Raw genomic sequence first — 55,397 nt, 5'->3', positions numbered from 1 at the left:
CAGGGAGTAACCCTGGGCGGGAGCGGCAAGGAGAAAGGGAAGCGTCATCCGACGATCGGCAATAATGTCGTCATCGGCTCCGGCGCCAAGATTCTCGGGTCGTTCACTGTCGGAGACCAGTCCAATATTGGAGCCAACTCGGTTGTGCTGAAGGAGGTTCCTGCCGGCAGCACGGTGGTCGGTATCCCGGGCAAGATTGTTCGTCAGGGTGGCAAGCGTCTGGACCGCCTGAGCCATCAGCTCCCCGATCCGGTTGTCGATACGATGCGCGAGCTTCAGGAGCAGATTGCAGCGCTTCAGGAAGAGCTTAGAAGCTTGAAGGAACAACGCTCATCGGAACAAGCCGCGAAGACACTGCCGGATTGAGGTTCGACCATATAAATACAGAGCACAGGAATCGATAATAGAAAGGGAAGAGAACATGGGCCTGCAAATATTCAACACCGTAACCCGGAGCAAAGAGACATTTCAAAGTCAGGTACCGGGACAAGTATCAATGTATGTATGCGGACCGACCGTATACGGTTATGTTCATATTGGGAATGCGAGACCAATGATCTTTTTTGATGTGGTGCGCAGTTACCTGGAGAATCAGGGCTACAAGGTAAATTACGTCGTCAATTTTACAGACGTGGATGATAAGCTGATCCGCAAAGCGGAAGAGATGGGGGCGTCGGTGCCGGAGGTCGCGGAGACCTTCATCGGAGCGTACTACGAGGATTTGGAAGGCTTGGGTATTCCCCGTGCGACGGCGAACCCGCGCGTAACCGAGAGCATGGAGCTGATCATCGAATTTATCCGTGATCTGGAGAACAAGGGCTACGCTTACCCTAATGGAGGCGACGTCTTCTTCCGGACGAAGAAATTCGCGGATTACGGCAAGATCTCCGGCCAGAATATTGAAGAGCTTCAATTCGGCATTCGGATTGATGTGGATGATCGCAAGGAGAGCCCGGAGGATTTTGTGCTGTGGAAGGCTGCCAAGCCGGGCGAGATTTTCTGGGAAAGTCCATGGGGGCCAGGACGTCCCGGCTGGCATATCGAGTGCTCGGCGATGTCGCGTCATTTGCTCGGCGATACGCTGGACATTCACGGCGGCGGTCAGGATTTGCAATTTCCGCACCATGAATGTGAGGCGGCCCAATCCGAGGCTGTCACCGGCAAGCCGCTTGCGAACTATTGGATGCATAACGGGTATATTAAGATCGGCGAGGAAAAAATGTCGAAATCGCTGGGCAACGGTGTACTTGTAAAGGACTTGCGCAGTCAGTATGCGAAGGAAGCGATACGCTTCTTCATGCTGTCGACGCATTACCGGAACCCGCTTAACTTTACGGAAGAAACGATGCTTCAAGCGGTGCGCGGGTCGGAGCGGATTTCCAATGCGGCCAGCAACCTGCATTACCGGCTGCGAGAGGCGGAGGCAACGAATGATGCCGCAGCCGCAACCCCGGAATGGACACAGAAGCTGGAAGCGATCCGCAGCATGTTCCATGCCAAAATGCAGGATGATTTCAACACGCCGGATGCAATTACAGCATTGTTCGATTGGGTTAGCGAGGTCAATGGCCTGCTGGCGCAGGCTGAAGTGAAGGCGGCCGATCTCAAGGCTGCGGCAGAGCTGTTCGCGGAGATGAACGGCGTGCTGCGGGTCGCTGCCGGCGAGGCAGAGCCGGAGCTGCTTGACGAAGAGATCGAAGCGCTGATTGCGGAGCGGGTGGAAGCGCGGAAGCAGAAGAACTGGGCCCGGGCCGACGAGATCCGCGATCTCCTGCAGGAGCAGGGCATCCTGCTGGAGGATACTCCGCAGGGCATGAGATGGCGGCGCAAATGACGGGCCCGGGTGCAGAAAGCGGCGCCAGCGGTATGAACGGCGCCGATGCGGCGCTCTGGTTCCCGGAGCCGCCGTCCAAGCCAGCGCGGCTGCTGCCGCCGCTCGCGCTGGCCTATATCGGGGACGCCGTCTATGAGGTCGCCGTCCGCCAGCATGTGATAGCGCGGCCTAATCTCCGGCCGCACCAACTGCATCTGCGCTCCACGAGCTACGTCTCCGCCAAGGCGCAGGCGACCATCCTGTCCCTGTTGGAGCCGGAGCTGACCGAGACGGAGCAGGACATCGTCCGCCAGGGACGCAACGCCAAATCCGGCACTGTCCCCAAAAATGCGAATGTACTCGATTATCGCCATGCAACGGCATTTGAAGCGTTAATCGGATTTTTATATTATTCGGGAGATCATGACCGGCTTCGCTCGTTAATCGCTTTGGGCTTCGAGCGCTATGAGGCATCAGGACAAAAGTGATGCATGAAACGGTATTAAGCACGGATAACGAATAAATGAACATGAACATGAATATCGATCAGGAGGATTTATATGGAGGATCAAGAGTGGATTGCAGGCAAGCACTCGTTGCTGGAGGCATTGAGAGCAGGCCGCACCATCAATAAAATTTGGATCGCCGAGGGTGCGCAGAAGCATCTGACCCAGCCGATTATTTCGGAAGCAAAGAACCGGGGGATCATCGTTCAGTTCGTGGACAAGCGCAAGCTGGATCAGATGGCCCCGGGCCTCCAGCATCAGGGCGTTGTCGCTCAAGCGGCTCCTTATGCCTACGCTGAAGTTGAGGACCTGCTGGCCCGGGCCTCCGAACGGGGAGAAGCTCCTTTTTTGCTTATTCTTGATGAAATTGAAGACCCGCACAATCTGGGTTCGATTCTTCGTACAGCAGAGTGCACTGGCGTGCATGGCGTAATCATTCCGAAGCGCCGCTCGGCAGCAGTTACCGCTACCGTATCCAAGACATCAGCCGGGGCTGTGGAATATGTGCCTGTGGCCAGGGTAACGAACCTTGTGCAGACGATGGAGCAGTTGAAGGAAGCCGGAGTATGGATCGTCGGGACCGATGTTGCAGCCAAAGAAGAGATCTACGGCGGAGGGAAGATTTTCACAGGTCCTGCGGCAATCGTGATCGGGAATGAGAATAAAGGAATGGGGCGTCTGGTGCGCGAGACCTGTGATGTGCTGCTGAAGCTGCCGATGAGCGGTCAACTGAACTCCCTGAATGCTTCGGTTGCAGCAGGGGTAGTGATGTATGAAGTGCTGCGCAGACGACGCGGCGAAGGTTAACGCTATATGCGCGATCTGCGCGATTGTCTGCTGGTCGATGGATATAATATGATCGGTGGCTGGCCGGAGCTGTCCTCCATATCCAAGTACGATCTGGAGGCGGCACGGGACCGTCTGCTGGAGCGGCTGGCCGACTATCAGGCCTTTTCGGGCAGGAAGGTTATTGTTGTATTTGACGCCTATCGGGTGCCTGGTCTCGGCAAGTCCTTTGCCCAATACAAGGTCGACATCTATTTCACCAAGGAAAAAGAGACTGCAGACGAATGCATTGAACGGCTGGTAGGTGAGCTGTCCCACCGCCGCCGGCAAATCTATGTTGCCACGAGTGATATGGTCGAGCAGCATGTTATCTTCGGCCAGGGGGCGCTGCGAGTTTCGGCCAAGGAGCTGTTGACTCAGGTAGAGCAAAGCGAGAGGGACGTCCAAATCAAGCTGAATGAACGGCGCAGCAACTCGGGACGGAACACCATCGATTCGAAGCTTAGTCCCGATATGAGAACCATGTTTGAGCGATGGCGCAGGGAATAAGACCCTTGCCCAATTATGCCCATTTCCTCTTGACAAGTTTCGACTTTACATCTTTTGGTACTTTTTTGGTTGACGCTGGTATGGACCATCATATATACTGTTCGTATTACTTGACTGAGTGACGGGGCACCGTGCGTTGCAGCCGGAGGGATTAAGTGGTGAGTGTCAACCTCGAGACGTGGGTTAGGTTCGACTATGAAGTCCTGAGCGATGAGGACATTGTAGAAGCTGTACGTAATGGTGATAGTGAAGCATTGGAATACTTGATTAACAAGTATCGTAGCTTTGTGCGAGCTAAGGCCAGGTCATACTTTCTCATCGGTGCTGATCGGGAGGATATCGTCCAGGAAGGGATGATAGGCCTATATAAGGCGATTCGGGATTTTCGGGGGGACAAGCTGGCCTCGTTTAAAGCGTTTGCAGAGATTTGCATCACCCGTCAGATCATTACCGCGATCAAGACGGCAACGCGCCAGAAGCACATTCCGCTAAATTCTTATGTTTCGCTGGACAAGCCGATTTACGATGAAGAGTCCGACCGCACATTGCTGGATGTAATTTGCGGCTCGCGCGTATGTGATCCGGAAGAACTTATTATTAACCAGGAAGAATTCATCGGGCTTGAAGACAAGATGTCCGAGATTCTTAGTGACCTTGAGCGCAGGGTGCTGATGCTCTATCTTGATGGCAGGTCCTACCAGGAAATTGCCGTAGATCTTAAGCGCCATGTGAAATCAATCGATAACGCCCTCCAGAGAGTCAAGCGGAAGCTTGAACGTTATCTGGAAGATCGTGATATGGGTATTTGAACTTATTGGTTATGTAAAAAAGAAAGCACAGAGACGGCGGGGACTCCCCTACCGTCTCTTTTTGATTCTTATTGAAGTGTAACGATGAGCGCATTGCTGATCTTTCTCCCGGGTGTTGTGAGGTACTTTCCGTTATAATAGAGTCCGCTTGAGGCTCCTCCATCCAAATTCATGGCCTGTACAGCACCGGCCTGCTTCATAATTTCCGCGAGCTGCGGGATTGTTGCTCCGCTGGAGGTGACGAATAACAGCTCGTGATTCTTGGTGATGCCAAGCGCGCTTCTTGCGCCTCCGCCCGTTAGAATCTTCGGATCCCGGAACCCTTCCTCCACAACATCCACAGCAACCGCTCCGTCCTTCACAAGCCGCGGACCGGCTTGAATGGCGCCTTCGATAGAGCCTTGCTCAAAAGCGTCGGTGAAGTCCGGCCCGGGGATCATGCCCGCCAGCATGTTGGTGTCATAAGTGAGAATAGTCCGCCGGTCTCCGCCCGCCTTCATTTTTAATTCTTCGCCGGTTACGATGTAGCCATAGGGTGCCTTATGTGCGCTCTCCGTGTAGGCATCAAAGAAGGTTCCGTTGATGGCGACCGCAGCCTTGCTTCGCTTCGCCATGCTGCTCAGATCCTCAACCTTTCCGATCTCATCGCCGGCAAGAACGACATTTAGCCGAACATCCGGATGCATGAGATCCACAGTTACAATTTGGACTGTAAATGATTTCTTGGATACCTTAAAGGTCTTCTGCTCCTGCTTGACGGCCTTCTTGGCAGCCGAGCTTGGAGTCCGTGTGACAGCCGGCAGTACAAGCTTTTCTTCTCCGCTGGTGAGGGTGACAGATAGAGGTGCTGTACTCCATGCTGCCGAGAGCTCAAGCTTGTCCAATACAAGCTTGAGCGGAACGTATACGGTACCTTCCTCTACAAAGGCTGCATTCGAAATCGAGAGCGGGGATTCGTTAATAAGAGCAGTTTTTTCACCGACAGTGAGGGAGAGGCGGGCAGCTCCCTGGATGAACTCAACCCTTTTGGACGAAGCAGACCAGATAACCTCGATTCCTGAAAAGCCGTTTAAAGCTCGTGCAGGTATGTAAGAGACACCGCTTTGCGCTTCCAGAAGAACCTTGTTTTTCACATTGGCGGAGGGTCTTTCCGCTGCTAGGGTAACAGATGGAACGAGGCACATCAGTGCCAGAAGGATAAGCAAGAACCTTTTCTTCATGTTAGAGCTCCTTTTGCGTAGTAGGTTATGTTTTAATCTTACAGCGTATTATCGGAAGAATAGCAGCCGGTATGAAGGTATCGCAATAGGTTTAGCCCCGGCTTAGCTGTGCTATAATAGAACAAGTACGCATTGACAGCGGGCAGGCCTTGCAGGTCGGGGGAGAGTCATCCCGGAGAAGATTCCAGAAACACCTCTATTTAACGAAACGGAAAGCTTGCTGTGGCTCGTTGACACGGGTTAGGGCATGTGATAAAGTGTTTTAGGTAGGCCTAAATTTGTGCTTTTCATTTTTAGGTTTAGACAATGAGACTTTCTTAATCAGGAATGTCTTCGGGAGGTGCACATCATGCGGGTAATAATTACGTTGGCTTGTACGAACTGCAAACAAAGAAACTACACGACAACGAAAAACAAGCGTAACCACCCCGACCGCATGGAGATGAAGAAATTTTGCAAGTTTTGCAACGAGCAAGTTCCTCATCGCGAAACCAGATAGTCTTTGGAGGTGTAGTCGCGCATGAAAAAAAGTTTCAAGAAGTTGATCTCTTTTTTCTCTGAAAGCTGGGCTGAGCTTAAAAAGGTTCGCTGGCCTAATCGTAAAGAGCTGACCAATTACACGCTGATTGTGCTTGGTACAATTACTGTTGTCGCGATTTATTTTTGGGTACTTGATATCGGCATCTCCGCTGTGATCAATGCGATTATTTAAGAAGGGTCCACAGGTGGCTTGAGATGGAAAAAAGATGGTACGTAGTTCATACCTATTCCGGGTATGAAAACAAAGTCAAAGCCAATTTGGAAAAGCGTGTCGAGTCAATGGGCATGGAAGACAAGATTTTCCGCGTTCTTGTTCCTATGGAAGAAGAGGTGGTAAACAAGGACGGTAAGAAAAAGACCGTCATGCGTAAGGTTTACCCCGGATATGTCTTGGTTGAAATGATCCAGACGGACGATTCCTGGTATGTTGTTCGCAATACACCTGGGGTTACGGGATTCGTCGGCTCTACAGGTTCTGGCTCCAAGCCCACACCTCTGCTTCCTGAAGAAGTAGAACAGATTTTGCAGCATATGGGCATGGAAGAGCCAAAGCCTGTCATCGAGTTCGATTTGAAAGAATCCGTGCGCATCAAAGTTGGCCCGTTTGCCAATTTTGTCGGATCGATCGAGGAAATTCTGGTCGACAAAAGCAAGCTCAAGGTTCACGTCAACATGTTTGGACGAGAAACCCCGCTTGAGCTGGACTACACTCAGGTGGAAAAAATATAAGTAATTGCTCAAAAGTCAGATGATTGTTTGAGCTGCTTCTAAAGGTTTCTTAGGGTTTTTACGTGGGAGGAGCCCAGGCTCCGTCTACCACTACTAGGGCAAGGAGGTGTCTCACATGGCAAAAAAGGTAATCAAAGTTGTTAAACTGCAAATTCCTGCAGGGAAAGCGAATCCTGCGCCTCCGGTAGGTCCGGCACTGGGTCAAGCAGGTGTCAACATCATGGCATTCTGTAAAGAGTTCAATGCTCGTACAGCCGATCAAGCAGGTTTGATCATTCCGGTTGAAATTTCGGTGTTTGAAGACCGTTCCTTTACGTTCATCACCAAAACTCCTCCGGCAGCCGTTCTGCTTCGTGTTGCAGCGAAGATCGAGAAGGGTTCCGGTGAACCGAACAAGAAAAAAGTGGCTACCGTGAAACGCGACGTTGTTCGTCAAATCGCGGAGCAAAAAATGCCTGACCTGAACGCAGCATCCGTTGAATCGGCTATGCGCATGGTTGAAGGTACTGCTCGCAGCATGGGCATCACGATCCAAGACTAATTCTTGGCGTACAAGCAACTTAGAAGAACATCAAGAACTTGCAACTGAAGTTGCTCTGGTGGGAGGATATTCCGCTAATACCACAAAGGAGGACGAATTACATGGCTAAACACGGTAAGAAATATCTTGAAGCAGCCAAGCTGATCGACAGCGAAGCTACTTATGAGCCTGCCGAAGCCGTTGAACTGGTGAAAAAGGCAGCAACTGCAAAATTCGACGAAACCGTTGAAGCGGCAGTTCGTTTGGGCGTAGACCCTCGTAAGCAAGACCAAGCCGTTCGTGGTGTTGTTGTACTGCCGCATGGCACAGGTAAAACACAACGCGTTCTGGTATTCGCCAAAGGTGAAAAAGTGAAGGAAGCGGAAGCGGCCGGCGCTGATTACGTAGGCGATCAAGACATGATCAACAAAATCCAACAAGGCTGGTTCGAGTTCGATGTCTGCGTAGCAACACCGGACATGATGAGCGAAGTTGGTAAACTGGGCCGTCTGCTCGGTGGTAAGGGCCTCATGCCTAACCCTAAAGCAGGTACAGTTACGTTTGACGTAGCTAAGGCTGTTCAAGAAATCAAAGCAGGTAAAATCGAGTACCGTCTGGATAAGGCTGGACAAATTCATGCACCAATCGGTAAAGTATCCTTTACTGCCGAGCAATTGAATGAGAACCTCAAGTCTCTCATCGATGCATTGAATCGTGCAAAACCAGCTGCTGCGAAGGGCGTATACTTGAAGAACATTGCGATTTCTTCGACAATGGGTCCTAGCGCTCGTGTTAACACTGCAGTTTACAAATAATACCGCTTGAAAGAGCGGGTTAGGGGATTGACAAAGTTTTGGAATCCCTGTAAACTGAACAAGTTGTTTAATGCGACAAATTCATTTGAATATGATAACCGTAGACAGTAGGTGCCGATGGCTTAATTTCCTACCGAGGTGTTGTGATAGAATATCTGTTGATTGCAGTCGTTGCAATTAATGATTCTTCAGGCCTTCGTGATTCTGCGGAGGCTTTTTTCATGACATGAAGAAAGCCGGGAAATCTATCAGGAGGTGTACAGGTTGGCAAACGCTAAAGTGATTCAAGCAAAACAAGAAGCCGTTGACGTTGTAACTGCTAAGCTGCGCGAGAGCGCAACGACTGTAGTGGCAGACTACCGCGGTCTGAATGTTTCCCAAGTGACCGAACTGCGTAAGCAGCTTCGTGAAGCTGGCGTGGAATTCCAAGTGCTGAAGAACACGCTCGTTCGCCGCGCAACTGCAGCTGCGGAACTTACCGAGCTGGACGAAGTGCTTGCAGGTCCTACGGCCATCGCATTCAGCGCGACAGACGCAGTAGCTCCGGCTAAAATTCTGAGCGATTTCGCGAAGAAGAATGAAGCTTTGGAAATTAAAGGTGGCGTGGTTGAAGGCCGTGTAGTCGGTGTTGACCAAATTAAAGCACTGGCGGATCTTCCTTCCCGCGAAGGTCTCCTTTCGATGCTCCTCAGCGTGCTTCAAGCTCCAGTCCGCAACTTGGCACTGGCAGTCAAAGCCGTTGCAGAGAAAGAAGAAGGCAGCGCAAGCGCATAAGCTTGCCTCGCTGACAGCAGTCTAAACTATTAATCAAATTCAAAATAACGGAGGTTCTATCATGAGTAAAGAGAGCATTTTGGAAGCCATTAAAGCGATGAGCGTTCTTGAACTGAACGATCTCGTAAAAGCAATCGAAGAAGAATTCGGCGTAACTGCAGCAGCTCCAGTAGTTGTAGCAGGTGGCGGCGGCGGCGGAGAAGCAGCTGCTGAGCAATCCGAATTCGACGTAGTCCTGACTAACGCAGGCGCGTCCAAGATCAATGTTATCAAAGTAGTTCGCGAAATCACCGGCCTGGGCTTGAAAGAAGCAAAAGACCTGGTTGACAACGCTCCAAAGCCACTGAAAGAAAAAGTAGGCAAAGAAGAAGCAGAAGCTGTGAAAGCAAAATTGGAAGAAGCTGGCGCAAGCGTAGAAGTAAAATAATTCTTCTATATGAAGGCAAACCCCTTGAATTTATTCAAGGGGTTTGTTTATAAGTGCGTGTTCAAAAAGTCAACTATTCAGCACCGAGAAGGTTCTGAATAATGACAAGATGGAGGGTTCATTATCGATGGCTGACCATTACTATTCCAATAATCCTTCTGCCTCTCATGACCGCAAACTATGGGACACGGTGCTTCGGGGACAAACCTATCGATTCGTCAGCGATGCCGGAGTCTTTTCCAAGAATGGCGTTGATTACGGCAGCAGGGTATTGATTGAAGCAATCGATGTTCCTTCGGGAGCGAGCGTGCTTGATGTCGGCTGCGGCTACGGTCCGATCGGCCTGACGGCGGCGCGGCTTGCCGGAGAGAGCGGCCATGTGACCATGATTGATGTGAACAGCCGGGCAGTGGAGTTGGCGCGTGAGAATGCTTCGGTTAATGGAATAACCAACGTTACAATTCTACAGAGTGATCTGTTTGAGGGATTAGGTCAAGAGCGGTTTCATATGGTGCTTACAAATCCGCCTATCCGCGCAGGAAAGAGTACGGTGCATGCTATTTTTGAAGGGGCTTATGAAAGACTTCTGCCGGGAGGAACGCTGTGGATTGTTATTCAGAAGAAGCAGGGCGCTCCATCTGCCAAGGAGAAGCTGGAGTCTTTGTTCGGTGATGTAGAAGAGGTTACCAAGGATAAAGGCTACCGGATTTTTAGAGCTGAAAAAAAGATTTGACCCGGCCTTGCGGTTGTGGTATTATTATAAAATGTCAGTATTAGGATACTCTCGGTGGCTTTAGCAGACTGAAATGTCAAGAGTTATTATTCTCAGGATGTATAAATAGACATCAATTGACGTATAATATGTACATTTCGTGTAAATCTACTGAATGCCGGGAGACATCAGACTGGAAATGACACAGATAATGGTGCTCTTTTTTCGAAAGCATTCGATAAGGGCTTTTCTTTATTTGTGGGACGAATCTTCTGTATGGTCTATTATAAGGTCACAAACAGAGGTTCGCAATGTATTTTTAAAGTGAGTAGACATGAGGGGTGAGTATAAGTTGGCAGGACATCTTGTTCAATATGGTCGACGCACTCGGCGAAGTTATGCACGAATTAACGAGGTACTCGAAGTTCCGAACCTGATCGAAATCCAGCAGAAATCGTATGAGTGGTTCTTGGAAGAAGGCCTTCGGGAAATGTTCCAAGATATCTCGCCAATTCAGGATTTCACTGGGAATCTGGTGCTGGAGTTTATCGATTACAGTCTTGGAGAGCCAAAGTATACGGTAGATGATGCGAAAGAACGCGATGTTACCTATGCGGCGCCGCTTCGAGTTAAGGTCCGGCTCATTAATAAGGAAACGGGCGAAGTCAAAGAGCAGGAAGTTTTCATGGGAGATTTCCCGCTGATGACGGAAACAGGCACGTTCATTATTAATGGTGCTGAACGGGTTATTGTCAGCCAGTTGGTTCGCTCTCCTAGCGTCTATTTCAGCACTAAAGTAGATAAGAACGGCAAGAAGACCTATACAGCAACCGTAATTCCTAACCGCGGCGCTTGGCTGGAGCTGGAGACGGACGCGAAGGATATTATTTATGTCCGGATCGATCGTACCCGTAAAATTCCGGTCACCGTTCTGCTTCGTGCGCTTGGATTCGGAACCGATGCGGAGATTCTGGATCTCCTCGGTAATGATGAATATATTCGCAATACGCTGGACAAAGACAACACCGATTCAACGGAGAAGGCGTTGATTGAAATCTATGAGCGCCTGCGTCCGGGTGAACCGCCGACACTGGACAACGCCAAGAGCTTGCTTGTCGCGCGTTTCTTTGATCCTAAACGTTATGATCTGGCTAATGTTGGCCGCTATAAAATCAACAAAAAGCTTCATATCAAGAACCGTCTGTTCAACCAACGTCTGGCTGAAAGCTTGATCGATACGACTACTGGCGAAATTATCGCCGAGGCCGGTCAAATGGTCGATCGGCGTCTGCTGGATCAGATTTTGACGCAGCTTGATACTTCGGTTGGCTTCAAGGATTATCACGTAGCCGGCGGAGTGCTCGATGCGAATGAAGTTCCGCTGCAAACCATCGACGTGTTCTCTCCGATTGAGGATGGCAAGGTCGTTAAGGTTATTGCCAACCGTAATATCGATAAGTCGGTGAAGCATATTACACCTGCTGATATTATTTCCTCGATCAGTTATTTCCTGAACCTCTTGCATGGCATTGGCAGCACGGATGATATCGACCACCTGGGCAACCGCAGACTGCGCTCTGTAGGCGAACTTCTGCAGAACCAGTTCCGTATTGGTCTGTCCCGGATGGAGCGTGTAGTCCGTGAGAGAATGTCCATTCAGGATGCGAATGTGATCACGCCTCAAGCCTTGATTAATATTCGTCCTGTAATTGCTTCGATTAAGGAGTTCTTCGGAAGCTCCCAGTTGTCGCAGTTTATGGACCAGACGAACCCGCTTGCGGAATTGACGCATAAGCGCCGTCTGTCTGCACTTGGACCTGGCGGTCTGACCCGGGAGCGCGCAGGCTTTGAAGTGCGTGACGTTCACCACTCTCACTATGGCCGGATGTGTCCGATCGAGACGCCGGAAGGTCCGAACATCGGTCTGATCAACTCCCTCTCGACATTCGCACGCATCAACGAATATGGCTTCATAGAAGCTCCATATCGTTGGGTTGATCCGAATACGAGCAAGGTTACTGATCAAATCGCTTATCTGACAGCGGATGAAGAAGATAATTACATTATTGCACAGGCCAACGCGGTGCTTAATGAAGATGATACGTTCCGTGACGAGAATGTCATCGTCCGGTACAACAAGCAGTCCGACAACATCTTGACGATGCCGAGCGACCGTGTAGACTACATGGACGTATCGCCGAAGCAAGTGGTGTCTGTCGCTACTGCGCTGATTCCGTTCCTTGAAAATGACGACTCCAACCGTGCGCTCATGGGATCGAACATGCAGCGTCAGGCTGTACCGTTGCTTATTCCTAAGGCGCCTCTCGTAGGTACGGGGATGGAGCATAAGTCGGCCAAGGATTCGGGCGTATGTATTGTCTCCAAATACGACGGAATCATTGAACGCTCCGCTGCGAACGAGATTTGGCTTCGCCGTGTAGAGAAGATTGACGGCAAGGAAGTCAAGGGCGATATCGTTAAACATAAATTACACAAATTTATGCGTTCGAACCAAGGTACTTGCATCAACCAGCGTCCGATCGTTAAACGCGGCGACGTCATCAAGAAGGGGGACATCCTCGCGGACGGGCCTTCGACCGAAATGGGCGAATTGGCGCTTGGACGCAACGTTGTCGTTGCCTTCATGACTTGGGAAGGCTACAACTACGAGGATGCGATCCTGCTCAGCGAGAAGCTGGTGAAGGAAGATGTATATACCTCCATTCACATTGAGGAATATGAATCCGAAGCCCGCGATACTAAGCTTGGACCGGAGGAGATTACCCGCGATATTCCTAACGTCGGTGAAGAAGCGCTCCGCAACCTGGATGAGCGCGGTATTATCCGCGTCGGGGCCGAGATTGCAGCCGGTGATATTCTTGTGGGCAAGGTAACGCCGAAGGGCGTAACCGAGCTTACAGCAGAAGAGCGCCTCTTGCATGCGATCTTCGGAGAGAAGGCTCGCGAGGTTCGCGATACTTCGCTTCGCGTACCGCACGGTACAGATGGCATTGTCGTCGACGTGAAGGTATTTACCCGGGAGAACGGTGACGAGCTGCCTCCAGGCGTGAATCAACTGGTTCGTGTATATATTGCCCAAAAACGTAAGATTTCCGAGGGTGATAAGATGGCCGGACGTCATGGTAATAAAGGGGTTGTAGCCCGTATCCTTCCAGAAGAGGATATGCCGTTCATGCCGGATGGCACGCCTGTGCAAGTCGTTCTTAACCCGCTCGGGGTACCGTCGCGGATGAACATTGGCCAGGTGCTCGAGATCCATCTGGGTATGGCTGCACTCAAGCTCGGTATTCACGTGGCAACGCCGGTATTTGACGGAGCTAATGAATATGACGTATTCGATACCATGGAAGAAGCCGGCATGCAGCGTAACGGTAAGACCGTCCTGTATGATGGCCGGACTGGCGAACCATTTGAGCGTGAAGTGACGGTTGGCGTCATGCACATGATCAAACTGGCGCACATGGTTGATGATAAGATCCATGCCCGTTCCACAGGTCCTTACTCGCTCGTTACGCAACAGCCGCTGGGTGGTAAAGCCCAGTTCGGCGGACAGCGTTTCGGGGAGATGGAAGTATGGGCGCTGGAAGCCTATGGCGCGGCCTACACGCTGCAAGAGATTTTGACCGTCAAGTCCGATGACGTGGTTGGTCGGGTGAAAACCTACGAATCGATCGTCAAGGGCGAGAATGTGCCAGAACCTGGTGTGCCGGAGTCGTTTAAAGTCTTGATCAAGGAGCTTCAAAGCTTGGGTATGGATGTGAAGATCCTGACCGAGAACGAAGAAGAGATCGAGATGAAAGAGATCGACGATGAAGACGATGCATCCGGAGACAAGCTGAGCTTGAATCTGGAAGGTGCTGAAGTCGGAGTAGAATAAATAGTTGTGGCGGGTGGTGCCCGAAAGGCACTGCCCGAACAACGAATATTGCCGGATAGTGTCAATATCAGGACTTGGTTAAGGAGGGGTGCTCCTTGTTGGACGTCAACAACTTCGAGTTTATGAAAATTGGGCTTGCTTCCCCAGACAAAATTCGTTCGTGGTCCCGCGGAGAAGTGAAGAAACCGGAAACGATCAACTACCGTACATTGAAGCCAGAAAAAGAAGGCCTGTTCTGTGAAAAGATTTTTGGCCCGACAAAGGACTGGGAATGTCATTGCGGTAAATATAAGCGTGTCCGTTATAAAGGCGTTGTCTGCGACCGCTGCGGCGTCGAAGTAACCAGAGCAAAGGTGCGCCGTGAGCGCATGGGCCATATCGAACTGGCTGCTCCGGTATCTCATATTTGGTATTTCAAAGGTATTCCGAGCCGGATGGGCTTGGCGCTGGATATGTCTCCGCGCTCCCTGGAAGAGATCATTTACTTTGCATCTTATGTAGTAACTGATCCAGGCGAGACTCCGCTGGAGAAAAAACAGCTTCTGTCCGAGAAGGAATATCGCAGCTATCGTGAAAAGTACGGATACGGGTTCCAGGCCGGTATGGGTGCTGAAGCTGTGAAGAAGCTGCTTCAGGATCTCGATATCGACAAGGAACTGGACTTCCTGAAGGAAGAGCTGCGCACGGCGCAAGGCCAACGCCGTAACCGTGCGATTAAACGTCTTGAGGTAATCGAAGCCTTCAAGAGCTCCGGCAATGAGCCAGAGTGGATGATCCTTGACGTATTGCCTGTTATTCCACCGGAATTGCGTCCGATGGTACAGCTGGATGGCGGACGTTTTGCGACATCTGACCTGAACGACCTGTATCGCCGCGTCATCAACCGGAACAACCGTTTGAAGCGCCTGCTGGATCTTGGCGCGCCAGACATTATCGTACAGAATGAAAAGCGGATGCTTCAGGAAGCTGTGGATGCCCTGATCGATAACGGCCGTCGCGGTCGTCCGGTAACGGGCCCAGGCAACCGTCCGCTGAAATCCCTCAGCCATATGCTGAAGGGTAAGCAAGGCCGCTTCCGGCAGAACCTGCTCGGTAAACGGGTTGACTATTCCGGTCGTTCCGTTATCGTCGTAGGTCCTTACCTGAAAATGTATCAATGCGGTCTGCCTAAGGAAATGGCGCTTGAATTGTTCAAGCCATTCGTTATGAAAGAATTGGTCAACAAAGGCCTTGCCCATAACATTAAGAGCGCGAAGCGCAAAGTAGAACGCGTCAGCCCAGAGGTATGGGATGTGCTCGAGGAAGTCATCAAGGAGCATCCGGTGCTTCTGAACCGTGCCCCTACGCTGCATAGACTTGGTATTCAGGCATTCGAACCGATTCTGGTTGAAGGCCGCGCTATCCGTCTGCATCCGCTCGTATGTACGGCTTATAACGCCGACTTCGACGGTGACCAGATGGCCGTGCACGTACCGTTGTCCGCTGAGGCTCAAGCTGAGGCACGTATTCTGATGCTGGCGTCGGGCAACATTTTGAATCCGAAGGACGGCAAGCCGGTCGTTACTCCTTCACAGGATATGGTTCTTGGATCCTACTACCTGACGATGGATAACAAGGACGCTCTTGGCGCAGGCATGATCCTGGGCTCTGTGAACGAAGCCTTCTCCGCATACCAACGCGGAACGGCATCGCTGCATGCTCGGGTGGCTATTCCGGCCAAGGCGCTTAACAAGACGGGCTTTACTCCGGAACAACAGGAAGCACTCTTGATTACAACGGTAGGGAAAATTATCTTCAACGAAATCTTCCCGGCAAGCTTCCCGTACATCAATGAACCTACCCGGGTTAACCTGTTCCAGGGCACTCCGGATAAATACTTTATTCATGGCAAAGGCGCTAATGTTGTCGAGCGCATTATGGAAGCTCCGCAAGCTGGCGGCGTGGGTAAAGAGTACCTCGGTGAGATCATCGGGCGTTGCTTCGAGATCTACCATACCACCGAAACTTCCGTTATTCTTGACAGAATCAAGCAAACCGGCTTCACGTATTCGACACGCGCCGGCGTTAGTATCGCCGTATCCGACGTTATCGTTCCTGACGAGAAGCAAGAGATTCTGCGCCAGTCTGATGAGAAGGTTCAGGTTATTACGACGCAATACCGTCGCGGTCTGATCACGAATGAAGAACGTTATGACCGTGTTATCGATATCTGGTCTAAAGCGAAGGATCAAATTACCGATGTGCTCATGAAATCGATGGATCGGTACAACTCCATCATGCTCATGGTGGACTCCAAGGCACGGGGTAACAAATCGCAGATCACCCAGCTGGGCGGTATGCGCGGTCTGATGGCGAACCCGTCTGGCCGGATCATCGAGCTCCCGATCAAATCGAACTTCCGTGAAGGACTTACCGTCCTCGAGTACTTCCTCTCGACGCACGGTGCCCGGAAGGGTCTTGCCGATACGGCGCTCCGTACTGCGGACTCGGGTTACCTGACTCGCCGTCTCGTTGACGTAGCGCAAGACGTGATCGTTCGTGAAGAGGATTGCGGAACGGATAAAGGCTTCACCGTCAGCGTTATCCAAGACGGCAAGGAAGTTATCGAGGATCTGTACGACCGTATCGAAGGACGTTATTCCTTTGAAACGATCAAGCATCCGCAAACAGGTGAAATCATTATTCACCGCAATGAGCTGATCGACTCCGACAAGGCGCATGAAATTGTCGATGCTGGTGTCGCAAAACTGCAAATCCGTTCTGTGCTTAGCTGCCGTGCTCGTCACGGGGTATGTAAGAAGTGCTACGGCCGCAATCTGGCTACCGGCAAGCACGTTGAGATTGGTGAAGCTGTCGGCATCATCGCAGCGCAATCCATCGGGGAGCCGGGAACTCAGCTCACCATGCGTACGTTCCATACCGGTGGTGTTGCCGGAGACGATATCACTCAAGGTTTGCCGCGGATTCAGGAGCTCTTTGAAGCCCGGAACCCGAAAGGTCAAGCCACAATCAGTGAAATTGACGGCGTCATTAAGGAAATCCGCGAAGCGAAGGACCGTCGCGAAATCGAGGTTCAAGGCGAAGCGGAGACGAAGGTGTACTCCGTTACCTATGGTTCCCGCCTGCGCGTAAGCGAAGGGCAGGAGATCGAAGCGGGCGACGAGCTCACTGACGGTTCCATTGACCCGAAAGAAATTTTGCGCATCAAGGGCATCCGCGGCGTGCAGAACTATATCCTTCAGGAAGTTCAGCGCGTATACCGGAACCAGGGCGTAGAAATCAACGACAAGCATATCGAAGTTATGGTACGGCAAATGCTGCGTAAAATCCGCATCGTTGATGCTGGGGATACGCCGCTTCTGCCGGGATCCTTCGTCGATCTGTATGAATATGAAGTTGCTAACAAGAATGCGATTCTGTCCGGTCAAGAGCCTGCTGTGGCCAAACCGGTATTGCTCGGGATTACCAAAGCATCGCTCGAGACAGATTCCTTCCTCTCCGCCGCTTCCTTCCAGGAAACGACACGCGTGCTTACCGATGCCGCGATCAAAGGCAAAGTGGATAAACTGCTCGGCCTGAAAGAGAACGTCATTATCGGTAAGCTGATCCCTGCGGGTACGGGGATGAACCGTTACCGCAGCGTTCAATTCGAAGGTCCAGAGGATCAGGAGACAAACGAAGAGAATCTGGAACCGGTGTCCGTGGAGTAGGTAATAGAATATAGCCGGCCGGCATAGCCTGACTTGAGTCAGTGCTATGCCGGTTTTTTTATATGCGATTTCAGTAATAGGGAGCACAGTAATCTGGAATGGCCAGGCTCAAAAAGGAATATGCTTCTCTAAGCAGAATTAATAGATAGGATCATGTGAATTATTGATCAAGGAGGAGTGAGGTCATGACAGTGGCAATAACCCTTTCAGAGAATAAATCAGCAACGCAGATCCGAATCATGAGGGAGGATGAAGCCAAGACTGTTCAGCAATTAGGCAGACGAGCCTTCAGCAGCTTAGAGAGCCTGTTCATATCGCTGCCCAAAGAAGCTATAGTTGCAATCGAAGGAGAAAAGATTGTTGGTGCTGTGATCTTGAAGCTTCTAAAAGGGGAGCAAGGAGTGCTGATTGGAGACTTCAGCGCCGGATTTGTTGATCCTGCCTGTCGAGGAAGAGGAATAGCAAGGCAATTGTACAAAGCAGCAACAAAACGATTCTGGGAGCTAGGTTGTACCTTTATCACGGCACAAGTGAAGGATGAGAATGCCGGGTCCTGGCGAGCGCTTGAGAAAAGCGGGTTTGCAAGAGTCACTTATATGGAACTACGAAGATTGTTAGGAATAAGAGGGCTAGTGTCCGTGTTAAAATCAACGCCGACTGCGTTTGCTTATGGCATGGATTTATATTTGGCTGCAAGGACGGTACCGGTCAAGAAAAGGGCAGACTCTAGTTTATTGCAGATCGCCGCTTACATACTTTTAAATCTGATCATGGTTTGCACAGCATTATTGCTGAACAGGCAGCTTCACCTGGGTTGGTTCTTGCTCGCTTATGGGACATTGCTGATAGGGGAGCTTCTTTTTACCCGGATTGGGTTGATCTCGGAGCACCGATGGAACTTTCGTCTGACAAACTGCGGATTTATAATTCCCTTGCTAGTGCCGCTTCTCGGCGGAGTCTTTCCTATGCTAGGCAACTGGATTCCCGAGAAATACGAGAATACTTCCAGATTTCGGTGGATCGGGGGCGGCGGTGCCGTCATGGGCTGGATCTATCTACTTCTGACCGTTGCCCTGTCCAAATGGGTGTGGACGGATCTGGAGTTCACGTCATATCTGTATCGGCTAGGCAGTATCTTATTGATCTATAAACTGCTTCCTGTATATCCATTCGAAGGCTTCGGTTCTTTGAGAGTGTATCAAATGAACAAGTTCATTTATTCCGCGATGACTGCAATTAGTCTTGTGGTTTTATTCCTCCTTTAATACGGTTGAACTCGCATTTTCGAACAGAGAATGAGAGGCAGTGCGAAAGAGGGAGCATTAAAATTGAGAGTAGGAGCGAAAAGAATGGAATGGATTGGACGTTTGAATCAAGCACTCGATTATATCGAAGACAATCTGGATGGGGAGATTGATTTTGAGAAAATAGCGCAAATTGCCTGTTGCTCATTCTTTCATTTTCAACGAATGTTCTCTTACATAGCAGGCATTCCCTTATCCGAATATATTCGCAGGAGAAGGATGACAGCCGCCGCCTTTGATTTGCAGACTAGCGACATCAAGATTATTGATCTGGCGCTGAAATATGGCTACGACTCTCCAACCTCTTTTAATCGGGCATTTCAGACTCTGCATGGCACTGCCCCCTCCACTGCACGTACCGAGGGCACGCCACTCAAGGCGTTTCCAAGAATTCGCATCTCAGTTTCAATTAAGGGAGAGACGGAAATGGAATACAGGATTGAGAAGAAAGAGGCATTTCGTATCGTAGGCGTAAAAGAAAGCATGGATGTAAACCTGGAGGAGAATTTTGCCAAGATCCCTCAACTCTGGCAACAGGTAGCGCAGGATGGAAGTCTTATGAGGCTCGTGGAAATGATGGATCAGCCTCCTTTCAGTATCCTGGGCGTCAGTACTTGTATGAACGGAGAAAAGATGGACTACTACATTGCTGCAGCTACCAATTCACCTGCACCGGAGGGCATGTGTGAGACGATCGTTCCGGCAGGGATTTGGGCGATCTTTGAGTGCGTTGGACCGCTGCCTCATACTATGCAGGATATGCAAAGACGGATTATTACCGAGTGGCTTCCCACCTCCGGCTATGAATATGCCGATGCCCCGGACGTTGAGATATACACCAACGGGGATCAACAAGCTGCGGATTACCGATCCGAAGTATGGCTTCCAGTCGTGAAGAAAATGCAAAATCAGAACATTTAGGCTATGAAAGTGAGGAATGAAAAGTATGGTACATTTAGTGTACTGTGATAATGCGGGGAAGTTGGGTGAGCGTGTACTGGATAAAATTCTGTCCGGAACAAAAACAATGATTGTAAGAGGTGCGGCTGGCCGTAAAATTCCGCATAGCCGAGTGCATGAAGGGGAAAGCATTTGGCACAAAAAGTGTTTATGCCTTGTTGAATTCGAAGACGTGCAGAGAATCGATCCGCCTCTCGCCTTTGACCATCAAGGCAATATGGACGATTAGCTGATAATCGATAAGATCGAAGATGTGGTCGTTGGGACAAGCATTCCTTTTAATTATGAAAAATCAAAATTTCGAGAGAAATGAGAGCTATTCTAATAAGATATGAATGACGATTCTCTTTCAATAATCTGCTTGACATCGCCTATCCGGAGTGATAATATATCAAAGTGCGTGAGTTCGTGTACACCCTGTGCTTTGGAGGACAATGCGTATGTCTAATGATAAAGGACTACAGGATGCCCATATCAAGATCGGCACCAAGCAGACGATGCGAATGGTCGAGCTTGGTCTCGCTGAAGAAGTATATGTGGCAGAAGATGCAGATCCGCGCCTGACATCGAAGATCATTGCGCTTTGTAATCAGCGCGGCGTCAAGCTGACGCTGGTGGATACGATGCACAATCTCGGCAAGGCTTGCGGGATTGAGGTCGGGGCGGCAATGGCGGCAATCGTAAAACCATAGCTGAAAGAACTGTTTTTGCAGCAAGGGGTCTATCCCTCTGGCAAAAACTTTTCATTTGTTCTTTTATGAACCGCCTGGGTCTGTGGGCTTAAAAAAGTGGTTTATAAGGAAACATGAATATTGAGGAAGGGGGTGGCAACAACATGCCAACAATTAACCAGCTCGTCCGTAAAGGACGTCAAGACAAAGTGTACAAGTCCAAGTCGCCAGCATTGCAAAGAGGTTTTAACGCCTTGAAGCGTGAGGCTACTGATCTGAGCTCCCCGCAAAAACGCGGTGTGTGCACACGTGTAGGTACAATGACTCCTAAGAAACCGAACTCCGCACTTCGTAAATATGCCCGTGTTCGCTTGACGAACCGTGTAGAGGTGACGGCTTACATTCCAGGTATCGGTCACAACCTGCAAGAGCACAGCGTTGTATTGATTCGCGGTGGCCGGGTCAAGGACCTTCCAGGGGTACGTTATCACATCGTACGTGGAGCACTTGATACAGCAGGCGTTAACAACCGTATGCAAGCTCGTTCGAAATACGGTGCTAAGCGTCCTAAAGCCAAGAAATAAAATCCTAAGCTAATGCCAACATTAGTTTATTGAACCGAACAAGGTTTGGATTATTACTGAAAGGGGGATAACTATGCCACGCAAAGGTCCAGTTACGAAGAGAGATGTGTTGCCGGATCCGGTGTATAACAGCAAGCTTGTTACTCGCTTGATCAACCGCATCATGCTCGACGGTAAACGTGGAGTTGCTCAAAGCATTCTGTATAATGCGTTCAACCTGATTCAAGAACGTACCGGGAATGACCCTATGGAAGTATTTGAAGCAGCTTTGAAAAATATCATGCCTGTATTGGAAGTTAAGGCTCGTCGTGTGGGCGGTGCCAACTACCAAGTGCCTATCGAAGTAAAACCGGAAAGACGTACATCCTTGGGATTACGTTGGCTCGTGAACTACTCCCGCAACCGCGGTGAGAAGACGATGGAAGAGCGTTTGGCTGCTGAGATCATCGATGCATCCAACAACACAGGCGCTTCTGTTAAGAAACGCGAAGATACGCACAAGATGGCCGAAGCGAACAAAGCGTTCGCACACTACCGCTGGTAGGATTCGGTTTTACATTCTAAATTTATATTTTGAAGGGAGACAAATCCATGGCAAGAGAGTTCTCCTTGAAAAATACACGTAACATCGGGATCATGGCGCATATTGACGCCGGTAAGACAACTACAACGGAACGTATTTTGTTCTATACAGGCATTACGCACAAAATCGGGGAAGTTCACGAGGGTGCTGCAACAATGGACTGGATGGAGCAAGAGCAGGAGCGCGGGATTACGATTACATCCGCTGCTACTACCGCTTCCTGGAAGGGTCACCGCGTAAATATCATCGATACCCCGGGGCACGTTGACTTCACTGTTGAAGTTGAACGTTCCCTACGTGTATTGGACGGGGCAGTAGGCGTTTTCAGTGCGAAAGAAGGCGTTGAGCCTCAGTCAGAAACTGTTTGGAGACAGGCTGACAAGTATAGCGTTCCTCGGATCGCTTATGTTAATAAAATGGATATCATCGGTGCGGACTACCTGAACGTTGTCAATGATATGCGCGAGCGTCTGCAAGCGAACGCAGTTGCAATCCAACTGCCGATCGGTGCAGAAAGCGACTTTGTCGGTATTATCGACATTGTTGAGCAAAAAGCATATATGTACAAAGACGACCTGGGTCAAAACATCGAAGAAACCGAAATTCCTGCCGAGTACCAAGCGAAGGTTGAAGAACTTCGTGCGGAGTTGGTAGAAAAGGTTGCAGAGCTTGACGAAGAATTGACAATGAAATACCTTGAAGGTGAAGAAATCACTGTTGGAGAACTGAAAGCAGCTCTTCGTAAAGGTGTAGTAGATGTTAAGATCTTCCCTGTAGTCTGCGGTTCTTCTTACCGTAATAAAGGGATTCAGCTAGTATTGGACGCTGTTGTAGATTATCTGCCGGCTCCGATCGACATCCCAAGCATCAAGGGTCATTTGGAAGACGGTTCTGAAGTTGAGCGTCACTCCTCTGACGAAGAGCCATTCTCCGCGTTGGCATTTAAGATTATGACTGACCCTTACGTGGGTAAGCTGACGTTCTTCCGCGTGTACTCCGGTATTCTGCAATCCGGTTCGTATGTGCTGAATGCAACAAAAGGCAAGCGTGAGCGGATCGGACGTATTCTGCAAATGCACGCCAACAGCCGTAAAGAAATCACCGAAGTTTATTCGGGTGATATCGCAGCAGCTGTAGGTTTGAAAGATACGGGAACAGGTGATACACTGTGTGATGAGAAGGCTCCGGTTATTCTCGAATCCATGAACTTCCCTGATCCGGTTATCGAAATCGCCGTTGAACCTAAGACAAAAGCTGACCAGGATAAAATGGGCGTTGCCCTCGGCAAGCTGACTGAAGAAGATCCTACGCTTCGTGCTCATACTGATGAAGAGACTGGCCAAACGATCCTTGCAGGTATGGGTGAGCTTCACCTGGATATCATCATCGACCGTATGCGCCGCGAATTCAAGGTTGAGACAAACGTAGGTAAACCTCAGGTTGCTTATCGTGAAACGTTCAAGGCTCCTGCTCGCGTCGAAGGTAAATTCGTGCGTCAATCCGGTGGTCGTGGTCAATACGGTCACGTGTGGGTTGAATTTGAACCATTGGAGCCAGGAAGCGGTAACCAGTTCGAAAGTAAGATTGTCGGCGGTTCCGTACCGAGAGAATATATCGCTCCTGCGCAACAAGGTATCGAAGAAGCCATGAAGAACGGTGTCCTTGCAGGCTTCCCATTGGTAGACGTTAAGGCGACCATCGTTGATGGTTCCTACCATGACGTTGACTCCAGTGAAATGGCATTTAAGATCGCCGGTTCCATGGCGCTTAAGGCCGCTAAGGAAAAGTGCCAAGCTGTATTGCTTGAGCCAATCATGAAGGTTGAAGTAACGGTTCCTGAGGAGTACATGGGTGACGTTATGGGTATGCTGAACTCCCGCCGCGGACGGATCGAAGGTATGGATTCCCGTGGTGGCGCTCAAATTATCCGTGCGAAGGTGCCTCTCTCCGAAATGTTCGGTTACTCGACGACTCTGCGCTCCGGTACACAAGGACGCGGCGTATTCTCGATGGAGCTGTCTCACTATGAAGAGGTTCCTAGAACGATCGCCGAGGAAATTGTGTCCAAGAATAAGGGCGGAGAATAAGATTAGTATCTGCTGACCGGGTGCATGGTCTTACTAAGGAGTACCGGCTCCCCGGTTAGTCCAACATAACAATCCATATTTTAAGGAGGAAATGTTTAAAATGGCAAAGGCTAAATACGAACGTACAAAACCGCATGTTAACATCGGTACAATCGGTCACGTTGACCATGGTAAAACTACTCTGACTGCAGCCATTACGACTGTATTGTCTAAAACTTACGGCGGTGCTGCTATCGCATTCGACCAAATCGACAAAGCTCCAGAAGAGCGCGAACGCGGTATCACAATTTCTACTTCCCACGTAGAATACGAATCCGCTAACCGCCACTATGCACACGTTGACTGCCCAGGGCACGCCGACTATGTTAAAAACATGATCACCGGCGCTGCTCAAATGGACGGAGCAATCCTGGTTGTATCCGCAGCTGACGGCCCAATGCCGCAAACTCGCGAGCACATCCTGTTGTCCCGTAACGTAGGCGTTCCTTACATCGTTGTATTCTTGAACAAATGCGACATGGTTGAAGACGCTGAACTGATCGAACTCGTTGAAATGGAAGTTCGTGACCTGCTTAACGAATATGAATTCCCTGGTGATGATACTCCAATCATCCAAGGTTCCGCTCGTGAAGCTCTTCAAAACCCTGATGGCGATTGGGCTAAGAAAATCGTTGAAATGTTCGAAATCATCGACGAGTACATCCCTCTTCCAGAGCGTCCAGTGGACAAACCGTTCCTGATGCCTGTCGAAGACGTGTTCTCCATCACTGGCCGTGGTACAGTTGCTACAGGTCGTGTAGAACGCGGTACTGTTAAAGTCGGCGATGAAATCGAAATCGTTGGTATCAAGGAAGAAACTAAGAAATCCGTCGTTACAGGCGTTGAAATGTTCCGTAAATTGCTCGATTCCGCTCAAGCGGGCGACAACATCGGCGCATTGCTCCGCGGTGTAGACCGTAACCAAATCGAACGCGGTCAAGTATTGGCTAAGCCAGCTTCCGTTAATCCGCATACTGAGTTCTCCGCTCAAGTATACGTATTGACTAAAGAAGAAGGCGGACGTCATAAGCCTTTCTTCACTGGCTACCGTCCACAATTCTATTTCCGTACAACTGACGTAACAGGTGTTATCAACCTGCCTGAAGGTACTGAAATGGTTATGCCTGGCGACAACATTGAGGTTACAGTACAACTGATCAGCCCAATCGCGATCGAAGAAGGAACTCGCTTCTCCATTCGTGAAGGCGGACGTACAGTTGGATCTGGCGCCGTTGTTACCATCAGCAAATAAGACTTGTCTTATTCGAAAGCCCGCTCATTCGAGCGGGCTTTTTTGTGCCGCAGATAGTATTGCGGAATAATGTCGAATCATGCTGAAAATTTCTTTACAATGGTAATTTTCATTTGTATAATCCTCTCGAAAGAGTATTTAAAAATTTAACTATTCGAGAGAAGGTTGATCGCAATGAAATGGCCGTTTTCAATGCTACACTCATCATCTTCTGAAAGTAAGTCTGCGGATTCACAGCCTGCGATTTCAGATAGTCCAAATTCTCTTGTGCATAATAATACTCTTATAATGCCCGACAGTCAGTCTGAAATTGGGGAGCAATTAAGAATGATTCATTTCGGGGAAAAGGACGTTCTAATTCTGCGATTGATGCAGCCCTTGGTGGAACGACGCATTGACGGGATTGTGGATGTGTTCTATCAATCTATCCTCGAGGTATCCAAATTGGAGGAAATGATCCGCAGTCATAGTACGATTGAGCGGCTTAAGCTCACTTTGAAGCGGCATCTGCTGGAGATGTTCTCCTCCGATATAGATGATGAGTTTGTGGAAAAGCGGCTGCAGATTGCAAAGGTGCATAAGCGTATCGGGCTGGAGCCCAAGTGGTATCTATCTGCATTTCAGAACTTGCAAAATGCATTTCTGCAAATGCTGCATAATGAGGTGAAGGATGAGGCGCAGCTGCTGGACATGATCAAAACCATCTCCAAGCTATTCAGCGTGGAGCAGCAGCTTGTGCTGGAAGCCTATGAAAGAGAAAATATCAAGGAAAAAGAGCAGCAATACGAGCTAGTGAAAAGCGAGCTTAAAAATAAAATCAGCACCTTCAGCGAGGAGCTTGAGGATTTAAGTCTTTCCACGAATGCAGCAGTGGAAGAACTCGTCTCAAGCGGGAATGAAGTGAATCAAGCGATCCGGAAATCCTCGGAAGCCTCTCAGCTTACTCAGGAGCAAGCCGAGCAAGGCGGACAAATTTTGTCCCGATTGCAAGAGCATATTCAGGAAATTCATTTCAGGATGGAAGCTATGGAAGCAGCCGTTAAGGAGCTGAATCTGTCGTCCGGCAAGATTCGGAATGTTGTTCTCGCTGTAGAAGAGATCGCCAGTCAGATCAAGCTGCTGTCATTAAATGCTTCTATTGAAGCGGCAAGAGCAGGTGAACAAGGCAGAGGGTTTGCTGTTGTGGCTAAAGAGGTCAATAAGCTCTCCGAAGAAGCGAAGCTGACGGTTGTACAGATTGCAGCCCTTATTCGTCAGTCCGTGGATATGACGGGACAAGTAGTGGATGAAATAGAAGAGGTGCGGCATTTGGCAGATCAGGGAATGAGTCATTCAGGCGAAAGCGGCGAGATGTTCAGGCATATCCTGGCTTCCACTCAGAACAGTGTCCACGAGGTAAGTATGCTAGAGGCTCAAATACAGGATTTGATCTATACAATAGAAGGAATCGGAATTTCAACGGCAACGGTAGCTGAATCGGCTGAGCGGCTTAACCGGATATCGAGCCAGTTATGATCTGTTGAGACAGCAGTTTTATATAGAAGAGATACTTTTAAGGGAACTACGTAGAGTAATGTTCTTACGATCGCTGTTGTCATCGGATTGCTTTGATTGAATAAGATCGCTAAGAGGCAGCAATCCGCTCACAAAGGCCAACGCTGACGCTTCTTCAGCACATTACTCTACTCCGTTACAGCAGTATTTCTCAATAGTGAAAAGGCTGTCTCGCTAGATAACAATCTGCCTTCTTATTGAAGATAAAGATAAATAATAACTGCGAAGAGTAATGTTCTTACGATTCGGTCGCAATGGCGCGAATTTAGTGAAATTTCTTCCCTTACATTCTCCGTTCGGCGCTCGAACCTACCTGTAGTGAAAAAACTTGCCTTAGATCTCCAGTAACTTGAAAAATCCATGGTTTACTCAACTTTAAGCTCAAAAATTTCACTATATCCGTATTTCTGCCATTTCCACTGATTTTAAGGTAAGCTTTTTCACTGCATGCGTGTGATACGTATTGCATGTGGTCGAACGACCACATCATGTTGCGAAACACCCCGCGCTGAGATTTGCGCACGGTGCGATGGGGGATTGATAACTTGGCGGATTTTGCAGAATCTGCCTGGGATAGTTCTTGCTATGTAAGTTTAGTTGTAAATACAGGCACCTATCCGATGGAGATAGGGTATTGTCCGTATTCTGTTTGTAAATGCATTAGCGTCATAAAGAGGGGGCAGTGCCATCCGGCACATGCAAAGTCGAGTTCAATAACCTGCGTAATAAGGGTATAAGTGTGAAGGTTGCTGCAGAAGCGGAGCGGTCGCCTTTGTGAGCGGATTTCTCCCTTGGTAGAACTAAGTTAAATCTAAGAATTCACATGTTACCCTCGGCACGCAGCATCATTAGTTTGCTTTATATCGATTGCTGTCACATTCATATAGAAAGAGGCCGTCTCGCTAGATCCAGGATCTATTGAGACGGCCCTTATTATATAGAAGGTAGTCGTCACATCCTCTCCAGGAACACATTTATCTCAGCAAATCCCTGCTGCAAACAATTTAAAAAATCACTTGCAATGGGCAGGGCTTTTCTATATAATAATGAATGTTGTTCTGTGACTGTGCGATGATGTGAGAGGTTACTGACACACCCGGCCCCTTTGCCATGGGAGAGTGGTCAGAAAATTTTCACGGAGTATGTCCGATACTAAATTGGGCGATAGAAGGAGGGACTAAAATGGCAAAGCAAAAAATTCGTATTCGTTTGAAAGCTTACGACCACAGAATTCTTGATCAATCCGCAGAGAAAATCGTTGAAACAGCAAAACGTTCGGGTGCAGGTGTTTCCGGACCGATTCCGCTGCCAACCGAGAAGCAAGTGATTACTATTCTCCGCGCGGTACACAAGTACAAGGATTCCCGGGAGCAATTCGAGCAACGCACTCATAAGCGTCTGATCGACATTGTTAATCCGACTCCACAAACTGTGGATGCCTTGATGCGCTTGGACCTGCCGTCCGGTGTAGATATCGAAATCAAATTGTAATCCCATTATGTAATGGAATAGGAAAGGAAAAGAGGTGTCAACATGAAAGGTATCTTAGGGAAAAAGCTTGGAATGACTCAAGTATTTACTCCGGAAGGGAACGTAGTTCCTGTAACGGTTATCGAAGCTAGTGGCAACGTAGTTCTTCAAAAGAAAGACCTGGAGAACGATGGCTACGAAGCGATCCAGCTCGGCTACTCCGATAAGAAGGAAGCGAGAGCTAACAAACCTGAAGTAGGCCATGCTAAAAAGGCTGGTGCTGCTCCTAAGCGCTACGTTCGCGAAATTCGCGGTGTTGATCTGGGAGGATTCGAGGTTGGCCAAGAGGTCAAGGTCGATATTTTTGCAGAGGGCGAATTTGTTGACGTAACGGGTATTTCCAAAGGTAAAGGATTCCAAGGTAACATCAAGCGTTGGGGACAAAGCCGCGGTCCTATGTCGCACGGCTCCCGTTATCATCGCAGACCGGGCTCCATGGGTTCGATTCAAGCGAACCGCGTTCCGAAGGGCAAGCACCTTCCAGGACACATGGGCAGCGAGACGGTTACGATTCAACGCCTTGAAGTGGTGAAGGTCGATGTAGAACGTAATGTTCTGCTTGTAAAAGGCTCGATCCCGGGTCCTAAAAATAGCTTTGTAAAAGTAAAACAAACCATTAAGAAATAATTGACGAAAGAAAGGAGGAACAACAAATGCCAAAAGTAGCACTATTTAATGTTAGTGGTAGCCAAGTTGGCGAAGTTGAGCTGAACGACGCGGTATTCGGTATCGAACCTAATACTCATGTTCTTCATGAAGCAGTCGTTATGCAGCGCGCTTCCCTGCGTTTTGGTACCCATAAAGTAAAAGGACGCTCTGAAGTTCGCGGCGGCGGCCGTAAACCTTGGAAGCAAAAAGGTACGGGTCGTGCTCGTCAAGGCTCTATCCGCTCTCCACAATGGGTAGGCGGTGGTGTGGTATTCGGACCAACTCCACGCAGCTATTCTTACAAATTGCCGAAGAAAGTACGTCGTTTGGCGATCAAATCGGCTCTTTCCGCAAAAGTGATCGATCAGGACATCATCGTATTGGATGCATTGGCTCTGAACGCTCCTAAGACGAAAGAATTCGCAGCGATTTTGAACAACCTGAAGGTTGATCGTAAAGCTCTCGTTGTAGCTCCTTCTTATGATGATAACGTGGCGCTTTCCGCTCGTAACATTCCGGGTGTGAAATTCGTAGCGGCTGACGGCATTAATGTTCTTGATGTGCTCTCGCACGATAAGCTGATCATTACGAAGGAAGCAGTTCAGAAGGTAGAGGAGGTGCTCGCGTAATGAAAGATCCTCGTGATATTATCAAGCGTCCGGTGATTACGGAACGTACGGCTGACTACATGAACGAACTGAAATATGTGTTCGAAGTAGACATTAAAGCTAACAAGACCGAAATCAAGAAAGCTGTAGAAGCGATCTTTAATGTAAAAGTGAGCAATGTAAATACCTTGCGTGTACCTGCCAAGCCTAAACGTTACGGACGTCACTTCGGATATACTCCGGAATGGAAGAAAGCGTTCGTTACTTTGGCGGAAGGCAGCAAGCCGCTTGAGTTCTTTGAATCGGTATAAAAATCGTTAAAGTAAGGAGGGAAATCTAGTGCCTATCAAAAAGTTTAAACCGACATCTCCGGCGAGACGCGGTATGTCCGTATCGACATTCGAAGAGATCACCACGGATCAACCGGAGAAATCTTTGCTGGCTCCGCTGAGCAAAACAGCTGGCCGCAACAACCAAGGTAAAATTACGGTTCGTCACCATGGCGGCGGACATAAGCGTAAATACCGCATCATCGACTTCAAACGGAACAAAGATGGAATTCCAGGCCGCGTTGCTACAATCGAGTATGACCCGAACCGGACTTCCAACATCGCTTTGATCCATTATGCAGACGGTGAAAAACGTTACATCCTGGCTCCTAAAGGCTTGAAGGTTGGCGACGTAATCGAGTCAGGCGTGGGTTCCGACATCAAAATCGGCAACGCATTGCCGCTTGAAAATATTCCTGTAGGTACAGTGATCCACAACATTGAGTTGAAGCCTGGTAAAGGCGGACAATTGGTCCGTGCTGCCGGCACAGAAGCTCAATTGCTGGGTAAAGAAGAGAAATATGTAACGATCCGCCTTTCCTCTGGCGAAGTTCGTAAGGTTCTGAAGGTTTGCCGCGCTACTATCGGTGCTGTAGGCAACGGTGACCACGAGCTCATCAAGATTGGTAAAGCCGGACGCAGCCGTTGGCTCGGACAACGTCCTGAAGTTCGCGGTGTCGTCATGAACCCTAACGATCACCCTCACGGTGGTGGTGAAGGCCGCGCTCCGATCGGACGTAAATCTCCATTGTCTCCTTGGGGCAAACCGACCCTTGGTTACAAGACTCGTAAAAAAGGTAAAGCATCCGATAAATATATCGTTCGCCGCCGCACGAAGTAATCCGCGCTTAGCGGATCGCTTCGCGGCAGGGGATGAACTAAGGATTCAAGCAGCGTAACGAAGGGAGGATAAATAAATGAGTCGCAGTCTTAAAAAAGGTCCATTTATCGATGGATACCTGCTCAAGAAAGTGGAAGAAGTGAACGCTTCGAACAAGAAGGTCGTGATCAAGACCTGGTCCCGTCGTTCCACCATCTTCCCGCAATTCATTGGCCATACGTTCGGTGTATATGACGGCCGCAAGCATGTTCCGGTTTATGTGACTGAGGATATGGTTGGACACAAGTTGGGTGAGTTCGCTCCAACGCGTACCTACAAAGGTCATACGGACGACGATAAGAAAACGAGACGCTAATAACGATAAGTTCTTCGTTTGAGAGGAGGTAACACACATGGAAGCTAAAGCATCTGCAAATCAAGTGCGCATCGCCCCGCGTAAGGCTCAACTCGTTGTCGATTTGATCCGCGGTAAGCAAGTTGGCGACGCGATCGCGATTCTCCGCCACACGCCAAAGGCGGCTTCCCCGATTGTGGAGAAGCTTTTGAACTCGGCGATTGCCAATGCTGAACATAACTATTCTATGGATGTAAATAAATTGGTTGTTACACAGGCTTACGTAAACCAAGGTCCGACAATGAAGCGTTTCCGCCCTCGTGCAATGGGACGTGCAAGCCGGATCAACAAACGCACCAGCCACATTACTTTGGTGGTATCCGAAAAATAAGGAGGGAAAACGTGTGGGCCAAAAGGTAAATCCGGTCGGATTGCGGGTAGGTATTATCCGTGATTGGGAATCGAAATGGTACGCAGGCAAAGATTTTGGTGATCTTCTGCTTGAAGACGTGAAAATCCGTGAATACTTGAAAAATAAATTGAAAGACTCCGCTGTATCTCGTATTGAGATCGAGAGAGCGGCAAGTCGCGTGAACGTGACTATCCACACTGCAAAGCCGGGTATGGTAATCGGTAAAGGCGGTTCGGAAGTTGAAAACCTCCGCAATGAGATCACTAAGATCGCTGGCGGCAAAAAAGTTCACATCAACATTTCCGAAATCAAACACCCTGATCTTGACGCGATTCTTGTCGCAGAAAGCATTGCACAACAACTGGAACGTCGTGTTTCTTTCCGTCGTGCACTGAAACAAGCGATTCAAAGAACAATGCGTTCGGGAGCAAAAGGGATTAAGACAGCAGTCAGCGGTCGTCTTGGCGGTGCTGAAATTGCTCGTACAGAAGGCTACAGTGAAGGAACTGTTCCACTTCATACGCTCCGCGCCGACATTGATTACGGTACGGCAGAAGCTCATACGACTTATGGACGTATCGGCGTAAAAGTATGGATCTATCGTGGAGAGGTTCTTCCTACGGCTAAGAAACAACAAGCTGTTCAGGAAGGAGGCAACTAATCATGTTGGTACCTAAACGTGTTAAACACCGCAAGCAACAACGCGGTAATATGAGAGGCCAAGCTAAAGGCGGCACTGAATTGAACTTCGGTGAATACGGCTTGCAAGCTTTGGAGCCTACTTGGATTACGAACCGTCAAATCGAAGCAGCGCGTATCGCGATGACTCGTTACATCAAGCGTGGCGGTAAAGTATGGATTAAGATTTTCCCTGACAAGCCGATTACTCAAAAGCCTCTTGAAGTCCGGATGGGTAGCGGTAAAGGTAACGTAGAAAAATGGGTCGCAGTTGTGAAGCCTGGTAAGATCATGTTCGAGCTTGCCGGTGTACCGGAGGAAATCGCGCGTGAAGCTATGCGTCTTGCCGCCCACAAACTGCCGATCAAAACGAAGTTTGTGAAACGTGAAGAATTGGGTGGTGAAGCAAATGAAAGCTAATGAACTTCGCAACTTAACCACTGCTGAGATTGAACAAAAAGTCGCAGGCTTTAAAGAGGAACTCTTTAACCTTCGTTTTCAATTGGCTACGGGCCAACTTGACAACCCGACTCGGATCCGCGATGTGCGTAAGGAAATAGCTCGTGCTAAAACCGTATTACGTGAAAGAGAACTTGGGATCATCAGTTAATTAACGCGCAGCGTGAAGCAAAGCGCCTAAGTCCAGGAAGGAGGCTAACCATGAGCGAAGAGCGCAACAGCCGTAAAGTGCAAATTGGTAAAGTCGTCAGCGACAAGATGGATAAGACAATCGTCGTTGCTGTTGAAACCTATAAGAAGCATGATCTGTACCACAAACGCATTAAGTATACGAAGAAATTCAAAGCGCATGATGAGAACAACACTGCGCAAATCGGTGATACTGTGAAGATTGCTGAGACTCGTCCTTTGTCTAAAGACAAGCGTTGGAGACTCGTTGAAATCGTTGAGAAAGCAGTAATCATCTAATAGCAGGATAGCTTAGACTGAAAGGAGGAACTTTCCATGATTCAACCATTTACACGTTTGCAAGTTGCAGACAACTCCGGCGCGAAGGAATTGATGTGTATTCGTGTTCTGGGCGGTACGGGTCGTCGCACGGCTCAAATCGGTGACCTGATCGTATGCTCTGTGAAACAAGCAACACCAGGGGGCGTTGTCAAAAAAGGTGATGTAGTCAAAGCGGTTGTTGTTCGCACAAAGCGTTCAGTTCGCCGTAAAGACGGTTCTTACATCGCATTTGATGAGAACGCAGCGGTGGTAGTGAAAGAAGACAAGAGCCCACGCGGTACTCGTATTTTCGGACCTGTTGCTCGTGAACTGCGCGACAGAGATTTCATGAAAATCGTTTCCTTGGCTCCGGAAGTTATCTAATACGCCCCGGCGTAAGGGGATTGTTTAATAAGCCGACGAAACAGGAGGTGTAAGTGAAATGCCAAGATTGAAAAAAGTTCTGGAATCCCACAACAACAAGCTGCATGTCAAGAAGGACGATAACGTTATCGTGATCTCCGGTAAGGACAAAGGCAAGAAGGGCCGCGTTATCGCTGCTTATCCACGTGAAAACCGCGTGCTGGTTGAAGGTGTGAACATGGTGAAGAAACACCAGAAGCCGAACCAACTCAACCCGCAAGGCGGCATCATCGAAAAGGAAGCTCCGATTCACGTATCGAACGTTATGCACGTTGATCCTAAGAGCGGAAAAGTAACCCGTATCGGTTACAAGGTATTGGACAACGGCAAGAAGGTTCGCGTTGCGAAGAGATCCGGAGAAGTGATCGATTAATCCAGGAACGAGAAGAAAGGAGGTCCATGATTCATGGCAAGATTGAAAGAACGTTTTTTGAACGAAGTTACACCTGCTTTGATTCAAAAATTCAACTATACAACTGTAATGCAAGTGCCTAAAGTCGAGAAGGTTGTTATCAACATGGGTGTAGGCGACGCTGTTGCCAACTCGAAGGTACTTGATTCCGCTGTGAACGACATGCAGCTGATTTCTGGTCAAAAGCCGGTTATCACTCGTGCGAAGAAGTCGATCGCAGGCTTCAAGCTTCGTGAGAATATGCCGATCGGCGTGAAAGTAACATTGCGCGGTGAGCGTATGTATTACTTCCTCGACAAGTTGTTCAACGTAACGCTTCCACGCGTTCGTGACTTCCAAGGCGTATCGACGAAAGCATTTGACGGCCGCGGCAACTATACACTCGGTTTGAAGGAACAATTGATCTTCCCGGAAATCGAGTATGACAAGGTTGATAAAGTGCGCGGTATGGATATCGTTATCGTAACTACGGCTAAGACCGACGAAGAATCCCGCGAATTGCTGGGCGGACTCGGAATGCCTTTTGCGAAATAAGAATCATTTTTTCTCCGATACTATTTAGGAGGTGTCAGGCTAAGTGGCAAAAACTTCGATGAAAGTTAAACAGCAACGCACTCCGAAATTCAAAGTACGGGCTTACACCCGTTGCGAGCGTTGCGGTCGTCCACATTCGGTATTGCAAAAGTACAAAATTTGCAGAATTTGTTTCCGTGAATTAGCTTATAAAGGCCAGATTCCTGGCGTGAAAAAAGCAAGCTGGTAATCCATCAACAACGGGAAGGAGGTTTACACTAATGACTATGTCTGATCCTATTGCAGATATGCTTACTCGTATTCGTAACGCGAACACGGTTCGCCACGAAACAGTAGAACTGCCTGCATCCACGATTAAGAAGCAAATCGCTGAAATCCTGAAGCGTGAAGGTTTCATTCGTGACGCAGAATATATCGATGACAACAAACAAGGGTTGATTCGTATTTTCCTGAAATACGGCCCGAACAATGAGCGCGTTATTACTGGACTTAAGAGAATCAGTAAGCCTGGCCTTCGCGTGTATACGAAGAGCAATGAAGTTCCTCGTGTACTCGGCGGTTTGGGAATCGCGATTGTCTCCACGTCCAAGGGAGTTATGACGGACAAGGAAGCTCGTCAGGCGAAAGCCGGCGGCGAAGTTGTCTGCTACGTTTGGTAATTAACGTCACAAAACAAGGAGGTGCAGCAAATGTCTCGTATTGGTCGCAAACCAATTACAGTACCAAGTGGTGTGGATATCACACTTAATAATAGTGTCATTACGGTAAAAGGCCCTAAAGGCACTTTGACCCGTGAGCTTCACAAGGACATGAAGGTTTCGGTTGAAGACAACCAAATCCTTGTCGAGCGTCCTTCCGACAATAAATTACACCGTTCCCTGCACGGTACAACCCGTAGCGTAGTGAACAACATGGTGAGCGGAGTAACCGAAGGCTTCACCAAGACTCTCGAGCTTGTTGGTGTCGGTTACCGTGCCAGCAAATCCGGTGAGAAACTGGTTCTGAACGTAGGCTACTCTCATCCGGTTGAAATCACGCCGGAAGCTGGGATTACGTTTGAAGTTCCATCCAACACGAAAATCATCGTGAGCGGAATCAATAAAGAGCGCGTAGGCGAGTACGCTGCGAATATTCGTGCGGTTCGTGCACCTGAACCTTACAAGGGCAAAGGGATTAAGTACGAAGGCGAACGTATCATCCGTAAAGAAGGTAAAGCTGGTAAGAAGAAATAAGCCTGATCATCGAAGGCTGCTTCTTCTTGCTTCTTGACTTGTACGGCCGCGCATGGCGTGAAGGTAAACCGAAGGGAGTGAAATGGAAGTCATGATTACAAAAGGCGATAAGAACAAAGCACGTCTGAAAAGACATTTGCGTGTACGTAAGAAAATCCAAGGAACGGCTGAACGTCCTAGATTGAACGTATTCCGTTCTTCCAAACATATCTATGCTCAATTGATCGATGATGTAGCGGGTGTAACCCTGGTATCCGCGTCGACAGTTGACAAGGAAATCAGCAGCGAAATCAACAATGGCGGCAATGTCGAATCCGCACGTAAAGTGGGAGAACTGGTTGCTAAGCGCGCTACGGAAAAAGGCGTGAAGGTTGTTGTTTTTGACCGCGGAGGATACTTGTACCATGGACGGATTCAAGCATTGGCTGATGCAGCTCGCGAAGCAGGTCTTGAATTCTAATATTATTTTAAAAAGGAGGTTAACGACTTGCGTGTAGATCCTAACACTTTAGAACTGACAGAAAGAGTTGTAAATATTAACCGCGTAGCTAAAGTAGTAAAAGGCGGACGTCGTTTCAGCTTCAGCGCACTTGTTGTTGTCGGTGACGGCAAAGGCTGGGTTGGCGCTGGTATCGGTAAAGCTGGCGAAGTTCCTGATGCGATCCGTAAAGGAATTGAAGATGCCAAGAAGAATCTTGTGCATGTTCCGCTTGTAGGAACAACTATTCCTCACCTTGTTACCGGACATTTCGGTGCAGGCCGCGTGCTGTTGAAGCCGGCTTCCGAAGGTACCGGAGTTATCGCAGGCGGTCCTGTTCGTGCGGTGCTCGAGCTGGCAGGCGTAGGCGACATTTTGACTAAATCACTGGGTTCTTCGAATTCCATCAACATGGTCAATGCGACTTTGGAGGGCTTGTCCCGTCTGAAGCGTGCTGAGGATGTTGCGAAATTGCGCGGTAAAACCGTCGAAGAACTTCTCGGTTAAGGAGGGAATCTCATGGCTAAACTGCAAATTACCCTCGTGCGTAGTTTGATCGGTCGTCCGGAGAACCAACGTACTACCGTAAAAACTTTGGGACTTCGCAAAATCAATCAGTCTGTGGTTCACAACGATAACCCAGCCATCCGTGGCATGGTTAATCAAGTAAGCCACCTGGTTTCTGTTCAAGAAATCACTGAATAGTCTTTGTACTACTCAGTGAATCAACATCTAATAAGGAGGTGCAACGAACGATGAAGTTACATGAGCTCTCCCCAGCTGCAGGCTCCCGTCATGAGCGTAAGCGTGTTGGACGCGGTACTGGTAGCGGCATGGGTAAAACATCTACACGTGGCCATAAAGGTCAAAATGCTCGTTCCGGCGGTGGTGTACGTCCGGGCTTCGAAGGCGGACAAAACCCGTTGTATCGTCGCTTGCCAAAACGCGGATTTAACAATCCTACGCGGAAAGAGTACGCGATTGTGAACATCGAAGAACTTAACAACTTTGCTGCGGGTACGGAAGTAACTCCTGAACTGTTGTTTGAACAAGGAATCGTGAAGAACGCGCTGAGCGGAATCAAGATCCTTGGCAATGGCGAAGTAACTGTCAAGCTGACAGTTAAAGCGAATAAGTTCTCTCAATCTGCGGTAGAGAAAATCGAGGCTGCCGGCGGTAAAACCGAGGTGATCTAATGTTTAAAACGTTGAAGAACATTTGGCACGTTCAGGATCTCCGTAACCGGATCCTATTCACCCTGTTCGTATTCATTATTTTCCGGATCGGTTCTTTCGTTCCGGTTCCTGGTGTGGATGCTTCCGTATTTCAGAATTCCAGCAACGCTGGTGCTGAAAACTTGTTCGGGCTTCTGAATACTTTCTCGGGCGGCGCACTGAAGAACTTCTCGATTTTTGCCCTCGGGATTATGCCATACATCACGGCTTCCATCATTGTTCAGCTCCTCTCCATGGACGTCATTCCGAAGTTTGCGGAATGGGCGAAGCAAGGAGAACACGGCAAGAAGAAAATGGCTCAGGTTACCCGTTATGGTACAGTTGTGCTTGCGTTGATTCAAGCTTTTGCAACTTCGATCGGCTTTAACCGCATGTACAACATCGAAATGGTACCAAATGCTACCTTTGCCGATTATCTGGTGATTGCTATCGTATTGACAGCAGGTACTTCGTTCCTGATGTGGCTCGGTGAACAGATTACGGAAAAGGGAATCGGCAACGGAATCTCGCTGATTATCTTCGCCGGAATCGTGGCCGGTATTCCAGGCCATATTGAGACGATTGCGATGTCAGAATTCATTATTGAAGGCCAAACCTTCATGAATGTAGTCAAATCGATCGGAATTCTTCTTGTGTGTGTGTTGATTGTCATCGGCGTAATCTACATTCAACAGGCGATCCGGAAAATTCCGGTGCAATATGCCAAACGTGTTGTGGGCAACAAAATGTATGGCGGACAAAATACGCATATTCCATTGAAAATCAATGCAGCCGGCGTTATTCCGGTAATCTTCGCTGTATCGCTGCTGCAGTTCCCGGTTGTCCTCGCCAGCTTCTGGGCGCATATGAACTGGGCACAATGGATTACCCAGCATCTGTCCACCAACCAGCCTTTAGGCATGGTGCTCTACGTTGTCATGATCATCGGCTTCACATTCTTCTATACCTTCGTACAGATGAATCCGCAGCAGATGGCTGAGAACATGAAGAAGAACGGCGGATATATTCCGGGAATTCGTCCTGGCAAAACAACCGAGGTATACCTGACCAAGGTATTGACTCGTTTGACCATGACAGGCGCGTTGTTCCTTGCAGTGATCTCCGTACTTCCTGTAGGCTTGGGAGCTTTGGCTAACCTGCCTCAAAGTGTACAGATCGGCGGTACTTCGATTCTGATCGTGATCGGGGTTGCACTTGATACGATGAAGACGATTGAAAGCCAGTTGATCAAGCGTCACTACAAAGGCTTTATTAATAAGTAAGCGATAGGTACCAGGTCTGAACTCGCAAGAGATCGCTCCTGGCGCCTATTGTTATGTTTCTTGAAATTGATTGTAATCTGGAGGGAGTGATAGACATGAACATTCTATTCATGGGGCCTCCTGGAGCAGGGAAAGGGACACAAGCAGAAGTCATTGTGAACCAGTTCGGTATTCCGCACATCTCTACCGGGGATGCGTTTCGTCTGGCCATCAAGCAGGGGACCCCTGTAGGGCTCAAGGCGAAGGAATACATGGATCAAGGACTTCTGGTGCCTGATGATGTAACAGTCGGTATTGTTCGCGAACGTCTGCAGCAGTCCGATTGCGAAAAAGGTTTCTTATTGGACGGTTTTCCAAGAACCCTTTCGCAAGCGGAATCGCTGGAGGAGCTGCTTGGCGGATTAGGAAAGAAGCTGGATCATGTCATCAACCTGAAGGTAGACCGTAACAAGCTGCTGGCTCGTCTGACCGGGCGCCGCCTTTGCAAAGCTTGCGGAGCTACTTATCATGTGATCTTCAATCCTCCTGTTCAGGAAGGTGTTTGTGATAAGTGCGGCGGTGAGTTGTACCAACGTTCCGATGATAACGAAGAGAGCGTAGGAACACGGCTGGACGAATATATCAACAAAACGGCACCTCTCCTCAAGTTTTATGAAGATAAGGGCCTGTTGCGTCAAGTAGATGGAGAACAGGAAATCGGAGCGGTTTCAGAAGAAATCGTGTCCATACTGCGAGGTTAGGTGTAATGATCATTTGTAAATCCGAAACGGAACTGGGCTTTATGCGCGAAGCGGGACGAATTGTAGCGGAAACGCACAGACTGATTGCTAAGTCGATTGAGCCGGGAATTACGACGGGGGAACTCGATCAGATCGCCGATAAATTCATTCGCAGTCAACATGCGGTGCCTTCTTTCAAGGGATATAACGGTTTTCCTTCTAGCATCTGTGCTTCAGTCAATGAAGAATTGGTACACGGTTTTCCCGGCAAACGCAAATTGAACGAAGGCGACATCATCACGCTTGATATCGGTGCGGAATTCCGTGGTTTCCATGGAGACTCGGCTTGGACATATCCGGTAGGTCAAATATCCGAAGAAGCCCAGCGGCTTCTGGATGTGACGGAAGGCTCCCTCTATGCCGGTCTGGCACTGGTCAAACCTGATGTACGCTTGTACACTATTTCGCATGCGATCCAGCAGTTCATTGAGGATGCGGGATTCTCCGTCGTGCGGGAATATGTCGGTCACGGGATCGGCAAGGATCTGCATGAGGAGCCGCAAATTCCGAACTACGGAAGTCCGGATCGGGGGCCACGGCTTAAGCCTGGCATGGTACTGGCAATCGAGCCGATGGTTAACGCCGGTAAACGGTACGTAAGAACGTTGGAAGATAATTGGACTGTGGTAACGGTTGACGGATCACTGTGCGCTCATTTTGAGCATACAGTAGCAGTTACGCCGGATGGTCTTGAGATTTTCACTAAACTGGATGCGTAGGTGATGAGCTTGAAGCACAGCACAGAGGCGCAGATCGGTCAATTGGTGAAAGCTTTAAAGGGCAGAGATGCTGAAGCGGTTTATGTGATTGTCGGAATTGTGGATGAGAAATTCGTCCTCATTGCAGACGGAGACAAACGCAAATTCGATCAACCTAAACGTAAAAACATTCAGCACCTTAACCTCCAGCCGATGATCAGCAGCGAAGTTGTTCATAGTTTGCAAGAGAGCGGCAGAGTGACAAATGCCAAGCTGCGTTACGCGGTTCAAGCATTCCGTCAGACTGAGGGCTCCAATGCCGAAGAGAAAGGGGAATGACAGTGGCCAAGGAAGATGTAATTGAAGTCGAAGGTACGGTTATTGAGCCGTTGCCGAATGCTACCTTTAAAGTAGAACTGGAAAACGGACATCAAATTCTTGCTCATGTATCCGGCAAGCTGCGTATGCACTTTATCCGGATTCTGACAGGAGACAAAGTTGTTGTTCAATTGTCGCCTTATGACCTGACTAAAGGTCGTATTACGTATCGTAAATAGATTCCAATACCATTTGGAATAAATATGTGTTATGATATTCAGGTTGAGTAATTTAGAACATCTAAATGTGCTCCCAATACGGGTTTTACATTCGTAAAGCAGAGCTGATCCTTACGAAGAGAATTTGCTCCGCTAAACTAAGCAAAGGCTTTCGAAGCTAGTTTTACATTCGTAAAACTTTTAGGAGGTAATCAACATGAAGGTAAGACCTTCTGTGAAGCCTATCTGCGAAAAATGCAAAGTCATTCGTCGCAAAGGCAATGTTATGGTGATTTGCGAAAATCCGAAACACAAACAAAAACAAGGTTAAAGAAGGGGGTGTAGCGTAAAATGGCACGTATAGCTGGTGTGGATTTGCCACGTGATAAGCGCGTTGAGATCGCCTTGACTTACATTTTCGGAATCGGTAAAACGACTTCCCAGAAAATCCTGTCCGAGACAGGCATCAGTCCGAACACTCGTGTTCGTGATTTGACGGAAGATGAGGTTAGCAAACTACGCGAAACGATCGACAAAACGGTTAAGGTTGAAGGTGACCTGCGTCGTGAAATTTCCTTAAATATTAAGCGTCTGATTGAAATTGGCTGCTACCGCGGTGTTCGTCATCGTCGCGGCTTGCCTGTTCGCGGACAACGTACTAAGACGAATGCTCGTACTCGTAAGGGTCCTCGTCGTACAGTAGCGAACAAGAAGAAATAAGAAGGAGGGATAACAGACAATGGCTAAACCAAAAAAGGTCGTACGTACAAAACGTCGTGACCGTAAAAATATTGAATCCGGTGTGGCACATATCCGCTCCACCTTCAATAACACGATCGTCACCATTACGGATCCGCACGGTAACGCAATTTCCTGGGCAAGCTCCGGCGGTCTTGGATTTAAGGGTTCCCGTAAATCGACTCCGTTCGCCGCTCAAATGGCTGCGGAATCGGCTGCAAAAGCCGCTATGGAACATGGCATGAAGAGCGTCGAAGTTATGGTTAAAGGTCCTGGAGCCGGCCGTGAAGCCGCTATCCGCTCCTTGCAAGCTGCGGGCCTTGAAGTAAACATGATTAAAGACGTGACTCCAATTCCTCATAACGGTTGCCGTCCTCCAAAACGCCGTCGTGTATAATTGAAGCCGCCTCTAGTGTGGTATAACAACATCATAATTGGTAACAATGGTTGTTTAGGCATACTACATGATAGACTTCAAGAATCACATGACCGTTTGTAAGGAACGACGTTTGAAGGAGGGGTACTTTCGTGATAGAAATCGAAAAGCCGAAAATCGAGACCGTAGAAGTTAGCGATAACGGCACCTATGGGAAATTTGTAGTAGAACCACTTGAGCGTGGATATGGCACGACACTGGGCAACTCGCTTCGCCGGATTTTGCTCTCTTCTCTACCGGGTGCTGCGGTAACCTCGGTCCAAATCGATGGTGTTCTGCATGAATTCGCGACCATTCCAGGTGTAATGGAAGACGTCACGGAAATCATTCTGAACCTGAAGGCACTTTCGCTCAAAATCCACTCCGATGAAGAGAAGATTCTCGAAATCGATGCGGAAGGCGAAGGCGTCATTACGGCGGGAGATATCCGTGCGGACAGCGATGTCGAAATTTTGAACCCGGATCTTCACATTGCAACCTTGGAGCCGGGCTCTAGACTTCACATGCGCATTTATGCCGGCCGCGGTCGTGGTTATGTTCAGGCAGATCGGAATAAACGGGATGATCAACCGATTGGTGTCATTCCTGTCGATTCGATCTATACCCCGATTGCTCGCGTCAATTACGTAGTAGAAAATACACGTGTTGGCCAAGTGACCAACTACGACAAGCTGACGCTTGAAGTATGGACCGATGGCAGCATCAGACCTGAAGAAGCGGTAAGTCTCGGTGCCAAGATTTTGACCGAGCATCTCTTCCTGTTCGTCGGGTTAACGGACGAAGCGAAGGACGCGGAAATCATGGTCGAAAAAGAAGAAGACAAGAAAGAAAAAGTTCTTGAAATGACGATTGAAGAGCTCGATCTCTCCGTTCGTTCCTATAACTGCCTCAAGCGTGCCGGAATTAACACGGTACAAGAACTGACCACGAAGACGGAAGAAGATATGATGAAGGTGCGCAACCTTGGTCGCAAGTCTTTGGAGGAAGTTCAAGAGAAGCTTGAAGAGCTTGGTTTGGGTCTTCGTACGGAAGAATAATCCTGCTTGAATCGTTCTAGCGAAGGAGGGAAAACTCATGGCATATCAAAAGTTGGGCCGCGATTCCAGTGCGCGTAAAGCTTTGTTCCGTGATCTGGTAACCGACCTGTTCTTATACGAACGCATCCAAACAACGGAAGCGAAAGCGAAGGAAATTCGCTCGATCGCTGAAAAGCTGATCACCAAGGCTAAGCGTGGAGATCTGCATGCTCGTCGTCAAGTGGCTGCATATGTGCGCCGCGAATCGATCGACGGTCAGCAGGATGCAATCCAGAAGCTGTTCTCGGAAATTGCACCTCGCTACTCCGAGCGTCCAGGCGGATACACTCGTATCCTGAAGCTTGGACCACGCCGCGGCGACTCCGCCCCTATGGTTTACTTGGAATTGGTAGACCGTGCTTAATTAGGGGAGGATCCCTAAGCAACGTTAAACTCTCTGACGGCTTGCCGCTAAAGGCTTGGCCGTAGAGAGTTTTTTGTTATTTTATTGTATGAATAGTTAACTATATAGGTTGAACTAAAAACTACGTAGAAAGGGGCAAAAGTGTGGAGTGTGCTGAAGTGAAAGCTTTCTGCAAGAAAGCTGCTTCGGGAGCATAAGCTCGGAAGCGTTCGCCTTTGCGAGTGGATTTCTACCGTATCATATCTTAGTTCAATCAGAGAAATCCGCGAACAACAGCGATCGTAAGAACACTCTACACGTTGCCCTCTAAACGTAAAAGGTATTAGTTCAACCTATATAGGAATACGGGGGTGAATTTGCTTGCGCAATTTATTGGCAACAGTCAGCTATGACGGCACGGTCTATTACGGATTTCAGACGCAGCCAGGAGGCAATACGGTACAGGATGCGATTGAACATGCTTTGCTTCAATTGACGGGAGAAGCGATCAAGATCCATGGCTCGGGGCGTACGGATGCCGGCGTTCATGCCAGGGCACAGGTGTTTCACTTTCATACGAATTCTATTATTCCGCTGGAGAGATGGCGCCTTGCCCTGAATGGCCGTCTTCCGGAAGACATAAGAATAACCGAAATCATCGAGGTGCCGCTGGAGTTCCACGCCAGACGTTCAGCGAAGCGGAAGACTTATCGTTATTCGATCAACGGGAACCGTGTCCCTGATATTTTTGTCAGGAGATATCAGCTGCACCATCCCGGCAAGCTTGATGTGGAGGCGATGCGTCAGGGATTGGAGCACCTCGTTGGAACCTATGACTTCACCTCCTTTGCCTCCAGACACTCCACGAAGACGAGCCATGTTCGGACTATCCTTGAGGCGCGCCTTGAGGTCGAGCAGAGCGAGCTTGCGGCAGGAAGTCATGAGCAGGGAGTCATTCACCTATATGTGACAGGGAATGGGTTCCTGCAGCATATGGTACGTATTATTGTAGGTACGCTGCTTCAGGTGGGAGAAGGCAAACGGACCCCGCAGGATATGAAAAGCATCCTTGCGGCGAAAGATCGCGCAGCCGCTGGACCGACGGCAGAGAGCAAGGGTCTTATGCTATGGAATGTGGAATATGATTTCAGCTCGCCGGCATCTGAGCAATCCGAATGGACCGATACAGAAGATCACGAAGACGATGAGTAAAATGCTGCAACCGCAGCCGAGTTTCTTCGTAATTAGTACAAGAACAAAATTATTCTAATTAACGGAGGACGAGATCATGAAATGTCCAGTATGCAATGATGTCCGGATGCGCGAGGTTGAGAAGGACGGAGTATTGATTGATGTATGCCCTGATTGTAAAGGAGTCTGGCTGGACCGCGGGGAACTGGAGAAGTTGCTCAAGGAGATCAATGATATTCGACCGTCTTATCGAGAATGGGAAGAAAGCCGGGGATATGACGGATATGGTCAACAGATGGACCCTAGACATCATCAGCAGCATCCAAACTATCCGCCAAACCAAGGCTATCCGCAGAATCAGGGATACCCTCAGGATCGCAACTATAAGGAGAATTATAAAGGCTATCCTAAGCATAAAAAGAAGAAAAATGTGCTAGACGTGTTTGGGGATCTTTTTGATTAAAAATACTTGCGGAAGTGCGTTCGTTACTGTAAAATATAAGTTGTGTTTTCTTGACGGCTATCCCACGGCCCCCAGTTGAGAAGACCGCATTGCAAGAACTGAGAAATACCCTAACTACGAATATGACAACGATCGAAGATAAAGTGTGAACGCGGGCAATCCAGCTGTTAAATCGGCTTGAGACTCGCATCCATGAACCATTTCGGACGAGAATGAAGGAGGATCTTTACATGCGTACCACCTATATGGCGAAGCCAAACGAAGTTGAGCGCAATTGGCACATTATTGATGCCGAAGGCAAGACACTTGGCCGTTTGGCAAGTGAAGCCGCTGCTCTGATCCGCGGCAAGCACAAACCACAATTTACTCCACACGTTGATGGCGGTGACTTCGTTATCATCATCAATGCTGAGAAGATTACTTTGACTGGCAAGAAGCTGGAGAACAAGAAGTACTATCGTCACTCCCTGCATCCAGGCGGCTTGAAAGTTACTGTAGCCAAGGATCTTTTGAATACAAAACCTGAGCGTGTACTTGAATCTGCTGTATTCGGTATGCTGCCTAAGACTCGTCAAGGCGAGAAGATGAAGCTCAGACTGAAAGTTTATGCCGGCACAGAGCATCCACATGCAGCACAAAAACCTGAAGTTTACGAACTTCGCGGATAATTAAAAGGGAGGACAGTTTCATGGCACAAGTACAATACTATGGGACAGGTCGTCGTAAACATTCGGTAGCTCGTGTTCGCCTTGTACCGGGTGAAGGACGCATTGTCATCAATAAACGCGATATCAACGAATATTTCGGTTTGGAAACTCTCAAACTGATCGTTAAACAACCTTTGAACCTGACTGAAACATTGGGCAACTACGATGTAATCGTAATCGCTCATGGCGGCGGTATCTCTGGTCAAGCAGGCGCAATCCGTCACGGTATTTCCCGTGCATTGCTGAAGGCTGACCCTGAATTCCGTCCTGCTTTGAAGAAAGCGGGCTTCCTGACTCGTGATCCACGTATGAAGGAACGTAAGAAATACGGCCTCAAAGCCGCTCGTCGCGCACCACAATTCTCGAAACGTTAATATTCCTGGACCACAGGAATGCAGAGCCTCCGGCCAACTTTGGCACGGAGGTTTTTTATGCTTACAATGAGCATTTTTTCACATTATAGGTGATTATTTTCACATACGATTCGAATAACTGGTGATAAACTTCCAATATCAACAATTTTATTCAATGGGGGATAAAACATGAAGAAAGCGATCTTGATTAGCACGGTAGTATTGCTTATGGCTGCACTGACAGCCTGCGGCGGCAATAAAGCAACTAACAATGCTGCTGATGGCGCGGATAACGGTGCCAATCCACCTGCCACGACAGAGACAAGCGCAGGCACGTATGTAGACGGTACTTACAAGGGCATCTACGATCGTAAGGATGTTCGCAACTGGATAGCTTACGTAGAAATTACTGTGAAAGACGGTAAGGTGGAGAAGGCCTACTACGATTACACGAACGAAAACGGTGACTTGAGAACCAATGACGAGAACTATTCAAAGGCGTTTGAGAATGTCAATAAAATGACTCCTCGTGAAGCATTTGATAAGCTCGGAGAAAATCTGGTAAGTGTGCAGTCTGCTGATAAAGTGGATGTAGTATCCGGTGCAACGCATTCCTCCAGAAACTTCAACGAGCTTGCGGCCGCAGCGCTTGAAAAAGCAAAGACCGGCGATACAAGCGATGCAGTGGTGAACCTGTATGAAGATGGTACCTACAAGGTAGAGGCTGATGCATTCGACGCACATGGCTGGAAGCCATTCATCGAATTGGTAATCAAGGACCATAAGATTGATTCTGTAAATTTTGATTATGTGAATGAAGAAGGCGCGATGAAAACAGAAAATGCAGAATATAAAGCAGCGATGGAGCCGCAATCCGGAACCTATCCTGAGAAATATACAGCCGAGCTTGAACAACAACTGATCGATAAGCAATTGATCGGTGACGTAGATGTCATTACTGGCGCTACAACCTCTTCGAATAATTTCCATGCCCTTGTAGAAGCGGCCTTGGACGATATGGCTGAGATCGGTGATGCATCTACGAAGGCTATAACGATTGCAGAATAATCATTTGCAACAAAATGATAAGACCTGACATTTTAAATGTCGGGTCTTTTTTATTGACTTACAGCGGTAAATCACTATACTATAAACTATAATTCTAATCTGTTTAGTCGGTTTTATATGCTATCATGCTTTTTAAGAAGATGGAGGGTCGATAATGAATTTGCTTGAAAAGGAAGACCTTATTCGTACAAAGGCGGAAGAACTGGAATCGGCATCCCCGGAGGAAATCATTGCATGGGCGATTCGGACATTTCCGAACATTACCTTTGCATGCAGCTTTGGCGCTGAGGATGTGGTACTTGTAGATATGCTGCAGAAGATTAGCCCCAAGACAGATATATTCTATCTGGACACGGACTTTCACTTTAAAGAGACCTATGATACTCGGGATGCCCTCGTCGATCGCTATGAATTAGACTTTGTGCGCGTATCCCCGAAGATTACCCCGGAGGAGCAGGCACAGCAATTCGGCGATGAGCTATGGAAGTCAGACCCTAATGCCTGCTGCAACATTCGCAAGGTTGAACCTTTAACCCGGATCTTGTCTCAATATGATGCATGGATTACAGGGATTCGCAGAGATCAGGCGCCAACCCGGGCAAATGCGAAAAAGATTGAATATGACACCAAGTTCGGGCTGGTAAAATTCAATCCGATCGCAGGCTGGACCAGCGAGGATGTTTGGCAATATATTCGCGATAATAATGTCATCTATAACCCGCTGCATGACCGCAATTATCCAAGCATTGGCTGCGAATACTGCACACGTCAGGTCATGCCTGGCGAGGATCCAAGAGCAGGACGCTGGTCAGGCTCTGACAAGACAGAATGCGGACTTCATAAATAAAGGAGAGACAACCATGACGGCAATCTTACCACACGGAGGCAAGCTGATTAACAGACTGGCCTCCGGGGATGAACGTGAACGACTGCTTAGGGAAGCTGCGGAGCTGGAAGCCATTGCGATTACGCCATGGGCTATTTCCGATCTAGATCTCATCGGTGTCGGCGCTTTCTCGCCATTGACCGGATTTATGACAGAACAGGATTATCGATCTGTAGTCAAGAACATGCGTCTGGCTAATGGAACCGTATGGAGCATTCCGATTACTTTATCGGTTAGTGAGGAGCAGTCCGCTTCGCTAACTCCGGGCAAGAAAGTGGCCTTAACCGGCGAGCAGGACGGAGTTATTTACGGTTTACTGGAGGTTGCCGATGTTTATCGTGTCGATCCGCTTGAAGAGGCGGTGCATGTGTTTAAGACGGATGACAATGAGCATCCCGGAGTGAAGAAATTGCTGGAACGCTCGCCGATCTATGTTGGCGGGGAGGTAACTGTACTGAACCGTCCGAAGCCTGATCGCTTTGGCGAGTTCTATTATGACCCGGCAGAGACGCGGAAGATTTTTGCCGAGAAGGGTTGGAACAAGGTTGTCGGTTTCCAGACCCGCAACCCGGTTCACCGGGCTCATGAATATATCCAAAAGAGCGCTTTGGAGATTGTGGACGGACTGTTCCTGAATCCGCTTGTGGGAGAGACGAAATCGGATGATGTTCCAGCTGATGTGCGTATGAAGAGTTATCTTGTGTTGCTGGATCATTACTATCCTGCAGAACGTACTTTTCTGGGCGTCTTTCCGGCAGCCATGCGCTATGCGGGGCCTAGAGAGGCCATATTCCATGCTATGGTTCGTAAAAACTACGGCTGTACTCACTTTATCGTCGGACGGGATCACGCCGGAGTCGGCGATTATTATGGCACTTATGAAGCGCAGGAAATCTTCTCGAACTTTACACCGGAGGAGCTGGGAATCTCGCCATTATTTTTTGAACACAGTTTCTTCTGCGCGAAATGCGGGAGCATGGCCTCCAGCAAAACTTGCCCGCATCCGAAGGAGGATCATATGACCTTGTCCGGAACTAAGGTAAGAGGGCTGCTTCGGGAGGGCATCTGCCCGCCGCCTGAGTTTACCCGTCCGGAAGTGGCTCGGGTACTGATCGAGGGCATGAGTCATCAAGTCGTTATCTAAGTCCGGTGAACCCGGTATATTTGTCCACCTCGTCCCATATGATGATTAATGTCATTATGGGACGGAGGTGGCTTTTTTATGGGCTCCAAACACAAGCCGGAACTGTGGATTCATTTTGGACATATTCAGAAGGGATTTATCGCGCTTGGCCTTATCGGCTTATTAATTGGCCTGGCCCTCTATGAGGTGCCTGCGCAACGTGTATCCCAATATTGGAGTCTGCCGCTTGCCGGTCAGACGATTGTGCTGGATGCCGGTCATGGAGGAGCGGATGGCGGGGCTGTCAGTGAGCAGGGGGTGATCGAGAAGGACATTAATCTCGCGGTGTCTTTATATTTACGGGATTATCTGCAACAGGCAGGCGCTATTGTGGTGATGACCCGGGAAGAGGATCGAGATTTGGCTGATTCGGGTACAAAGGGCTATAAGAATCGAAAGACGGAGGATCTCAAGCGGCGGGTGAGGTTCATTGAAGAGCAGCAGGCTCGGCTATTTATCAGTATTCATATGAACAGCATCCCTTCGCCGCGCTGGCGGGGAGCTCAAACCTTCTATTACCCCAATCATGGCGACAGCCCTACGCTGGCCGACCTGATTCAGGAAGAGTTGAGACGTAATCTCGAGAATACGGACCGGGTAGCCAAGCAGTCCGATAAGTCGGTCTACATTCTGGAAGCCGTGACGATCCCAGCTGCGCTTGTCGAAGTCGGCTTCCTATCCAATCCGGAGGAGGCATCGCTGTTGGGCAATGAATCTTATCAGCAGAAGGTGGCTGCCTCGATATACCAAGGAATCCTGAGATATACTTCCGGAGAACGCAGCGGAACCTCGGCACAGTCTGACAAGAAATGATATAATAACTCATCATAGAGTCCTTATGAGGATAACGATAAAGTCGAGGTGCTGTTATTGATGACAAGGGAGCAACTTGAGGCCATACTTCGTCCAGTCGCTGAGCCTTCTTTGCAGCGTAGCCTGGTTGAGATGCAATGGATTCGGGATATCATGATCAAGGAGGAGCGGATATCGCTTACTGTCGTATGTCTGGATAAAGAAGGCAATAGCCGGCGGCTTGTAGAGGAGCAGATTCGCGCAAGACTTGCGGATGCCGGGATTAAGGATATTCATCTTCGTTTCCGGGAGGCCTCTGATTTGGAACGCGAACAGGCTGGACAAGATCTGAACGCGACTGCCACTGCTGCTAGGGAGCAGGCGCAAACACAGCCCAAGGGACATGCGGCCGGGTTAGAGAACGTGTCAATTCTTGACCCTGACTCCGGAGTGAAGTTTATCGCAATCGCCAGTGGCAAGGGGGGCGTGGGAAAATCCACAGTCTCCGTTAACCTTGCAGTGGCGCTGGCGCGTATGGGGAAGCGGGTTGGCTTGATCGATGCGGATATTTATGGATTCAGCGTACCTGACATGATGGGAATCGAGACCGTACCTCAGGTCGAGGATGGCGCAATTATTCCGGTGGAGCGTTTCGGGGTGAAGGTGATGTCCATGGGATTTTTTATTCAGGACAATAATCCTGTGATCTGGCGGGGACCCATGCTGGGCAAAATGCTCAATCAATTCTTCGCAGATGTTGCTTGGGGGGAGCTGGATTATATGCTTCTCGATTTGCCGCCCGGAACAGGGGATGTTGCTCTTGATGTCCATCAGATGCTTCCGCATAGCAAGGAGATTATCGTCACCACTCCTCATGCTACTGCAGCCTTTGTAGCCGCAAGAGCAGGGGCGATGGCTCTCAAGACCGATCATGAGGTGCTTGGTGTAGTTGAAAATATGGCTTACTATGAGTGCGAAGGCTGCGGCAAGCGGGACTATGTGTTCGGCAGAGGCGGCGGGGCTCGTCTGGCGGAGACACTGCAGACGGAGCTGCTCGCTCAAGTGCCATTGGGGGCGCCGGATAATCATCCTTCCGAGCCTGATTTTTCTCCCTCTGTCTATAAGGCGGATTCAGGTGCGGGGCAGATGTATACTGAGGCAGCACTCAAAGTCATCGCCAAATGTGAAGAAGACTGATCCTTAACGGAGCAGTCTTCTTTTTAACTTTAACTAAATCAAGAACCTTGATCCTGTTCGTTTTCTCCGCCGCTGCCTCCGCCGGACTGCCCCTGATCTTCCTCTTGTCCTCCCTCCTTCTCACCGGACTTCGGCTGCTTCTCAACATTCGGCAGCAACTGTTGCTGCACGACCGTCTTTAGAAGCTCCATGACCTCCATCTTGAACAGAGGACTCTGCATGGCTTCCTGCATAACTGTCATAGTTTGCTTACGGTAGTCCGAAGTTTTCGTCAAGTCAAGAAACATCTTCATGACCTCCGGTGATTTCATGATCTCTCCAATGGACTTTTGATAGGTCGGGTCCTTTATCAGTTCCATATGAAGCTGCTTGCTCTGGGAATTAACGGCCTTGGCAAAATCACCCGCGAATTGCGGATCCGTCATAATCTTCTCCAGCTCGGCCTTATACTCCGGGGAAGTTATGGTCTCCTTGACAGCCATACGGATCTGATCGGAGGACTGTCCGGGCAGAATCATGCGTACCCCAAGCGTTGACCCGCCTTGTTGCCCGCTGCCGGATTCCGAGCCTCCTGAGGATTCACCTGACTTGGAGCTGTCCTCTGAATTGCCGGATTCCGAATTATTCTGATCGTGATTGGCTGAACCGGACACGCTGTTGCTCCCGCTTAACGCTTCATAAATGGCCCGCTTGCCATCTTCCGTCTTTAAAATATCGATAACCATGGATTTTGTATCCTTATAGCCAAGTCCACCTTGGGAAGAAGAAGAGCCTCCTTGGTCAGAGCCGCAGGCTGTCAGCATGATAGATAATACAAGTATGCAAATGAACCAGAACCTGCTTAAGCGCAGTCTTTTCATGGTTCAATCCTCCTTTCGCTCATCGTCACTGTGGTTATTATGCGGCTGCAGAAAAAGATTTATCCTTTCGCCCCCATGGTTTTTTAACGGGATCATTGGTAAAATATTTCTTTAGTGGGGGTGTGACATTTGAACTTGAAAAATTGGATGTACTTATTCTGGACGACGTTAGCGGTAGGGGCGGCGGGATCGCTGATTGTTGGCCTGCTTATGCAATGGACGGACACTTTGGATATGAACGGAGCGACAGACATTCTCGTGAATATCGCCGTGCTGCTTGGGGTTGGCGCTATGGTAAGCGTGTATTCCCAGATGGGTTTTTTTGCTTATCTGATGCTTAATTACATGGGCAATGGTGTATTCTCCCGCAGAACCTGGCAATATATACAGCTGGGGCTTGCTGTGCTGGCGTGGCTTGAATTGATGTTTTTTCGACTGTTTGTCGGCCGGGAGGGAAAGGGGACGTCAGATATCATCTTTGGGGTGATCCTGCTTGTTATTGCTGTTGGGGTTGCTTATTTCAAGGTGAAGATGACCCATAGCTCCGCATGGATTCCAACACTGTTCTTCATGACCGCCTTTACAATACTTGAAATTGTCGGTGTACTGAAGATTGGCGTTGACCAGGCTACATTATGGATCGCCGCACCGCTTATTGCCTGCAATGCTTACCAAATCTTGATTCTCCATCGTGTGCTTAAGCCGCAAAATACATATAAACCCCCGCAACAGCAGGGGTTGGTAAATGAATGAAATGCATTTGAGCCGGCAAATGAGGGGTAACCTCCATGAAGCCGGCTCTTTTTTTGCCTTTACATACCTGAGGCAATATCCAGCTGCTGCTGAAGCCAGGCCTGGTCACGCACCTGAGAACCGCTTACACCGGCCTCTTGAAGAAGATCGCTGACGGTGACGAACTCATAGCCCTTTTCCCGAAGCTGATCAATAATGAGGGGCAATGCTTCGTGGGTTTGCTCCACGGAATCACTGGCGTGCATCAGGACAATATCGCCGGGATGCGCCTTGCTCACAACCCTTTTGACAATCGTATCTACGCCTTTATTCATCCAGTCCTGCGAATCAGTATCCCATTGGATGACTGTATAGCCCAGCTCGTCGGCAGTCTTCAGCACGCGCTTATCGAAATCCCCGTTCGGGAGTCGCAGGAGCATAGGTGCTTTTCCGGTTACATCGGTTAAAATAGTATGAGCGGCGGTTAATTGCTTCTTAATCTCTTCATCGCTCAGTTCGCTGTAATTTGTATGTTTATGACCGTGGCTCCCAATCTCATAGCCTTGGGCCTGAATCGCCTTGACCAGCTCCGGGTGACTCTTGCTCCAAGGAGAAGATAAGAAGAAGGTCGCCTTGTTAATATTCTTGTCTTTTAATACCTTAAGGATCGGCTCGGCTCGTTTATCTCCCCAACTGATATCGAAGGTGAGGGCGATAACTTTTTTCTCGGTGGAAATACTGTAGATCGCTGCACCGCTGCTCTCCTCGGAGAATACGGTGACGTGATTCTTCTCCACATAGATAATTCCGGCCGCAAATAGGGCCGCAGCAAAAACGAAGAAATACCGTTTGATCTTCTTCCCGTTAAGGACGTAGAAGAAATTGTTCATGGATGGTTGCCCCCTCATTCATTAAGATTGAATTGGTGGATTTGATGGATCCGCTTGTACTACTTTATGCTCGTACTAATTTGAAATATGACCCTGAAGAATGAATTGGAGGATTTATTTATGAAGCTTTCGTTTGGCTACTTTATGAAGGATTTGCATCGGTATCGGAAAATGATGCTGACTGCGTTAATACTGTTCGCGGCAGGTGTCATCATTGGCACTGTAGGTGCCGAGACCATTGGACGGTGGGTCAATCCGGCGATACAGCAAATGCAGGAGCATAGCCAGAGACTGTCGGAGTCACCCTCTCCGGAGCAGGGCTTCTTTAAATTTATTTTCCTCAACAATGCCATAAAGTCGGTCGCCGTTATCTTTCTGGGTGCGTTGTTCGGCGTGTATCCGGTACTGTTCCTGGTCATGAACGGAATGGTGATCGGTTACCTGGTATCAGAGCTAGGGCGCCAGGGTGAGGATGTGTTTCATTTAATATTTTATGGCCTGCTGCCGCATGGGATTATCGAGATTCCTGCAATTATCATTGCGGCCGGATTCGGAATGCAGTTTGGTTATATGGTTCTGAAATGGCTGGGGGAATTAGGAGGTGCAAGAGAAGAGAGGGAGAAAAGTGTGGTATGGCGCGGCTTTCTTGCTTCAGCGGTACGAGGGGCGTTCTGGATTGTGATTCTTCTCTTGCTTGCGGCGGGGATCGAAAGTGTGATTACTTACAATTTAATGAAATAGGGAGTCATAAAATTTCCAGAAAGTGAGCATAACAGTAAAGCGGTTCTATGGAAACAGGTTTATTGGGAAAGGTAACGGGTTAATCATTACCCAAGAGTACATACATGCGAGTGCATACGAGCGCTAATTGATGCTGCCTATATCCTGTTACAATCGCTATTTCGTCGAAAGAGGAGCTGTGTGGTTATGCTGGGAATGATGTTTAATGATAAAGAATGCAAGGAACTCGATTATGTTCTTCGTAAGGAATTGGATGAGATGCTGATGGATCTGAGCGATCAGCGGCTAGACCAAGATATCCGCCGCGCTATTGCTAATCGTTATAAAACCGTCTTTCGGATGTACGCCCGCTTTGCGCCTTCCAAGGAATTGTCTAAATATGCCCGAAGAGGGTAGTTCACATTAAATAAACAATAGGATATAATTGGATTTGACTTCATAGGCGGGCATGTGGTAAATTATCAAACGTTCCGCTTTTTTTGCAGAACATGCGGTTCTTGCAGGATGATCACAGAAGAGAAAAAACTTCTAAAAAAACTCTTGCAAAAACCGAATGAAGTATGGTATATTATAAAAGTCGCCGCTGAGACAGCGCGGTGATGAAATGAAGCGATTAAACATCGCGAGTTGATCTTTGAAAACTGAACAACGAGTGAGTATTAAATAGATGAGTTGCAATCGACCCTGTGTCGTTTGGGATTCCATCTTTAAGAGAATTAATTTTCTCGTCAGTTTCAAAATGAGCAAGTCAAACACTTTAATGGAGAGTTTGATCCTGGCTCAGGACGAACGCTGGCGGCGTGCCTAATACATGCAAGTCGAGCGGAGCTGATGAGGTGCTTGCACCTCTGATGCTTAGCGGCGGACGGGTGAGTAACACGTAGGCAACCTGCCCGTAAGACTGGGATAACTACCGGAAACGGTAGCTAATACCGGATAATTTACCTTGCCGCATGGGGAGGTAATGAAAGGCGGAGCAATC

71 protein-coding genes, 1 rRNA gene and 1 other annotated feature (1 of these 73 running past the window's edge) are annotated in these 55,397 nt (G+C 48.8%); of the genes, 69 read left to right on the top strand and 3 right to left on the bottom strand.

Annotation, left to right across the window (positions count from 1 at the left end; all coding sequences use genetic code 11):
• From cysE to sigH, 6 genes are all read left to right on the top strand, one after another.
• Positions 1–366, top strand: the 3' portion of a protein-coding gene (cysE, locus tag KI362_RS23175; RefSeq protein ID WP_044482545.1) for a serine O-acetyltransferase. The gene continues 303 nt to the left of window position 1, outside the view; only the last 366 of its 669 coding nucleotides appear in the window; its start codon lies beyond the left edge, outside the window; the stop codon is at positions 364–366.
• Positions 367–421: 55 nt separating this feature from the next.
• A complete protein-coding gene (gene cysS / locus KI362_RS23170) occupies positions 422–1,834 on the top strand; it encodes a cysteine--tRNA ligase (RefSeq protein ID WP_301630692.1) in 1,413 nt (470 codons plus the stop codon).
• Between the two features lie 32 nt (positions 1,835–1,866).
• Positions 1,867–2,301: a Mini-ribonuclease 3 gene (locus tag KI362_RS23165; RefSeq protein ID WP_301630691.1), complete on the top strand. Its 435-nt coding sequence runs from the start codon at positions 1,867–1,869 to the stop codon at positions 2,299–2,301.
• A 72-nt stretch (positions 2,302–2,373) separates the two neighbouring features.
• Positions 2,374–3,126, top strand: a complete 753-nt coding sequence (gene rlmB / locus KI362_RS23160) for a 23S rRNA (guanosine(2251)-2'-O)-methyltransferase RlmB (protein WP_301630690.1) — start codon at positions 2,374–2,376, stop codon at positions 3,124–3,126.
• A 6-nt stretch (positions 3,127–3,132) separates the two neighbouring features.
• Positions 3,133–3,654 (top strand): NYN domain-containing protein, encoded by a 522-nt coding sequence (locus tag KI362_RS23155; RefSeq protein ID WP_044482542.1) that lies wholly within the window; start codon positions 3,133–3,135, stop codon positions 3,652–3,654.
• A 155-nt stretch (positions 3,655–3,809) separates the two neighbouring features.
• Positions 3,810–4,463: an RNA polymerase sporulation sigma factor SigH gene (gene sigH, locus KI362_RS23150; RefSeq protein WP_374705707.1), complete on the top strand. Its 654-nt coding sequence runs from the start codon at positions 3,810–3,812 to the stop codon at positions 4,461–4,463.
• A gap of 68 nt (positions 4,464–4,531) precedes the next feature.
• Here the strand turns inward: sigH and KI362_RS23145 are convergent, their stop codons facing one another.
• The gene (locus KI362_RS23145; protein WP_301630689.1) at positions 4,532–5,683 is read right to left on the bottom strand and encodes a phosphodiester glycosidase family protein; all 1,152 of its coding nucleotides are present in this window, start codon (positions 5,681–5,683) and stop codon (positions 4,532–4,534) included.
• A gap of 349 nt (positions 5,684–6,032) precedes the next feature.
• Between KI362_RS23145 and rpmG the strand changes: the two genes are divergently transcribed.
• The 59 genes from rpmG (at position 6,033) to KI362_RS22850 (ending at position 51,192) form a co-directional block, all read left to right on the top strand.
• Positions 6,033–6,182, top strand: coding sequence for a 50S ribosomal protein L33 (gene rpmG, locus KI362_RS23140; protein WP_071784256.1), 150 nt, complete (start codon positions 6,033–6,035; stop codon positions 6,180–6,182).
• A 21-nt stretch (positions 6,183–6,203) separates the two neighbouring features.
• Positions 6,204–6,395, top strand: a complete 192-nt coding sequence (gene secE / locus KI362_RS23135; protein ID WP_044482539.1) for a preprotein translocase subunit SecE — start codon at positions 6,204–6,206, stop codon at positions 6,393–6,395.
• Between the two features lie 23 nt (positions 6,396–6,418).
• The gene (gene nusG, locus KI362_RS23130) at positions 6,419–6,952 is read left to right on the top strand and encodes a transcription termination/antitermination protein NusG (protein ID WP_044482538.1); all 534 of its coding nucleotides are present in this window, start codon (positions 6,419–6,421) and stop codon (positions 6,950–6,952) included.
• Between the two features lie 115 nt (positions 6,953–7,067).
• The gene (gene rplK / locus KI362_RS23125) at positions 7,068–7,493 is read left to right on the top strand and encodes a 50S ribosomal protein L11 (RefSeq protein ID WP_044482537.1); all 426 of its coding nucleotides are present in this window, start codon (positions 7,068–7,070) and stop codon (positions 7,491–7,493) included.
• A 101-nt stretch (positions 7,494–7,594) separates the two neighbouring features.
• On the top strand, positions 7,595–8,287 hold the full coding sequence (rplA, locus tag KI362_RS23120; protein WP_044482536.1) for a 50S ribosomal protein L1: 693 nt from the start codon (positions 7,595–7,597) through the stop codon (positions 8,285–8,287).
• Positions 8,288–8,367: 80 nt separating this feature from the next.
• Positions 8,368–8,516, top strand: a sequence feature (ribosomal protein L10 leader region).
• 35 nt (positions 8,517–8,551) lie between these two features.
• Positions 8,552–9,061 (top strand): 50S ribosomal protein L10, encoded by a 510-nt coding sequence (gene rplJ / locus KI362_RS23115; protein WP_044482535.1) that lies wholly within the window; start codon positions 8,552–8,554, stop codon positions 9,059–9,061.
• A 61-nt stretch (positions 9,062–9,122) separates the two neighbouring features.
• Complete coding sequence (gene rplL / locus KI362_RS23110) at positions 9,123–9,488, top strand: 50S ribosomal protein L7/L12 (protein ID WP_301630688.1); 366 nt, start codon at positions 9,123–9,125, stop codon at positions 9,486–9,488.
• Positions 9,489–9,615: 127 nt separating this feature from the next.
• Positions 9,616–10,221: a class I SAM-dependent methyltransferase gene (locus KI362_RS23105; protein ID WP_301630687.1), complete on the top strand. Its 606-nt coding sequence runs from the start codon at positions 9,616–9,618 to the stop codon at positions 10,219–10,221.
• Positions 10,222–10,552: 331 nt separating this feature from the next.
• The gene (rpoB, locus tag KI362_RS23100; RefSeq protein ID WP_044482532.1) at positions 10,553–14,098 is read left to right on the top strand and encodes a DNA-directed RNA polymerase subunit beta; all 3,546 of its coding nucleotides are present in this window, start codon (positions 10,553–10,555) and stop codon (positions 14,096–14,098) included.
• Positions 14,099–14,193: 95 nt separating this feature from the next.
• Positions 14,194–17,808: a DNA-directed RNA polymerase subunit beta' gene (rpoC, locus tag KI362_RS23095; protein ID WP_044482531.1), complete on the top strand. Its 3,615-nt coding sequence runs from the start codon at positions 14,194–14,196 to the stop codon at positions 17,806–17,808.
• A 185-nt stretch (positions 17,809–17,993) separates the two neighbouring features.
• Positions 17,994–19,073, top strand: coding sequence for a GNAT family N-acetyltransferase (locus tag KI362_RS23090; protein ID WP_301630686.1), 1,080 nt, complete (start codon positions 17,994–17,996; stop codon positions 19,071–19,073).
• A gap of 84 nt (positions 19,074–19,157) precedes the next feature.
• Positions 19,158–20,033 (top strand): AraC family transcriptional regulator, encoded by an 876-nt coding sequence (locus tag KI362_RS23085; RefSeq protein ID WP_301630685.1) that lies wholly within the window; start codon positions 19,158–19,160, stop codon positions 20,031–20,033.
• 25 nt (positions 20,034–20,058) lie between these two features.
• Positions 20,059–20,301, top strand: a complete 243-nt coding sequence (locus KI362_RS23080) for a hypothetical protein (RefSeq protein WP_301630684.1) — start codon at positions 20,059–20,061, stop codon at positions 20,299–20,301.
• Between the two features lie 211 nt (positions 20,302–20,512).
• Positions 20,513–20,764 carry a ribosomal L7Ae/L30e/S12e/Gadd45 family protein gene (locus tag KI362_RS23075; protein ID WP_212943434.1) on the top strand — a complete coding sequence of 84 codons (252 nt, stop codon included), beginning with the start codon at positions 20,513–20,515 and terminating at the stop codon, positions 20,762–20,764.
• Positions 20,765–20,907: 143 nt separating this feature from the next.
• Positions 20,908–21,327 carry a 30S ribosomal protein S12 gene (gene rpsL, locus KI362_RS23070; protein ID WP_009226633.1) on the top strand — a complete coding sequence of 140 codons (420 nt, stop codon included), beginning with the start codon at positions 20,908–20,910 and terminating at the stop codon, positions 21,325–21,327.
• Positions 21,328–21,400: 73 nt separating this feature from the next.
• A complete protein-coding gene (rpsG, locus tag KI362_RS23065) occupies positions 21,401–21,871 on the top strand; it encodes a 30S ribosomal protein S7 (RefSeq protein WP_044482526.1) in 471 nt (156 codons plus the stop codon).
• Between the two features lie 47 nt (positions 21,872–21,918).
• Entirely contained in the window at positions 21,919–23,997 is a 2,079-nt protein-coding gene (gene fusA, locus KI362_RS23060) for an elongation factor G (protein WP_301630683.1), read from the top strand.
• Between the two features lie 100 nt (positions 23,998–24,097).
• Positions 24,098–25,288: an elongation factor Tu gene (gene tuf, locus KI362_RS23055; RefSeq protein WP_044482524.1), complete on the top strand. Its 1,191-nt coding sequence runs from the start codon at positions 24,098–24,100 to the stop codon at positions 25,286–25,288.
• Between the two features lie 174 nt (positions 25,289–25,462).
• Positions 25,463–26,803, top strand: coding sequence for a globin-coupled sensor protein (locus KI362_RS23050; RefSeq protein ID WP_306432857.1), 1,341 nt, complete (start codon positions 25,463–25,465; stop codon positions 26,801–26,803).
• 1,221 nt (positions 26,804–28,024) lie between these two features.
• On the top strand, positions 28,025–28,333 hold the full coding sequence (rpsJ, locus tag KI362_RS23045; protein ID WP_009226637.1) for a 30S ribosomal protein S10: 309 nt from the start codon (positions 28,025–28,027) through the stop codon (positions 28,331–28,333).
• Between the two features lie 42 nt (positions 28,334–28,375).
• Positions 28,376–28,999, top strand: a complete 624-nt coding sequence (gene rplC / locus KI362_RS23040) for a 50S ribosomal protein L3 (protein ID WP_044482523.1) — start codon at positions 28,376–28,378, stop codon at positions 28,997–28,999.
• A gap of 26 nt (positions 29,000–29,025) precedes the next feature.
• Positions 29,026–29,649 carry a 50S ribosomal protein L4 gene (gene rplD, locus KI362_RS23035; protein ID WP_044482522.1) on the top strand — a complete coding sequence of 208 codons (624 nt, stop codon included), beginning with the start codon at positions 29,026–29,028 and terminating at the stop codon, positions 29,647–29,649.
• Positions 29,649–29,939 carry a 50S ribosomal protein L23 gene (rplW, locus tag KI362_RS23030; protein ID WP_044482521.1) on the top strand — a complete coding sequence of 97 codons (291 nt, stop codon included), beginning with the start codon at positions 29,649–29,651 and terminating at the stop codon, positions 29,937–29,939. Before rplD ends, rplW begins: the two co-directional genes overlap by 1 nt.
• Positions 29,940–29,967: 28 nt before the next feature.
• A complete protein-coding gene (gene rplB, locus KI362_RS23025; protein WP_044482520.1) occupies positions 29,968–30,798 on the top strand; it encodes a 50S ribosomal protein L2 in 831 nt (276 codons plus the stop codon).
• Positions 30,799–30,874: 76 nt separating this feature from the next.
• Positions 30,875–31,153 carry a 30S ribosomal protein S19 gene (gene rpsS, locus KI362_RS23020; protein WP_044482519.1) on the top strand — a complete coding sequence of 93 codons (279 nt, stop codon included), beginning with the start codon at positions 30,875–30,877 and terminating at the stop codon, positions 31,151–31,153.
• A gap of 37 nt (positions 31,154–31,190) precedes the next feature.
• A complete protein-coding gene (rplV, locus tag KI362_RS23015) occupies positions 31,191–31,523 on the top strand; it encodes a 50S ribosomal protein L22 (RefSeq protein WP_044482518.1) in 333 nt (110 codons plus the stop codon).
• 13 nt (positions 31,524–31,536) lie between these two features.
• On the top strand, positions 31,537–32,205 hold the full coding sequence (rpsC, locus tag KI362_RS23010; protein ID WP_044482517.1) for a 30S ribosomal protein S3: 669 nt from the start codon (positions 31,537–31,539) through the stop codon (positions 32,203–32,205).
• A 2-nt stretch (positions 32,206–32,207) separates the two neighbouring features.
• A complete protein-coding gene (gene rplP / locus KI362_RS23005; protein WP_044482516.1) occupies positions 32,208–32,642 on the top strand; it encodes a 50S ribosomal protein L16 in 435 nt (144 codons plus the stop codon).
• Positions 32,632–32,832 carry a 50S ribosomal protein L29 gene (gene rpmC / locus KI362_RS23000; RefSeq protein ID WP_044482515.1) on the top strand — a complete coding sequence of 67 codons (201 nt, stop codon included), beginning with the start codon at positions 32,632–32,634 and terminating at the stop codon, positions 32,830–32,832. The genes rplP and rpmC overlap by 11 nt, the downstream gene beginning before the upstream one ends.
• Before the next feature lie 50 nt (positions 32,833–32,882).
• The gene (rpsQ, locus tag KI362_RS22995) at positions 32,883–33,149 is read left to right on the top strand and encodes a 30S ribosomal protein S17 (protein WP_044482514.1); all 267 of its coding nucleotides are present in this window, start codon (positions 32,883–32,885) and stop codon (positions 33,147–33,149) included.
• 36 nt (positions 33,150–33,185) lie between these two features.
• Complete coding sequence (rplN, locus tag KI362_RS22990; protein ID WP_044482513.1) at positions 33,186–33,554, top strand: 50S ribosomal protein L14; 369 nt, start codon at positions 33,186–33,188, stop codon at positions 33,552–33,554.
• A gap of 58 nt (positions 33,555–33,612) precedes the next feature.
• On the top strand, positions 33,613–33,966 hold the full coding sequence (rplX, locus tag KI362_RS22985; protein ID WP_081671875.1) for a 50S ribosomal protein L24: 354 nt from the start codon (positions 33,613–33,615) through the stop codon (positions 33,964–33,966).
• Positions 33,967–33,999: 33 nt separating this feature from the next.
• A complete protein-coding gene (rplE, locus tag KI362_RS22980; RefSeq protein WP_044482512.1) occupies positions 34,000–34,539 on the top strand; it encodes a 50S ribosomal protein L5 in 540 nt (179 codons plus the stop codon).
• Positions 34,540–34,582: 43 nt separating this feature from the next.
• The gene (locus tag KI362_RS22975; protein WP_009226651.1) at positions 34,583–34,768 is read left to right on the top strand and encodes a type Z 30S ribosomal protein S14; all 186 of its coding nucleotides are present in this window, start codon (positions 34,583–34,585) and stop codon (positions 34,766–34,768) included.
• 31 nt (positions 34,769–34,799) lie between these two features.
• The gene (rpsH, locus tag KI362_RS22970; RefSeq protein ID WP_044482511.1) at positions 34,800–35,198 is read left to right on the top strand and encodes a 30S ribosomal protein S8; all 399 of its coding nucleotides are present in this window, start codon (positions 34,800–34,802) and stop codon (positions 35,196–35,198) included.
• 30 nt (positions 35,199–35,228) lie between these two features.
• A complete protein-coding gene (rplF, locus tag KI362_RS22965; protein WP_044482510.1) occupies positions 35,229–35,771 on the top strand; it encodes a 50S ribosomal protein L6 in 543 nt (180 codons plus the stop codon).
• Between the two features lie 91 nt (positions 35,772–35,862).
• The gene (rplR, locus tag KI362_RS22960) at positions 35,863–36,231 is read left to right on the top strand and encodes a 50S ribosomal protein L18 (protein ID WP_301630681.1); all 369 of its coding nucleotides are present in this window, start codon (positions 35,863–35,865) and stop codon (positions 36,229–36,231) included.
• Positions 36,232–36,258: 27 nt separating this feature from the next.
• Positions 36,259–36,756 carry a 30S ribosomal protein S5 gene (rpsE, locus tag KI362_RS22955; protein ID WP_044482508.1) on the top strand — a complete coding sequence of 166 codons (498 nt, stop codon included), beginning with the start codon at positions 36,259–36,261 and terminating at the stop codon, positions 36,754–36,756.
• Positions 36,757–36,768: 12 nt separating this feature from the next.
• Positions 36,769–36,954 carry a 50S ribosomal protein L30 gene (gene rpmD, locus KI362_RS22950; RefSeq protein ID WP_044482507.1) on the top strand — a complete coding sequence of 62 codons (186 nt, stop codon included), beginning with the start codon at positions 36,769–36,771 and terminating at the stop codon, positions 36,952–36,954.
• Between the two features lie 50 nt (positions 36,955–37,004).
• Entirely contained in the window at positions 37,005–37,445 is a 441-nt protein-coding gene (gene rplO / locus KI362_RS22945; protein WP_044482506.1) for a 50S ribosomal protein L15, read from the top strand.
• Positions 37,445–38,746, top strand: coding sequence for a preprotein translocase subunit SecY (gene secY, locus KI362_RS22940; protein WP_301630680.1), 1,302 nt, complete (start codon positions 37,445–37,447; stop codon positions 38,744–38,746). Before rplO ends, secY begins: the two co-directional genes overlap by 1 nt.
• A 95-nt stretch (positions 38,747–38,841) precedes the next feature.
• Entirely contained in the window at positions 38,842–39,486 is a 645-nt protein-coding gene (locus KI362_RS22935) for an adenylate kinase (RefSeq protein ID WP_044482504.1), read from the top strand.
• Between the two features lie 5 nt (positions 39,487–39,491).
• Positions 39,492–40,244: a type I methionyl aminopeptidase gene (map, locus tag KI362_RS22930; protein ID WP_044482503.1), complete on the top strand. Its 753-nt coding sequence runs from the start codon at positions 39,492–39,494 to the stop codon at positions 40,242–40,244.
• Between the two features lie 3 nt (positions 40,245–40,247).
• Positions 40,248–40,562, top strand: coding sequence for a KOW domain-containing RNA-binding protein (locus tag KI362_RS22925; RefSeq protein WP_301630679.1), 315 nt, complete (start codon positions 40,248–40,250; stop codon positions 40,560–40,562).
• A gap of 2 nt (positions 40,563–40,564) precedes the next feature.
• Positions 40,565–40,780 (top strand): translation initiation factor IF-1, encoded by a 216-nt coding sequence (infA, locus tag KI362_RS22920; protein ID WP_006212898.1) that lies wholly within the window; start codon positions 40,565–40,567, stop codon positions 40,778–40,780.
• 196 nt (positions 40,781–40,976) lie between these two features.
• Positions 40,977–41,090, top strand: coding sequence for a 50S ribosomal protein L36 (gene rpmJ / locus KI362_RS22915; RefSeq protein ID WP_003333770.1), 114 nt, complete (start codon positions 40,977–40,979; stop codon positions 41,088–41,090).
• 20 nt (positions 41,091–41,110) lie between these two features.
• The gene (gene rpsM, locus KI362_RS22910; protein WP_044482501.1) at positions 41,111–41,479 is read left to right on the top strand and encodes a 30S ribosomal protein S13; all 369 of its coding nucleotides are present in this window, start codon (positions 41,111–41,113) and stop codon (positions 41,477–41,479) included.
• 19 nt (positions 41,480–41,498) lie between these two features.
• A complete protein-coding gene (gene rpsK / locus KI362_RS22905) occupies positions 41,499–41,894 on the top strand; it encodes a 30S ribosomal protein S11 (protein WP_018753969.1) in 396 nt (131 codons plus the stop codon).
• 131 nt (positions 41,895–42,025) lie between these two features.
• Entirely contained in the window at positions 42,026–42,970 is a 945-nt protein-coding gene (locus KI362_RS22900; RefSeq protein WP_044482500.1) for a DNA-directed RNA polymerase subunit alpha, read from the top strand.
• A gap of 37 nt (positions 42,971–43,007) precedes the next feature.
• Complete coding sequence (gene rplQ / locus KI362_RS22895; RefSeq protein ID WP_044482499.1) at positions 43,008–43,373, top strand: 50S ribosomal protein L17; 366 nt, start codon at positions 43,008–43,010, stop codon at positions 43,371–43,373.
• A gap of 360 nt (positions 43,374–43,733) precedes the next feature.
• On the top strand, positions 43,734–44,564 hold the full coding sequence (gene truA, locus KI362_RS22890) for a tRNA pseudouridine(38-40) synthase TruA (protein ID WP_301630678.1): 831 nt from the start codon (positions 43,734–43,736) through the stop codon (positions 44,562–44,564).
• A gap of 76 nt (positions 44,565–44,640) precedes the next feature.
• Positions 44,641–45,006 (top strand): TFIIB-type zinc ribbon-containing protein, encoded by a 366-nt coding sequence (locus tag KI362_RS22885; protein WP_301630677.1) that lies wholly within the window; start codon positions 44,641–44,643, stop codon positions 45,004–45,006.
• Positions 45,007–45,236: 230 nt separating this feature from the next.
• On the top strand, positions 45,237–45,674 hold the full coding sequence (gene rplM, locus KI362_RS22880) for a 50S ribosomal protein L13 (RefSeq protein ID WP_044482496.1): 438 nt from the start codon (positions 45,237–45,239) through the stop codon (positions 45,672–45,674).
• A gap of 20 nt (positions 45,675–45,694) precedes the next feature.
• Positions 45,695–46,087, top strand: a complete 393-nt coding sequence (gene rpsI / locus KI362_RS22875; RefSeq protein ID WP_044482495.1) for a 30S ribosomal protein S9 — start codon at positions 45,695–45,697, stop codon at positions 46,085–46,087.
• Positions 46,088–46,255: 168 nt separating this feature from the next.
• Complete coding sequence (locus tag KI362_RS22870) at positions 46,256–47,134, top strand: FMN-binding protein (protein WP_301630676.1); 879 nt, start codon at positions 46,256–46,258, stop codon at positions 47,132–47,134.
• A 154-nt stretch (positions 47,135–47,288) separates the two neighbouring features.
• On the top strand, positions 47,289–47,981 hold the full coding sequence (locus tag KI362_RS22865; RefSeq protein WP_301630675.1) for a phosphoadenylyl-sulfate reductase: 693 nt from the start codon (positions 47,289–47,291) through the stop codon (positions 47,979–47,981).
• A gap of 13 nt (positions 47,982–47,994) precedes the next feature.
• Positions 47,995–49,164 (top strand): sulfate adenylyltransferase, encoded by a 1,170-nt coding sequence (sat, locus tag KI362_RS22860; protein ID WP_301630674.1) that lies wholly within the window; start codon positions 47,995–47,997, stop codon positions 49,162–49,164.
• 78 nt (positions 49,165–49,242) lie between these two features.
• Positions 49,243–50,016 (top strand): N-acetylmuramoyl-L-alanine amidase CwlD, encoded by a 774-nt coding sequence (gene cwlD / locus KI362_RS22855; protein WP_044482491.1) that lies wholly within the window; start codon positions 49,243–49,245, stop codon positions 50,014–50,016.
• A gap of 57 nt (positions 50,017–50,073) precedes the next feature.
• Positions 50,074–51,192, top strand: coding sequence for an Mrp/NBP35 family ATP-binding protein (locus tag KI362_RS22850; RefSeq protein ID WP_301630698.1), 1,119 nt, complete (start codon positions 50,074–50,076; stop codon positions 51,190–51,192).
• A 38-nt stretch (positions 51,193–51,230) separates the two neighbouring features.
• On the opposite strand, the gene gerD is transcribed toward KI362_RS22850, so the two are convergent.
• Positions 51,231–52,052: a spore germination lipoprotein GerD gene (gerD, locus tag KI362_RS22845; protein WP_301630673.1), complete on the bottom strand. Its 822-nt coding sequence runs from the start codon at positions 52,050–52,052 to the stop codon at positions 51,231–51,233.
• Between the two features lie 129 nt (positions 52,053–52,181).
• Here gerD and KI362_RS22840 point away from each other — a divergent pair, with 129 nt between their 5' ends.
• Positions 52,182–52,805, top strand: a complete 624-nt coding sequence (locus tag KI362_RS22840; protein WP_301630672.1) for a KinB-signaling pathway activation protein — start codon at positions 52,182–52,184, stop codon at positions 52,803–52,805.
• A 59-nt stretch (positions 52,806–52,864) separates the two neighbouring features.
• Here KI362_RS22840 and pdaB read toward each other — a convergent pair whose 3' ends face one another.
• Positions 52,865–53,674 carry a polysaccharide deacetylase family sporulation protein PdaB gene (gene pdaB / locus KI362_RS22835; protein WP_301630671.1) on the bottom strand — a complete coding sequence of 270 codons (810 nt, stop codon included), beginning with the start codon at positions 53,672–53,674 and terminating at the stop codon, positions 52,865–52,867.
• 120 nt (positions 53,675–53,794) lie between these two features.
• On the opposite strand from pdaB, the gene KI362_RS22830 reads away from it, so the two are divergent.
• The 3 genes from KI362_RS22830 to KI362_RS22820 form a co-directional block, all read left to right on the top strand.
• Positions 53,795–54,415, top strand: coding sequence for a stage II sporulation protein M (locus KI362_RS22830; protein WP_249413170.1), 621 nt, complete (start codon positions 53,795–53,797; stop codon positions 54,413–54,415).
• Positions 54,416–54,601: 186 nt separating this feature from the next.
• Positions 54,602–54,811 carry a hypothetical protein gene (locus KI362_RS22825; protein WP_212943494.1) on the top strand — a complete coding sequence of 70 codons (210 nt, stop codon included), beginning with the start codon at positions 54,602–54,604 and terminating at the stop codon, positions 54,809–54,811.
• A gap of 361 nt (positions 54,812–55,172) precedes the next feature.
• Positions 55,173–55,397, top strand: a 16S ribosomal RNA gene (locus KI362_RS22820); the annotation flags it as partial.

This window comes from Paenibacillus apis (genome assembly GCF_018333295.1).
Classification (GTDB): domain Bacteria; phylum Bacillota; class Bacilli; order Paenibacillales; family Paenibacillaceae; genus Fontibacillus; species Fontibacillus antibioticophila.
The sequence above is the reverse complement of the archived record's forward strand: the minus strand, read 5'-3'. Positions and strand labels throughout refer to the sequence as shown.

Excerpts from the sequence above, each read along its gene's own strand:
- KI362_RS23085 (WP_301630685.1), top strand. The coding sequence starts at position 19,158 with ATGGAATGGATTGGACGTTTGAATCAAGCACTCGATTATATCGAAGAC.
- KI362_RS22865 (WP_301630675.1), top strand. The coding sequence starts at position 47,289 with ATGAATTTGCTTGAAAAGGAAGACCTTATTCGTACAAAGGCGGAAGAA.
- rpmJ (WP_003333770.1), top strand. The coding sequence starts at position 40,977 with ATGAAGGTAAGACCTTCTGTGAAGCCTATCTGCGAAAAATGCAAAGTC.
- KI362_RS22870 (WP_301630676.1), top strand. The coding sequence starts at position 46,256 with ATGAAGAAAGCGATCTTGATTAGCACGGTAGTATTGCTTATGGCTGCA.
- rpsS (WP_044482519.1), top strand. The coding sequence starts at position 30,875 with ATGAGTCGCAGTCTTAAAAAAGGTCCATTTATCGATGGATACCTGCTC.
- KI362_RS23155 (WP_044482542.1), top strand. The coding sequence starts at position 3,133 with ATGCGCGATCTGCGCGATTGTCTGCTGGTCGATGGATATAATATGATC.
- gerD (WP_301630673.1), bottom strand. The coding sequence starts at position 52,052 with ATGAAAAGACTGCGCTTAAGCAGGTTCTGGTTCATTTGCATACTTGTA.
- KI362_RS23105 (WP_301630687.1), top strand. The coding sequence starts at position 9,616 with ATGGCTGACCATTACTATTCCAATAATCCTTCTGCCTCTCATGACCGC.
- KI362_RS23050 (WP_306432857.1), top strand. The coding sequence starts at position 25,463 with ATGAAATGGCCGTTTTCAATGCTACACTCATCATCTTCTGAAAGTAAG.
- KI362_RS22830 (WP_249413170.1), top strand. The coding sequence starts at position 53,795 with ATGAAGCTTTCGTTTGGCTACTTTATGAAGGATTTGCATCGGTATCGG.
- KI362_RS22935 (WP_044482504.1), top strand. The coding sequence starts at position 38,842 with ATGAACATTCTATTCATGGGGCCTCCTGGAGCAGGGAAAGGGACACAA.
- nusG (WP_044482538.1), top strand. The coding sequence starts at position 6,419 with ATGGAAAAAAGATGGTACGTAGTTCATACCTATTCCGGGTATGAAAAC.
- rplR (WP_301630681.1), top strand. The coding sequence starts at position 35,863 with ATGATTACAAAAGGCGATAAGAACAAAGCACGTCTGAAAAGACATTTG.
- rpsJ (WP_009226637.1), top strand. The coding sequence starts at position 28,025 with ATGGCAAAGCAAAAAATTCGTATTCGTTTGAAAGCTTACGACCACAGA.
- sat (WP_301630674.1), top strand. The coding sequence starts at position 47,995 with ATGACGGCAATCTTACCACACGGAGGCAAGCTGATTAACAGACTGGCC.
- rplE (WP_044482512.1), top strand. The coding sequence starts at position 34,000 with ATGGCAAGATTGAAAGAACGTTTTTTGAACGAAGTTACACCTGCTTTG.
- KI362_RS22825 (WP_212943494.1), top strand. The coding sequence starts at position 54,602 with ATGCTGGGAATGATGTTTAATGATAAAGAATGCAAGGAACTCGATTAT.
- rpsQ (WP_044482514.1), top strand. The coding sequence starts at position 32,883 with ATGAGCGAAGAGCGCAACAGCCGTAAAGTGCAAATTGGTAAAGTCGTC.
- KI362_RS22925 (WP_301630679.1), top strand. The coding sequence starts at position 40,248 with ATGAGCTTGAAGCACAGCACAGAGGCGCAGATCGGTCAATTGGTGAAA.
- rpmC (WP_044482515.1), top strand. The coding sequence starts at position 32,632 with ATGAAAGCTAATGAACTTCGCAACTTAACCACTGCTGAGATTGAACAA.
- rplA (WP_044482536.1), top strand. The coding sequence starts at position 7,595 with ATGGCTAAACACGGTAAGAAATATCTTGAAGCAGCCAAGCTGATCGAC.
- KI362_RS23145 (WP_301630689.1), bottom strand. The coding sequence starts at position 5,683 with ATGAAGAAAAGGTTCTTGCTTATCCTTCTGGCACTGATGTGCCTCGTT.
- rplM (WP_044482496.1), top strand. The coding sequence starts at position 45,237 with ATGCGTACCACCTATATGGCGAAGCCAAACGAAGTTGAGCGCAATTGG.
- rplN (WP_044482513.1), top strand. The coding sequence starts at position 33,186 with ATGATTCAACCATTTACACGTTTGCAAGTTGCAGACAACTCCGGCGCG.
- rplK (WP_044482537.1), top strand. The coding sequence starts at position 7,068 with ATGGCAAAAAAGGTAATCAAAGTTGTTAAACTGCAAATTCCTGCAGGG.
- rplQ (WP_044482499.1), top strand. The coding sequence starts at position 43,008 with ATGGCATATCAAAAGTTGGGCCGCGATTCCAGTGCGCGTAAAGCTTTG.
- KI362_RS23080 (WP_301630684.1), top strand. The coding sequence starts at position 20,059 with ATGGTACATTTAGTGTACTGTGATAATGCGGGGAAGTTGGGTGAGCGT.
- tuf (WP_044482524.1), top strand. The coding sequence starts at position 24,098 with ATGGCAAAGGCTAAATACGAACGTACAAAACCGCATGTTAACATCGGT.
- secE (WP_044482539.1), top strand. The coding sequence starts at position 6,204 with ATGAAAAAAAGTTTCAAGAAGTTGATCTCTTTTTTCTCTGAAAGCTGG.
- secY (WP_301630680.1), top strand. The coding sequence starts at position 37,445 with ATGTTTAAAACGTTGAAGAACATTTGGCACGTTCAGGATCTCCGTAAC.
- rplD (WP_044482522.1), top strand. The coding sequence starts at position 29,026 with ATGCCAAAAGTAGCACTATTTAATGTTAGTGGTAGCCAAGTTGGCGAA.
- rplC (WP_044482523.1), top strand. The coding sequence starts at position 28,376 with ATGAAAGGTATCTTAGGGAAAAAGCTTGGAATGACTCAAGTATTTACT.
- rpsM (WP_044482501.1), top strand. The coding sequence starts at position 41,111 with ATGGCACGTATAGCTGGTGTGGATTTGCCACGTGATAAGCGCGTTGAG.
- KI362_RS22885 (WP_301630677.1), top strand. The coding sequence starts at position 44,641 with ATGAAATGTCCAGTATGCAATGATGTCCGGATGCGCGAGGTTGAGAAG.
- rpmD (WP_044482507.1), top strand. The coding sequence starts at position 36,769 with ATGGCTAAACTGCAAATTACCCTCGTGCGTAGTTTGATCGGTCGTCCG.
- KI362_RS23090 (WP_301630686.1), top strand. The coding sequence starts at position 17,994 with ATGACAGTGGCAATAACCCTTTCAGAGAATAAATCAGCAACGCAGATC.
- rplF (WP_044482510.1), top strand. The coding sequence starts at position 35,229 with ATGTCTCGTATTGGTCGCAAACCAATTACAGTACCAAGTGGTGTGGAT.
- pdaB (WP_301630671.1), bottom strand. The coding sequence starts at position 53,674 with ATGAACAATTTCTTCTACGTCCTTAACGGGAAGAAGATCAAACGGTAT.
- rplW (WP_044482521.1), top strand. The coding sequence starts at position 29,649 with ATGAAAGATCCTCGTGATATTATCAAGCGTCCGGTGATTACGGAACGT.
- fusA (WP_301630683.1), top strand. The coding sequence starts at position 21,919 with ATGGCAAGAGAGTTCTCCTTGAAAAATACACGTAACATCGGGATCATG.
- rlmB (WP_301630690.1), top strand. The coding sequence starts at position 2,374 with ATGGAGGATCAAGAGTGGATTGCAGGCAAGCACTCGTTGCTGGAGGCA.
- rpmG (WP_071784256.1), top strand. The coding sequence starts at position 6,033 with ATGCGGGTAATAATTACGTTGGCTTGTACGAACTGCAAACAAAGAAAC.
- map (WP_044482503.1), top strand. The coding sequence starts at position 39,492 with ATGATCATTTGTAAATCCGAAACGGAACTGGGCTTTATGCGCGAAGCG.
- rpsG (WP_044482526.1), top strand. The coding sequence starts at position 21,401 with ATGCCACGCAAAGGTCCAGTTACGAAGAGAGATGTGTTGCCGGATCCG.
- rpsH (WP_044482511.1), top strand. The coding sequence starts at position 34,800 with ATGACTATGTCTGATCCTATTGCAGATATGCTTACTCGTATTCGTAAC.
- cysS (WP_301630692.1), top strand. The coding sequence starts at position 422 with ATGGGCCTGCAAATATTCAACACCGTAACCCGGAGCAAAGAGACATTT.
- KI362_RS23165 (WP_301630691.1), top strand. The coding sequence starts at position 1,867 with ATGAACGGCGCCGATGCGGCGCTCTGGTTCCCGGAGCCGCCGTCCAAG.
- cwlD (WP_044482491.1), top strand. The coding sequence starts at position 49,243 with ATGGGCTCCAAACACAAGCCGGAACTGTGGATTCATTTTGGACATATT.
- rplL (WP_301630688.1), top strand. The coding sequence starts at position 9,123 with ATGAGTAAAGAGAGCATTTTGGAAGCCATTAAAGCGATGAGCGTTCTT.
- KI362_RS23075 (WP_212943434.1), top strand. The coding sequence starts at position 20,513 with ATGTCTAATGATAAAGGACTACAGGATGCCCATATCAAGATCGGCACC.
- rpsI (WP_044482495.1), top strand. The coding sequence starts at position 45,695 with ATGGCACAAGTACAATACTATGGGACAGGTCGTCGTAAACATTCGGTA.
- rpsL (WP_009226633.1), top strand. The coding sequence starts at position 20,908 with ATGCCAACAATTAACCAGCTCGTCCGTAAAGGACGTCAAGACAAAGTG.
- rplO (WP_044482506.1), top strand. The coding sequence starts at position 37,005 with ATGAAGTTACATGAGCTCTCCCCAGCTGCAGGCTCCCGTCATGAGCGT.
- rplX (WP_081671875.1), top strand. The coding sequence starts at position 33,613 with ATGCCAAGATTGAAAAAAGTTCTGGAATCCCACAACAACAAGCTGCAT.
- rpsK (WP_018753969.1), top strand. The coding sequence starts at position 41,499 with ATGGCTAAACCAAAAAAGGTCGTACGTACAAAACGTCGTGACCGTAAA.
- rplV (WP_044482518.1), top strand. The coding sequence starts at position 31,191 with ATGGAAGCTAAAGCATCTGCAAATCAAGTGCGCATCGCCCCGCGTAAG.
- rplP (WP_044482516.1), top strand. The coding sequence starts at position 32,208 with ATGTTGGTACCTAAACGTGTTAAACACCGCAAGCAACAACGCGGTAAT.